The organism is Streptomyces sp. NPDC037054 (assembly GCF_055606745.1).
Map to the genome: position 1 here is coordinate 226408 of NZ_JBVJSJ010000010.1, position 56368 is coordinate 282775.

General features: G+C 73.5%; 51 protein-coding genes, 1 pseudogene and 1 riboswitch (2 of these 53 running past the window's edge). Of the genes and pseudogenes, 29 read left to right on the forward strand and 23 right to left on the reverse strand.

Annotated elements, in window-relative coordinates; translation table 11 throughout:
* Positions 1-177: the beginning of an MFS transporter gene (locus tag ACZ7D7_RS24280; RefSeq protein WP_470826909.1), read on the reverse strand. The gene continues 1026 nt to the left of window position 1, outside the view; only the first 177 of its 1203 coding nucleotides appear in the window; it begins with the start codon at positions 175-177; the stop codon falls past the left edge of the window.
* Between the two features lie 126 nt (positions 178-303).
* Here ACZ7D7_RS24280 and ACZ7D7_RS24285 point away from each other — a divergent pair, with 126 nt between their 5' ends.
* A complete protein-coding gene (locus ACZ7D7_RS24285) occupies positions 304-1500 on the forward strand; it encodes an ROK family transcriptional regulator (RefSeq protein WP_470826910.1) in 1197 nt (398 codons plus the stop codon).
* Positions 1501-1723: 223 nt separating this feature from the next.
* Here the strand turns inward: ACZ7D7_RS24285 and ACZ7D7_RS24290 are convergent, their stop codons facing one another.
* A complete protein-coding gene (locus tag ACZ7D7_RS24290; RefSeq protein ID WP_470826912.1) occupies positions 1724-2479 on the reverse strand; it encodes an SDR family oxidoreductase in 756 nt (251 codons plus the stop codon).
* Positions 2480-2647: 168 nt separating this feature from the next.
* Positions 2648-4993, reverse strand: a complete 2346-nt coding sequence (locus tag ACZ7D7_RS24295; protein ID WP_470826913.1) for a chitinase C-terminal domain-containing protein — start codon at positions 4991-4993, stop codon at positions 2648-2650.
* Between the two features lie 214 nt (positions 4994-5207).
* Positions 5208-5338: riboswitch (FMN riboswitch) on the forward strand.
* Positions 5339-5484: 146 nt separating this feature from the next.
* Between ACZ7D7_RS24295 and ACZ7D7_RS24300 the strand changes: the two genes are divergently transcribed.
* From ACZ7D7_RS24300 to ACZ7D7_RS24340, 9 genes are all read left to right on the forward strand, one after another.
* Positions 5485-6087 (forward strand): riboflavin synthase, encoded by a 603-nt coding sequence (locus ACZ7D7_RS24300; protein ID WP_470826914.1) that lies wholly within the window; start codon positions 5485-5487, stop codon positions 6085-6087.
* Positions 6084-6728, forward strand: coding sequence for a nicotinamide mononucleotide transporter family protein (locus ACZ7D7_RS24305; protein ID WP_470826915.1), 645 nt, complete (start codon positions 6084-6086; stop codon positions 6726-6728). The genes ACZ7D7_RS24300 and ACZ7D7_RS24305 overlap by 4 nt, the downstream gene beginning before the upstream one ends.
* Positions 6725-8017: a bifunctional 3,4-dihydroxy-2-butanone-4-phosphate synthase/GTP cyclohydrolase II gene (locus ACZ7D7_RS24310; protein ID WP_470826917.1), complete on the forward strand. Its 1293-nt coding sequence runs from the start codon at positions 6725-6727 to the stop codon at positions 8015-8017. The genes ACZ7D7_RS24305 and ACZ7D7_RS24310 overlap by 4 nt, the downstream gene beginning before the upstream one ends.
* A 67-nt stretch (positions 8018-8084) precedes the next feature.
* A complete protein-coding gene (gene ribH, locus ACZ7D7_RS24315) occupies positions 8085-8570 on the forward strand; it encodes a 6,7-dimethyl-8-ribityllumazine synthase (protein WP_470826918.1) in 486 nt (161 codons plus the stop codon).
* Positions 8571-8604: 34 nt separating this feature from the next.
* Positions 8605-8877: a phosphoribosyl-ATP diphosphatase gene (locus tag ACZ7D7_RS24320; protein WP_004990764.1), complete on the forward strand. Its 273-nt coding sequence runs from the start codon at positions 8605-8607 to the stop codon at positions 8875-8877.
* A 44-nt stretch (positions 8878-8921) separates the two neighbouring features.
* Complete coding sequence (hisG, locus tag ACZ7D7_RS24325) at positions 8922-9770, forward strand: ATP phosphoribosyltransferase (RefSeq protein WP_470826920.1); 849 nt, start codon at positions 8922-8924, stop codon at positions 9768-9770.
* Between the two features lie 11 nt (positions 9771-9781).
* On the forward strand, positions 9782-10237 hold the full coding sequence (locus ACZ7D7_RS24330) for a PH domain-containing protein (protein WP_470826921.1): 456 nt from the start codon (positions 9782-9784) through the stop codon (positions 10235-10237).
* A gap of 233 nt (positions 10238-10470) precedes the next feature.
* Positions 10471-11817, forward strand: a complete 1347-nt coding sequence (locus ACZ7D7_RS24335; RefSeq protein WP_470826922.1) for a hemolysin family protein — start codon at positions 10471-10473, stop codon at positions 11815-11817.
* Positions 11814-12854 carry a hemolysin family protein gene (locus ACZ7D7_RS24340; protein ID WP_470826923.1) on the forward strand — a complete coding sequence of 347 codons (1041 nt, stop codon included), beginning with the start codon at positions 11814-11816 and terminating at the stop codon, positions 12852-12854. Before ACZ7D7_RS24335 ends, ACZ7D7_RS24340 begins: the two co-directional genes overlap by 4 nt.
* Positions 12855-12906: 52 nt before the next feature.
* Here the strand turns inward: ACZ7D7_RS24340 and ACZ7D7_RS24345 are convergent, their stop codons facing one another.
* Both ACZ7D7_RS24345 and ACZ7D7_RS24350 read right to left on the reverse strand, forming a co-directional pair.
* Complete coding sequence (locus ACZ7D7_RS24345) at positions 12907-14769, reverse strand: AAA family ATPase (protein WP_470827003.1); 1863 nt, start codon at positions 14767-14769, stop codon at positions 12907-12909.
* Between the two features lie 444 nt (positions 14770-15213).
* A complete protein-coding gene (locus ACZ7D7_RS24350; protein ID WP_470827005.1) occupies positions 15214-15834 on the reverse strand; it encodes a uridine kinase family protein in 621 nt (206 codons plus the stop codon).
* Between the two features lie 308 nt (positions 15835-16142).
* Between ACZ7D7_RS24350 and ACZ7D7_RS24355 the strand changes: the two genes are divergently transcribed.
* The 3 genes from ACZ7D7_RS24355 (at position 16143) to ACZ7D7_RS24365 (ending at position 18560) form a co-directional block, all read left to right on the forward strand.
* Positions 16143-17507: a peptidase C39 family protein gene (locus ACZ7D7_RS24355; protein ID WP_470826925.1), complete on the forward strand. Its 1365-nt coding sequence runs from the start codon at positions 16143-16145 to the stop codon at positions 17505-17507.
* 143 nt (positions 17508-17650) lie between these two features.
* A complete protein-coding gene (locus ACZ7D7_RS24360; protein ID WP_470826926.1) occupies positions 17651-17791 on the forward strand; it encodes an SCO1431 family membrane protein in 141 nt (46 codons plus the stop codon).
* A 109-nt stretch (positions 17792-17900) separates the two neighbouring features.
* The gene (locus tag ACZ7D7_RS24365) at positions 17901-18560 is read left to right on the forward strand and encodes a TetR/AcrR family transcriptional regulator (RefSeq protein ID WP_470826927.1); all 660 of its coding nucleotides are present in this window, start codon (positions 17901-17903) and stop codon (positions 18558-18560) included.
* 51 nt (positions 18561-18611) lie between these two features.
* Here the strand turns inward: ACZ7D7_RS24365 and ACZ7D7_RS24370 are convergent, their stop codons facing one another.
* A complete protein-coding gene (locus tag ACZ7D7_RS24370; RefSeq protein WP_470826928.1) occupies positions 18612-19853 on the reverse strand; it encodes a glycoside hydrolase family 18 protein in 1242 nt (413 codons plus the stop codon).
* Between the two features lie 377 nt (positions 19854-20230).
* Here ACZ7D7_RS24370 and ACZ7D7_RS24375 point away from each other — a divergent pair, with 377 nt between their 5' ends.
* On the forward strand, positions 20231-21403 hold the full coding sequence (locus ACZ7D7_RS24375; protein ID WP_470826929.1) for an acyl-CoA dehydrogenase family protein: 1173 nt from the start codon (positions 20231-20233) through the stop codon (positions 21401-21403).
* Positions 21404-21761: 358 nt separating this feature from the next.
* On the opposite strand, the gene ACZ7D7_RS24380 is transcribed toward ACZ7D7_RS24375, so the two are convergent.
* Positions 21762-22199 (reverse strand): hypothetical protein, encoded by a 438-nt coding sequence (locus tag ACZ7D7_RS24380; protein WP_470826930.1) that lies wholly within the window; start codon positions 22197-22199, stop codon positions 21762-21764.
* A 283-nt stretch (positions 22200-22482) separates the two neighbouring features.
* Here ACZ7D7_RS24380 and ACZ7D7_RS24385 point away from each other — a divergent pair, with 283 nt between their 5' ends.
* The 4 genes from ACZ7D7_RS24385 (at position 22483) to fxsA (ending at position 26684) form a co-directional block, all read left to right on the forward strand.
* Complete coding sequence (locus ACZ7D7_RS24385; protein WP_470826931.1) at positions 22483-22923, forward strand: Lrp/AsnC family transcriptional regulator; 441 nt, start codon at positions 22483-22485, stop codon at positions 22921-22923.
* A 79-nt stretch (positions 22924-23002) separates the two neighbouring features.
* Positions 23003-24616 carry an amidohydrolase gene (locus ACZ7D7_RS24390; RefSeq protein ID WP_470826932.1) on the forward strand — a complete coding sequence of 538 codons (1614 nt, stop codon included), beginning with the start codon at positions 23003-23005 and terminating at the stop codon, positions 24614-24616.
* A 551-nt stretch (positions 24617-25167) separates the two neighbouring features.
* The gene (locus tag ACZ7D7_RS24395; RefSeq protein ID WP_470826934.1) at positions 25168-26043 is read left to right on the forward strand and encodes a polyprenol monophosphomannose synthase; all 876 of its coding nucleotides are present in this window, start codon (positions 25168-25170) and stop codon (positions 26041-26043) included.
* A gap of 65 nt (positions 26044-26108) precedes the next feature.
* Entirely contained in the window at positions 26109-26684 is a 576-nt protein-coding gene (fxsA, locus tag ACZ7D7_RS24400; protein WP_470826935.1) for an FxsA family membrane protein, read from the forward strand.
* Positions 26685-26791: 107 nt separating this feature from the next.
* Here the strand turns inward: fxsA and ACZ7D7_RS24405 are convergent, their stop codons facing one another.
* From ACZ7D7_RS24405 to yczE, 4 genes are all read right to left on the reverse strand, one after another.
* Positions 26792-27166: an RNA polymerase-binding protein RbpA gene (locus tag ACZ7D7_RS24405; protein ID WP_003977404.1), complete on the reverse strand. Its 375-nt coding sequence runs from the start codon at positions 27164-27166 to the stop codon at positions 26792-26794.
* 267 nt (positions 27167-27433) lie between these two features.
* Positions 27434-28786, reverse strand: coding sequence for an MFS transporter (locus ACZ7D7_RS24410; RefSeq protein ID WP_470826936.1), 1353 nt, complete (start codon positions 28784-28786; stop codon positions 27434-27436).
* Between the two features lie 55 nt (positions 28787-28841).
* Positions 28842-29609 carry a glycerophosphodiester phosphodiesterase gene (locus tag ACZ7D7_RS24415; protein WP_470826937.1) on the reverse strand — a complete coding sequence of 256 codons (768 nt, stop codon included), beginning with the start codon at positions 29607-29609 and terminating at the stop codon, positions 28842-28844.
* Complete coding sequence (gene yczE, locus ACZ7D7_RS24420) at positions 29606-30295, reverse strand: membrane protein YczE (RefSeq protein WP_470826939.1); 690 nt, start codon at positions 30293-30295, stop codon at positions 29606-29608. Before yczE ends, ACZ7D7_RS24415 begins: the two co-directional genes overlap by 4 nt.
* Before the next feature lie 64 nt (positions 30296-30359).
* Here yczE and ACZ7D7_RS24425 point away from each other — a divergent pair, with 64 nt between their 5' ends.
* Positions 30360-31868 (forward strand): SCO1417 family PLP biosynthesis transcription factor, encoded by a 1509-nt coding sequence (locus ACZ7D7_RS24425; protein ID WP_470826940.1) that lies wholly within the window; start codon positions 30360-30362, stop codon positions 31866-31868.
* 184 nt (positions 31869-32052) lie between these two features.
* On the opposite strand, the gene ACZ7D7_RS24430 is transcribed toward ACZ7D7_RS24425, so the two are convergent.
* Together ACZ7D7_RS24430 and ACZ7D7_RS24435 are read right to left on the reverse strand one after the other, a co-directional pair.
* Positions 32053-33699 carry a P-loop NTPase family protein gene (locus ACZ7D7_RS24430; protein WP_470826941.1) on the reverse strand — a complete coding sequence of 549 codons (1647 nt, stop codon included), beginning with the start codon at positions 33697-33699 and terminating at the stop codon, positions 32053-32055.
* Between the two features lie 55 nt (positions 33700-33754).
* Positions 33755-33949: a hypothetical protein gene (locus tag ACZ7D7_RS24435; protein ID WP_279551584.1), complete on the reverse strand. Its 195-nt coding sequence runs from the start codon at positions 33947-33949 to the stop codon at positions 33755-33757.
* 298 nt (positions 33950-34247) lie between these two features.
* Between ACZ7D7_RS24435 and ACZ7D7_RS24440 the strand changes: the two genes are divergently transcribed.
* The 5 genes from ACZ7D7_RS24440 (at position 34248) to ACZ7D7_RS24460 (ending at position 39815) form a co-directional block, all read left to right on the forward strand.
* Positions 34248-34640: an ankyrin repeat domain-containing protein gene (locus ACZ7D7_RS24440; RefSeq protein ID WP_470826943.1), complete on the forward strand. Its 393-nt coding sequence runs from the start codon at positions 34248-34250 to the stop codon at positions 34638-34640.
* 333 nt (positions 34641-34973) lie between these two features.
* Positions 34974-36392: a HEAT repeat domain-containing protein gene (locus ACZ7D7_RS24445; RefSeq protein WP_470826945.1), complete on the forward strand. Its 1419-nt coding sequence runs from the start codon at positions 34974-34976 to the stop codon at positions 36390-36392.
* A gap of 266 nt (positions 36393-36658) precedes the next feature.
* Positions 36659-37786, forward strand: coding sequence for a glycosyltransferase family 4 protein (locus ACZ7D7_RS24450; protein ID WP_470826947.1), 1128 nt, complete (start codon positions 36659-36661; stop codon positions 37784-37786).
* The gene (locus tag ACZ7D7_RS24455) at positions 37783-38961 is read left to right on the forward strand and encodes a glycosyltransferase (protein WP_470826948.1); all 1179 of its coding nucleotides are present in this window, start codon (positions 37783-37785) and stop codon (positions 38959-38961) included. The genes ACZ7D7_RS24450 and ACZ7D7_RS24455 overlap by 4 nt, the downstream gene beginning before the upstream one ends.
* Positions 38958-39815 carry an SGNH/GDSL hydrolase family protein gene (locus ACZ7D7_RS24460; RefSeq protein WP_470826950.1) on the forward strand — a complete coding sequence of 286 codons (858 nt, stop codon included), beginning with the start codon at positions 38958-38960 and terminating at the stop codon, positions 39813-39815. Before ACZ7D7_RS24455 ends, ACZ7D7_RS24460 begins: the two co-directional genes overlap by 4 nt.
* A gap of 19 nt (positions 39816-39834) precedes the next feature.
* Here ACZ7D7_RS24460 and ACZ7D7_RS24465 read toward each other — a convergent pair whose 3' ends face one another.
* The 5 genes from ACZ7D7_RS24465 to ACZ7D7_RS24485 all read right to left on the reverse strand — a co-directional run bounded on the left by ACZ7D7_RS24465 (position 39835) and on the right by ACZ7D7_RS24485 (position 44327).
* Complete coding sequence (locus ACZ7D7_RS24465) at positions 39835-40704, reverse strand: 5-oxoprolinase subunit C family protein (protein ID WP_470826952.1); 870 nt, start codon at positions 40702-40704, stop codon at positions 39835-39837.
* A complete protein-coding gene (locus tag ACZ7D7_RS24470; protein ID WP_470826953.1) occupies positions 40701-41324 on the reverse strand; it encodes a 5-oxoprolinase subunit B family protein in 624 nt (207 codons plus the stop codon). Before ACZ7D7_RS24470 ends, ACZ7D7_RS24465 begins: the two co-directional genes overlap by 4 nt.
* Positions 41321-42079 (reverse strand): LamB/YcsF family protein, encoded by a 759-nt coding sequence (locus ACZ7D7_RS24475; RefSeq protein ID WP_470826955.1) that lies wholly within the window; start codon positions 42077-42079, stop codon positions 41321-41323. The genes ACZ7D7_RS24470 and ACZ7D7_RS24475 overlap by 4 nt, the downstream gene beginning before the upstream one ends.
* 20 nt (positions 42080-42099) lie before the next feature.
* Positions 42100-42939 (reverse strand): putative hydro-lyase, encoded by an 840-nt coding sequence (locus ACZ7D7_RS24480; RefSeq protein ID WP_470827006.1) that lies wholly within the window; start codon positions 42937-42939, stop codon positions 42100-42102.
* Positions 42940-43007: 68 nt separating this feature from the next.
* Positions 43008-44327, reverse strand: coding sequence for an MFS transporter (locus ACZ7D7_RS24485; protein WP_470826956.1), 1320 nt, complete (start codon positions 44325-44327; stop codon positions 43008-43010).
* Between the two features lie 171 nt (positions 44328-44498).
* On the opposite strand from ACZ7D7_RS24485, the gene ACZ7D7_RS24490 reads away from it, so the two are divergent.
* A complete protein-coding gene (locus tag ACZ7D7_RS24490; RefSeq protein ID WP_470826957.1) occupies positions 44499-45209 on the forward strand; it encodes a GntR family transcriptional regulator in 711 nt (236 codons plus the stop codon).
* Positions 45210-45231: 22 nt separating this feature from the next.
* Here the strand turns inward: ACZ7D7_RS24490 and ACZ7D7_RS24495 are convergent, their stop codons facing one another.
* From ACZ7D7_RS24495 to ACZ7D7_RS24505, 3 genes are read right to left on the reverse strand one after another with little or no spacing between them, the layout of a single operon-like run.
* On the reverse strand, positions 45232-46140 hold the full coding sequence (locus tag ACZ7D7_RS24495; RefSeq protein ID WP_470826958.1) for a transporter substrate-binding domain-containing protein: 909 nt from the start codon (positions 46138-46140) through the stop codon (positions 45232-45234).
* A 27-nt stretch (positions 46141-46167) separates the two neighbouring features.
* Positions 46168-46905 carry a hypothetical protein gene (locus ACZ7D7_RS24500; protein WP_470826960.1) on the reverse strand — a complete coding sequence of 246 codons (738 nt, stop codon included), beginning with the start codon at positions 46903-46905 and terminating at the stop codon, positions 46168-46170.
* The gene (locus ACZ7D7_RS24505; RefSeq protein WP_470826962.1) at positions 46902-47354 is read right to left on the reverse strand and encodes a hypothetical protein; all 453 of its coding nucleotides are present in this window, start codon (positions 47352-47354) and stop codon (positions 46902-46904) included. The genes ACZ7D7_RS24500 and ACZ7D7_RS24505 overlap by 4 nt, the downstream gene beginning before the upstream one ends.
* A gap of 178 nt (positions 47355-47532) precedes the next feature.
* Between ACZ7D7_RS24505 and ACZ7D7_RS24510 the strand changes: the two genes are divergently transcribed.
* Genes ACZ7D7_RS24510 through ACZ7D7_RS24520 form a run of 3 tightly spaced genes read left to right on the forward strand, consistent with a single transcriptional unit; the run spans position 47533 to position 54670 of the window.
* Positions 47533-49059: a hypothetical protein gene (locus tag ACZ7D7_RS24510; protein WP_470826963.1), complete on the forward strand. Its 1527-nt coding sequence runs from the start codon at positions 47533-47535 to the stop codon at positions 49057-49059.
* Between the two features lie 31 nt (positions 49060-49090).
* Positions 49091-49972 carry a hypothetical protein gene (locus ACZ7D7_RS24515; RefSeq protein WP_470826965.1) on the forward strand — a complete coding sequence of 294 codons (882 nt, stop codon included), beginning with the start codon at positions 49091-49093 and terminating at the stop codon, positions 49970-49972.
* A gap of 42 nt (positions 49973-50014) precedes the next feature.
* Positions 50015-54670, forward strand: a complete 4656-nt coding sequence (locus ACZ7D7_RS24520) for a hypothetical protein (RefSeq protein ID WP_470826966.1) — start codon at positions 50015-50017, stop codon at positions 54668-54670.
* Between the two features lie 51 nt (positions 54671-54721).
* Here the strand turns inward: ACZ7D7_RS24520 and ACZ7D7_RS24525 are convergent.
* Positions 54722-55250, reverse strand: a pseudogene (locus ACZ7D7_RS24525) (SRPBCC family protein); the annotation flags it as partial.
* On the opposite strand from ACZ7D7_RS24525, the gene ACZ7D7_RS24530 reads away from it, so the two are divergent.
* Positions 55243-56211, forward strand: coding sequence for an NAD(P)/FAD-dependent oxidoreductase (locus ACZ7D7_RS24530; RefSeq protein ID WP_470826968.1), 969 nt, complete (start codon positions 55243-55245; stop codon positions 56209-56211). The pseudogene ACZ7D7_RS24525 and the gene ACZ7D7_RS24530 sit on opposite strands and share 8 nt — an antisense overlap.
* 52 nt (positions 56212-56263) lie before the next feature.
* Here ACZ7D7_RS24530 and ACZ7D7_RS24535 read toward each other — a convergent pair whose 3' ends face one another.
* On the reverse strand, positions 56264-56368 hold the 3' portion of the coding sequence (locus ACZ7D7_RS24535) for a hypothetical protein (protein WP_470826969.1). The gene runs 525 nt beyond the window's last position; the window shows 105 of its 630 coding nt (coding positions 526-630); its start codon lies off the right edge, out of view — the gene reads right to left on this strand; the stop codon is at positions 56264-56266.

Consider the following 56368-nt stretch of genomic DNA (forward strand, 5'->3'; position numbering starts at 1 on the left):
GAGCGCGGGGAAGGCCAGCGCCAGCCCCAGCTGGCCCGCGCTCACCCCGGCGTGGTCCTGGATCCACGGCACGCGCGTGGCGAACGAACCGGTGACGGCGCCGTGCGCGGCGAACACGGCGGCCACGGCGTACCGCGCCCGCCTCACCTCGCGCTGTCCGTAGACCACATCGCCCATTCTCGGCCCCTCCCGGTGTACCGTCCCGCCTTCGACGCCGTAAATTATCAGGAACCCTGCCTGATAGATAGTGGGTTTCCGGTGGCGCCCGGCCCGCCCGCGCCGCCCGTCTGGAAGGATCCCGGCATGCCCGCATCCCCGAGCACCGCCCGGGCCATCAACGACCGGCTCGCCCTGCGCCTGCTGCAGCAGGAGGGCCCGTTGACGGCGGGGCAGCTGAAGCAGCTCACCGGCCTGTCCCGGCCGTCCGTCGCCGACCTCGTCGAACGCCTCACCGCCTCCGGCCTGATCGCCGTGGTCGGCGAGACGGGCGAACAGCGCCGCGGCCCCAACGCCAAGCTGTACGGCATCGTCGCCGACCGCGCCCACCTCGCCGCCCTCGACGTCCGCACCGAGGGCGTCGCCGTGGCCGTGTCCGACCTGCTCGGCCGGGTGCTCGCCGAGGGGGCCCTGCCGATCGACGGCACCACCGGGACGGAGCCCGCCGTGGAACAGGCCGTCGCCCTCGTCGAACGCGTCGCCAAGGAGGCCGGGGCCGACCGGCTGCACACCCTCGGCATCGGCGCGCCCGGCCTGATCGACCCGGCCGTCGGCGAACTGCGCGACTCCAGCGGGCTGCCCCAGTGGCACCGCCGCCTGGTGGCCGCCCTCCAGGAACGCCTTCCCGAGGCCCGCGTCAGCGTCGAGAACGAGACCAACCTCGCCGCCCTCGCCGAACAGCGCGACGGCGCCGCCCGGGACCGGGACACGTTCGTCCTGCTGTGGCTGGGCATGGGCGTCGGCGCCGCCGTCGTCCTCGACGGCACGCTGCGCCGGGGCCGGTCCGGCGGCGCGGGCGAGATCGGCTTCCTGCCCGTGCCGGGGACGACCGGGCTGCCGTCGGCCACCGACTGCGGCGGCGGCTTCCACTCGCTGGCCGGCGCGGCGGCGGTCACCGCCCTCGCCGCCGAGCACGGGGTCTCGGCCGAGCCCGCCCCGCACGAGCCGCACGCCGCCGCGCTGGTCCGGGCGGCCGTCGAGCACGCCGACACGGACCCGGCCGCCGAACGCTTCCTCGACACCCTCGCCGACCGGGTCGTGCTCGGCGCCGCGGCCGTGGTGTCCGTCCTGGACCCCGGCTGCGTGGTACTCGCGGGAGAGGTCGGCCGCGCGGGCGGCGAGGCTTTGGCCGACCGGGTCCGCACGCGCCTGACCCGGATGTCACCCCTGCCCACGGAGGTACGCCCCACCACCCTCGGCGGCGGAGCGGTCCTGCGCGGCGCCCTCCTCACGGCCCGGGACCACGCCCAGGACGCACTGTTCCCTCCGGCACCACGGCGCTGAACACGGAACTGCCGGCCCGGACCCGGACGACGCCGCGTCGCGGGCGCCGTCCGGGTCCGGGTCGACAGGGCTCGGGGCCGCGGAGCCGTACCCGCGCCGGCCGGCGGTGGTTCGCGCGGGCGGTCGCCAGGGGCCGGCCCCCGCGCCTGTCCTGCTCGCCCGACCCCGCGACGGCGTGAGGACGTGCGGGCCGGGCCCCGTGCGACGGCCCGGCCCGGTCCGCTCAGCCTCGTCCCGCCGCGCCGAACCGTGTCGCCAGGTACTCCTCGAACGTTCCCTTGCCCACCGCCCGCTGCGGCGCGAGGTGGCCGCCCGCGCGGAAGGCGCGGTAGGCCTGGCCCGCCAGCGGCATGTTCACCACGGCCCGGCGCCGCCCGGTCGCCGCGAGATAGGCGCGGGCCAGGGACTCCAGTGACCGCACCTCGGGCCCGCCCATGTCCTCCACCCGCCCCGCCGGCGCGCCCAGCGCCAGCTCCGCCAGCCGCCCGGCGACCTCCGTGACCTCCACGGGCTGGTCCCGCACCCCGGCGGGCAGCACCATGACCGGCGCCTTCGACAGCCCGCCGAACAGCTGCACGAGCAGGTCGTGGAACTGGGTCGTGCGCAGCACCGTCCAGCCGATCCCCGACTCCTCGACCAGCTTCTCGACGGCCATCTTGGTCTTGTAGTAGCCGAACGGCACCCGGTCGACGCCGACGATCGAGATGTAGACGAGATGGCCGACGCCCGCCCGCCGCGCCGCCGCCAGCAGATGCCCGGCCGCCTCCTCGTCCCCGCCGCGCGGACTGCTCGCGCAGTGCACGACGGTGTCGACGCCCGCCACGGCCGCGTCGAGCCCGTCGCCACCCTCCCGCAGGTCGACGGCGTACGGCTCGGAGTGCCGGCTGAGGACACGCACCTCGTGCCCGTCCGCGCGCAACCGCTCGGTCACGTGCCGGCCGAGGGTTCCGGAGCCACCGGTCACCAGGATGGTCGTCATGCTGTTCAGCCCCTTCGGACGCCGGGGCGCTCCCCGAGTGGAGCGCCCTTCGCCAATGGAGACCGAGTAGCCCCCGGTGAATGTGACAACCACCGGGGGCGTGCGTGGTGAGGCCCGGCGGCGGGCAAGGGCCTTCGTCACCGCCGCCGGGCCGGTCCGGTACCGGGGTCAGCAGGCCCCGAGGTCCTGCCACACGCCCCACTCGCCGGTGGTCCCGGGCTCCTCGCCCTTCGTCCACCAGCGGGCCTTGAACGTGTGCCCCTTGTGGGAGACGACGCTGCCGCCCGTGTACTCCTTCGTGGCCGTCCACGCCGGGTCCGCGCACGTGCCGGTGCCGTCGGTGGGCGTCGGGCTCGGCGACGGCCCGCCGGTGCCGCCGCCCGGTTCGACCACGGTCGTGCCGCGCGCCAGGTCACCGGCCAGCGCGTACGTCTTCCCGCCGAACGTCACCGTCCAGTTCGACGGCGTCGACACCGGCAGGTAGTACACGAAGTCCAGCTCCGCCGAGGCCCCGGGCGCCAGCGACTGCCAGGCCGGCAGCTTCAGCGAGACGCGGTGGTAGTCGCCCTTCAGACCGCCCACGTTGCCGCCGGTGTGGTCGCTGCGGATCACCGAAGTGCCCCAGCCGGACTGGTCCTTGGCGTTGCCGGGCGCCGACGTGCCGTAGTCGAAGCGGAACTCGGTGCCGCCGGGCAGCGTGGTCTTCGTGTTGTTGGTGATCCTCAGCTTGGGGCTGATCGGGTAGTTGGAGTCGCCGAGCGGGAACTGCCCGAAGTCCACGCCGATGTCGAGCGCCTCCGTGGGCAGGTCGACCGTGGTGCGCTTCGCGCCGTACGGCGTCGCCGACTTGAACTTCTCGTACATCGCCGTGGTCAGCGTCGAGCCGGGCTCGTACTGCCCCTTGGCCGCGTTCCACCGGTAGTCGCCGGCCAGCTCCCACACCATCGTGCCGCCGATGCCGCGGTCCACGACGTAGTCGGCCTTGGCGTTCACGGACTGCTCGTCCTCGGTGGACAGGAACACCTTCTTCTCGGCGTTCCACAGCCAGGGCGCGACCAGCGTGGCGTCGTACTTGCGGGCGTAGGTGCCGGTCAGCCGGGTGTCGGCCGGGAAGCCGTACTTGGTGACGTAGTCCCCGACGACGCCCTTCTCCAGGTTCTTGGCGTGCCACATCGGGTTGGAACCGGCGGGCGACTCCTTGCCGTTGGTGTCCAGGTCGTGCCAGAGGTTGTCGATGCCGGAGGCGCCGTCGCCGCACTTGGTCAGGCCCGAGCCGGCCGGACACGTGGTCGCGGGCGCCCTGCCCCACAGCCCGTCCGTGCCGCCGGTGACGTTCTTGAACCCCCGCGTGTAGTAGGGGAGTCCGATGTTGATGCGGCCGGCCGGCATCGAACCGCGGAAGTAGTGGTAGGACCAGTCGGTGTTCAGGTAGCCGATGCCGCCGTACTGGGACGTGGAGTACACGCCCGCGGCGGCGAGTTCGGCGTCCTTGCCGTCGTCGAACAGCGAGGCGTTCGGGCCGACGTACTCGTTCCAGGCGCCGTGCAGGTCGTACGACATGATGTTGACGTAGTCCAGGTACTTCTGGACCTGGAAGGTCTCCATGCCGCGCAGCAGGTAGCCCGAGGAGGGCGCCGCCACGGACAGCAGGTAGTGCTTCCCGTCCGCCGCGCCCGCGCGGTCGAGCCGCTCGCGCAGCGTCTTCATCAGGGCCGCGTAGCCCTTGACGAGACCGGCCCGGCGGCCGTTTGAGATCGACCAGTCGAGCGGGTTGCCCGCGTCCTTCATGGTCGTCGGGTACTCGTAGTCGATGTCGACGCCGTTGAAGCCGTACTTCCGTACGAAGGCGACCGCCGAGTCGGCGAACGTGTCGATGCCCGCCCGGTTGACCGACCCGTCGGCGTTGGTGGCCATCGAGTAGAAGCCGCCCGAGTCCACGCGCTTGCCGTCGGCGCCGAAGTAGCCGCCGGTCTCCGCCCAGCCGCCGACCGAGATCAGCGTCTTCACGTCCGGGTGCTGCTTCTTGAACTTGTTGAGCAGGTTGAAGTGGCCCTTGTAGGGCAGCGCCGGGTCCATCTCGGCGCCCGCGACGCCGGGCCAGGTCATGCCGGTCGCCGGGTTGGCGGCGGTGTCCGCGCCGACGGACAGCTTGTTTCCGCCGTCCACGTGCGCGAAGGCGTAGTTGATGTGGGTGACCTTGTCCCACGGGATGTCCGGGGCCAGGTAGGCCGGCGTGCCGTCCTTGCCGGTCCGCCAGCCGGTGAAGTAGCCGATCACGCGGCGCTGGTGGTCGGCGCCCATCTTCTCCCGGCCGGCCTCGTCGTAGACCGAGCAGTAGGGGACGTCGACGCCGGGCGTGCGGTAGAGGCCGTCGGGGCGGCAGGACTCCTGGCCGGCGGCGTGCGACACGCTCGCCGGGAGGCCGGCGAGCAGCAGACCCGCGACCGCCGCGGCGGCGCCGAGCAGGGCCGGTCTCGCGCGGTGACGTGAGGGGTGTCGTGTGGGGGACAGCACAGTCGGTTCCTCTCCACGGAAGTTGCGCAGACCCTAGAGAGGACTAGACCAGTGCGTCAATAGGTATGGACCAATCTCAAGGCCGGGCGGCGCGGCGGGAGTTGCGGACGCGGAGCACGCACGGAGAGGGGCGGGTCACCCACTGTGAGCCACTCCACACGACTCACCCGTATGGCTCTGGATCAGGCATGGCACACTGGGCCTGTAGAAGAAGCAGCGCACTCCGGGGTCGGTGAAAGTCCGAACCGGCGGTTACAGTCCGCGACCCGGTCACCTCCAGTGACCGGTTGACCAGGTGAAATTCCTGGACCGACGGTTAAAGTCCGGATGGGAGGCAGTGCGCGGCGGGCGAGCATTCGTGCGCGCCGCCGAACCGGTTCGTCCCCAGGGGCGGGCCCCGTCCGGCGTCGCCCCCGGTGTTCTCGTCCGTGGATTCTGTCGTCATCGACAGCCCCGGAGTCCGTGCCCGAAGAGGCAGGAGGACCCGGGAAGTGTTCACCGGAATCGTCGAAGAGCTGGGCGAGGTCACCGCCGTCGAGACACTCGACGACGCCTGCCGCTTCCGCCTGCGCGGCCCAGTCGTCACCGACGGCGCGAAACACGGCGACTCCATCGCCGTCAACGGCGTCTGCCTCACCGTGGTCGACCACGAGGGCGACGAGTTCACCGCCGACGTGATGGCCGAGACCCTGAACCGCTCCAGCCTCGGCGCCCTCGCCGTCGGCTCCCGGGTCAACCTCGAACGCCCCACCGCGGTCGGCGCCCGCCTCGGCGGCCACATCGTGCAGGGCCACGTCGACGGCACCGGCGAGATCCTGGAGCGCAAGCCCTCCGAGCACTGGGAGATCGTCAGGATCTCCCTGCCCGCCGACCTCGCCCGCTACGTCGTGGAGAAGGGCTCCATCACCGTCGACGGCATCAGCCTCACCGTCGTCGACGCCGGCCCCGACTTCTTCACCGTCAGCCTCATCCCCACCACCCTCGCCCTGACCACGCTCGGGCTCAAGCAGCCCGGCGACCCGGTCAACCTCGAGGTGGACGTCATCGCCAAGTACGTCGAGCGGCTCCTCGGCGACCGGGGGGTGGCCCGGTGAACTGGCTCAACTCCGAGGCCTTCGTCGTCCTCGACCAGCACATCAAGTGGTCGGACATGATCGGCAACGTGATCGGTCTGATCGCCCTCGCGCTCGGCTGGCGGCGCTCGATCTGGACCTGGCCGGCCCAGTTCGTCTCCGGCCTCATCCTCTTCGCGGCCTTCGCCACCGCCCACCTCTCCGGCAGCGCCGGCAAGCAGATCGTCGTCATGGTCGTCGCGTCGTACGGCTTCTGGCAGTGGAACCGCGGCCGGCGGCAGGCCCAGGACGGCACCATCGCCGTCCGGTTCGCCACCTGGCGCGAGCGCGGCCTGCTGGCCGGCGGCGCCGCCCTCGGCACCCTCGCCGTCGGCGGCCTGTTCACCGCCTACCCCTCCCTGTCCTGGGACCCCTGGCCGGACGCCTACATCTTCGTCGGCACCGTCGTCGCCATGTACGCGCAGGCGCGCGGCATGGTCGAGTTCTGGTTCGCGTGGCTGCTCGTCGACCTCGTCGGCGTGCCCCTCAACTTCGCCAACGGCTTCGCCTTCTCCGGCTTCGTCTACATCATCTACGGCGCGCTCGTCCTGTGGGGCCTGCGCGACTGGTGGCTGCGCTCCCGCGAAGCGGCGCGGCCCGTCCCGGAAGGAGCGCCCGCATGACCACGGCACCCGTCCTCTACAGCACCGACAGTTTCGAGGACCTCACGCTCGACCCGGTCGAGCGGGCGATCGCCGACATCGCGGCCGGCCGCCCGGTCGTGGTCGTCGACGACGAGGACCGCGAGAACGAGGGCGACCTCGTCATCGCCGCCGAGAAGGCCACGCCCGAGATCATCGCGTTCATGATGAGCGAGTGCCGGGGCCTGATCTGCGCCCCCATGGAGGGCGATGAACTCGACCGGCTCCGCCTCCCGCAGATGGTCGACGACAACACCGAGTCGATGAAGACCGCGTTCACGGTCTCCGTCGACGCCTCCGGCGCCCACGGCGTCACCACCGGCATCTCCGCCGCCGACCGCGCCACCACCCTCCAGCTCCTCGCGAGCGGCACCGCCGAGGCCGACGACCTCGTGCGCCCCGGCCACATCTTCCCGCTGCGCGCCCGCACCGGCGGCGTCCTCGTGCGCGACGGCCACACCGAGGCCGCCGTCGACCTCGCCCGGCTCGCCGGACTGCGCCCCGCCGGCGCGATCGTGGAGATCGCCGGCGAGGACGGCCGCATGCTCCGGCTGCCCGAACTCGTGCCGTTCGCCCGCAAGCACGGCCTGACGATCATCTCCATCGAGGACCTGATCGCCTACCGCCGCAGCTCCGAGCCCACCGTCCGCCGCGAGGCCGAGGTCCACCTGCCCACCGCGCACGGCACCTTCACGGCGTACGGCTACCGCTCCACCGTCGACGGCGTCGAGCACGTCGCCCTCGTCCACGGCGACATCGGCGACGGCGAGGACGTCCTCGTCCGGGTCCACTCCGAGTGCCTCACCGGCGACGTCTTCGGCTCCCAGCGCTGCGACTGCGGCCCCCAGCTGGACGCCTCCCTCGCCCGCATCCAGTCCGAGGGGCGGGGCGTGGTCGTCTACCTGCGCGGCCACGAGGGCCGCGGCATCGGCCTGATGTCCAAGCTGCGCGCCTACGAACTCCAGGAGCGCGGCCGGGACACCCTCGACGCCAACCTGGAACTCGGCCTGCCCGCCGACGCCCGGGACTACGCGGCGGGCGCCCAGATCCTGAAGGACCTCGCGGTCACGAGCGTCCGCCTGATGACCAACAACCCCGACAAGACCGACGCGCTCGTCCGGCACGGCCTCAAGGTCACCGGACGCGAGGCGATGCCGGTGAGCGCCGGCGAGCACAACCTGCGCTACCTGCGCACCAAGCGGGACCGGATGGGCCACGACCTGCCCTGGCTGGACACGGCGGCCCCCGTGTCCGCCTGCGGCAACCAGTGACACCACCCGGGCACCACCAACCCCAGCACCACCCAGGCACACCCCAGTCACCGAGGAGACGAAGAACGTGAGCGGCAAGGGCGCACCGGAACTGTCCGTACAGAACGTCGGGGACTTCAGAGTCGCCGTCATCGCGGCACAGTGGCACGACAAGGTGATGGACGGCCTGGTGGACGGCGCGCTGCGCGCCCTGCGCGAGCTCGGCATCGACGAGCCGACGCTGCTGCGCGTCCCGGGCAGCTTCGAGCTTCCCGTCGTCGCCAAGGTCCTCGCCGGCCGCGGCTACGACGCGATCGTCGCCCTCGGCGTCGTCATCCGCGGCGGCACCCCCCACTTCGACTACGTGTGCCAGGGCGTCACCCAGGGCCTCATGCAGGTCTCGATCGAGACCGGCGTCCCCGTCGGCTTCGGCGTGCTGACCTGCGACACCGAGGAGCAGGCCCTGGACCGCGCCGGTCTGCCCGGCTCGAACGAGGACAAGGGACACGAGGCGGTGACGGCCGCCGTGGCGACCGCTGCCACGCTGCGTTCAGTATCCGAACCCTGGCGCTGAGACACCCCCGCGAGCGCGTAGGCTTAGGCCCACCATGTCCAAGAAGACGTTCGAGGAGCTCTTCACCGAGCTCCAGCACAAGGCCGCCCACGGCGATCCCGCCACCTCCCGCACCGCGGAACTGGTGGACAAGGGCGTACACGCCATCGGCAAGAAGGTCGTCGAAGAGGCCGCCGAGGTCTGGATGGCCGCCGAGTACGAGGGCAAGGAAGCGGCCGCCGAGGAGATCTCGCAGCTGCTGTACCACGTCCAGGTGATGATGGTCGCCCGCGGCATTTCCCTCGACGACGTCTACGCCCACCTCTGAGCCGCACCCGTTCCCGCCCACACCACGCGAAGGAAGCCGACCTCATGCTGCGCATCGCCATCCCCAACAAGGGTTCCCTGTCCGGACCTGCGGGGGAGATGCTGCATGAGGCCGGCTACCAGCAGCGCCGCGAGTCCAAGGAACTGCGCATCGTCGACCCGGAGAACGAGGTCGAGTTCTTCTACCTCCGCCCCCGCGACATCGCGATCTACGTCTCCTCCGGCAGGCTCGACATCGGCATCACCGGCCGCGACCTGCTGATCGACTCCGGCGCCGAGGCCGAGGAGATCCTCCCGCTCGGCTTCGCCCGCTCCACGTTCCGCTACGCCACCAAGCCCGGCACCGCCACCGGCGTCAAGGACCTCAACGGCATGACGGTCGCCACCTCCTACGAGGGCATCGTCGCCAAGCACCTCGCCGACAACGGCATCGACGCCTCCGTCGTCCACCTCGACGGCGCCGTGGAGACCGCGATCGAGCTGGGCGTCGCCGAGGTCATCGCCGACGTCGTGGAGACCGGCACCTCGCTGCGCAACGCGGGCCTCGAGGTCATCGGCGAGCCGATCATGAAGTCCGAGGCCGTCGTCGTCCGCCGCACCGGCGAGAACGGCGAGGAGCCCAAGGTGCAGCAGTTCCTGCGCCGCCTCCAGGGCGTCCTCGTGGCCAGGACGTACGTGATGATGGACTACGACTGCCGGGTCGAGCAGCTGGAGAAGGCCGTCGCCCTGACCCCCGGCCTGGAGTCGCCGACCGTGTCCCCGCTGCACAACGAGGGCTGGGTCGCCGTCCGCGCGATGGTCCCCTCCAAGGAGGCGCAGCGGATCATGGACGACCTCTACGAGATCGGCGCCCGCGCCATTCTCACGACGGCCATCCACGCCTGCCGGCTCTGAGGGTCACCGCCATGTCCGATCTGCCCGACCTGCCCGTCACCTTCCGCCCGGCCCGGACGCGGGCCATCATGCTCACCGCGGCCGTCGCGATCTTCGTGGTCGTCACGGCCGTCGGCCTGCTGCTGAAGCCGCTCGGACCGGGGGAGCGCGCCAGCTTCGTCCTGACGGCGGCCCTGCTCGCCGGTGCGATGCTCATGCTGGCCCGGCCCAGGGTCGTCGCCGACGAGTCCGGCGTCACCGTCGTCAACCTCACCCTCAAGCGGCGCCTGGCATGGGCGGAGATCGTGTCGGTGAACCTCCGGCCCGGCGACCCGTGGGTGTTCCTCAACCTCAGCGACGGCACCAGCCTGCCCGCGCTCGGCATCCAGCCCGGCATCGCCCGGCAGCGCGCCATCGCCGACGCGCGCGCCCTCAGGGCGCTCGTCGAGGCCCGGTCCGTCGCCGGTCCCGAGGCCGGGCGGGACTGACCCGAACCGGGCGGCCCGGCACTCTGCCGCGTCGCCCCGTGTCTTGAATATTCTGTGGGCGGCAGGCGTGTCGTCGCGCCGCCGCCCCTGTCGCCCCGCCCGGTGCCCAGGGGCTCCCAGCTATCCGAGGAGTGACCCTCTCCGGCGATGGACGGATCGTCCTGCAGTACCTGCGCCGCCCCCTGCCGACATGACGCGGATTCCCTCCGCGCCCACGCCGAGGCGGCGGCATCATGACCATCCCCCTGCTGCTCCTGGCAGCCGCGTTCCTCCTGATTCTCGCCAACGGCTTCTTCGTCGCGGCCGAGTTCGGCCTGGTGACCGTCGAACGCCCCGACGCCGAACAGGCCGCGGCCGACGGCGACCGCCGGGCCCGCCGGGTCGTGGAGTCGCTGAAGGAGCTGTCCTTCCAGCTCTCCGGCACCCAGCTCGGCATCACCATCACCTCCCTCGTCGTCGGCATGCTCGCCCAACCGGCGCTCGCCGCCGTGCTCAGCGGCCCCGTCACCGCCGTCGGCGTGCCCGACGGCGCGGTTGCCGGCGTCGCCGTGGTCGTCGGCATGCTGCTGGCCTCGGCCGTGCAGATGGTGATCGGCGAACTCGTGCCCAAGAACTGGGCGGTGTCCCGGCCGATGCAGGTCGCGCGCTTCGTCGCCGGCCCGCAGCACGCCTTCGCGCGCCTGTTCCGCCCGGTGATCGCCGGGCTCAACGCGGTCGCCAACCGGCTCGTCCGCGCCCTCGGCTTCGAGCCGGCCGAGGAACTGGCCTCCGCCCGCACCCCGGGCGAACTGGTCTCCCTGGCCCGGCACTCCGCCCGGGCAGGCGCCCTGGAACAGGACACGGCCGACCTGTTCGTCCGCACCCTGTCCCTCGGGGAGCTGACCGCGCAGCACGTGATGACGCCGCGCGTGAAGGTCAGCGCCCTGCAGTCGTCGGCCACCGCCGAGGACGTCGTCAACCTCACCCGGGCCACCGGTCTGTCGCGCTTCCCCGTCTACCGGGAGAAGATCGACGAGATCGTCGGCATGGCGCACCTCAAGGACGCCCTGGCCGTCCCGGCGCGCGAGCGACTGCGCACCCCCGTGGACGGCATCGCCCGCCCGGCGCTCCTCGTCCCCGAGACGCTGCCCGTGCGGCCCCTGCTCACCCGGCTGCGCAGCGAACAGCCCATCGCGGTCGTCGTGGACGAGTACGGCGGCACGGCCGGCGTCGTCACGCTGGAGGACATCGTCGAGGAGATCGTCGGCGAGGTCCGCGACGAGCACGACGGCCACGACCTGCCCGAGCTCGCCGCCGTACCGCCGGAGGAGGGCAGGCCCGCCTGGGACGCCGACGGCGGCTGCCGCGTCGACGTGCTCCGGCGCATCGGACTCACCGCCCCCGACGGGCCCTACGAGACGGTCGCCGGCCTGGTCGCCGACCTGCTCGGCCGGATCCCGGCCGTCGGCGACCGGGCCGAACTGCCCGGCTGGCGGCTGTCGGTGCGCCAGGTCGGCCACTACCGCGCCGAGCGCGTGCGCATCGTGCGGACGGCACCCGTCGTGGAGTCGACCGCCCCGGCCGTGGAGGCCGCCCGATGAGCAGTGTCCTGCAACTGTTCTTCGCCGCGCTGCTCGTGCTCGCCAACGGCTTCTTCGTGGGAGCCGAGTTCGCGCTCGTCTCCGTGCGCCGCAGCCAGATCGAACCGCTCGGCACGGCACGTGCCCGCCGAGTCCTCCACGGTCTGGAAAACCTGCCGCAGATGATGGCCGCCGCGCAGTTCGGCATCACCGTCTGCTCGCTGACCCTCGGCGCGGTCGCCGAACCCACGGTGGCGCACCTGCTGGAGCCGCTCTTCGAGTGGATCCACCTGCCGCACGCGATGATCCACCCGCTGGGCTACGTCATCGCCCTCGCCGTCGTCGTCTTCTTCCACCTCGTCGTCGGCGAGATGGTCCCGAAGAACCTGGCGATGGCGGCGCCGGAGACGGCCGCGCTGTGGCTCGGCCCCGGCCTGGTCGGCTTCGCCCGGCTGTGCGGGCCGGTCACGGCGGCCCTCGGCACCTGCGCCCAGGGCGTTCTGCGGCTGTTCCGGGTCGAGCCGAAGGACGAGGTCGAGGCGGTCTTCACCAGCGAGCAGCTCAACCGGCTCGTGGAGGACTCCCGTCAGGCCGGCCTCCTCGACCCGGAGGAGCAGGAACGCCTGGAGGACGCCCTGGAACTGGGCTCCCGCCCGGTCACGGACGTCCTGCTGAAGCGCGAGTCGCTGGTCACGGTCAGCCCGTCGGTCACTCCGGGCCGGATCGTGGAACTCACCGCCCGCACCGGGTACTCCCGCTTCCCGATCGCCGCGGAGGGCGGCGCCTTCATGGGCTACCTGCACGTCAAGGACGTCCTCGACCTGGAGGACTCCGACCGGGCGGTGCCCCAGCACATCTGGCGGCGCATGACGACGCTCAGGCCCGAACTCCCGCTGGACGACGCGCTGACGGTGATGCGCAGGGCCGCCACCCACCTGGCGCAGGTGACGGACGCCTCAGGGAAGGTCCTGGGCCTCGTCGCCCTGGAGGACGTCCTGGAACTGCTGGTGGGAGAGGTCCGCGACCCGGCCCACAGGGAGGCCCTGACGACGACGTGACGCCGCTCGGGGCGGGCGGCCGGCTCGGTGAGCCGACGGGTCCCGCGGCAGTTCACAGGGCCGACGGATCCTGCGGCCCCCGCCCCGACAGCACTTCCCCGTACGCCTGCATCAGGTCCGGCAGCCGCAGGGTGGCCAGGTCCTCCCGGGTGAGCACCCCCGGATACGCGGACAGCCGCAGGTCCCGGTAGGCGCAGCTCTTCTCGTACAGGGTCCGCAGGAACCGCCCGTTGCCGAGCTCGTCGATCCAGCCCTGGTCCACCACGTGCCCGGCCAGCGCCCGCAGTTCGTCCAGCGCCTCCTCGTCCCACTGGTCGCCGTTCTCCGCGGCGAGGACCTTGCCGATCTCCGTGAGCTCCGGCGGCCGGTACGAGGGGAAGTCGACGCGCGTCGTGAAACGGGACGACAGCCCCGGGTTGGCCGCCAGCAGCCGGTCCATGCCCTCCGGGTACCCGGCGAGGATCACCACGAGGTGGTCGCGGTTGTCCTCGGCCCGCTTCAGCAGCACCTGAAGCGCCTCGTCGCCGTACGCGTCGCCCTTGCCGTACCCGGAGTTGGACAGCGAGTACGCCTCGTCGACGAAGAGGACGCCGCCGAGCGCGGAGTCGATCAGCTCGTTGGCCTTCACGGCCGTCTGACCGAGGTACTCGCCGACGAGATCGGCCCGCTGCGCCTCCACGAGGTGGTCGCCGCCGAGCAGGCCGAGGGCGTAGAACACCCGGCCCAGGATGCGGGCCACCGTGGTCTTGCCGGTGCCGGACGGGCCGGAGAAGACGAAGTGCCTCTTGGGCGGCTGCACCGGCAGGCCCTGCCCGGCCCGCAGCCTGGCCATGTTCAACTGCGCCGACAGCGCCTTGACCTGGCGCTTGACGGGTTCCAGACCCACCATGCGCTCCAGTTCGGCGAGCGCCTCCTCCAGCAGGCCCGGGTCGGTGGGGCCGGAGGGCAGCGACTGCGGGGGCGGGCCGGTCTTCTCGCGCGCCGTCCGGTCCGCCGCCGTCGGCGGGGGAGCGGACGACGGCGGCTCGGGGCCGAGCTTGAGGTCGCGGCCCTCGGTGCCGTACAGCGGGTCGAGGACGTCGGGGCCGTCCACCATGTCCTGCCCGGCGCCGGTCAGGGTGATCGCCGCGAGGTCGGCGGAGTCGTCGTACCCGTCGCCCTCGGAGATCGCCGCGAGCCGCGCCGAGGTGTCCATGAACGCCGGGTCGACCCGGTGCACCGCGCGGTACAGCGGGAGCGCCGCCGCCGACCGGCCGGTGCCCTCGTGGGCGCGGGCCAGCCAGTAGCGCAGCTCCTTGCGCTGCGGCTGCTCGCTGCGGCAGCGCATCAGGGCCGCCGCCAGCAGCGGCTCGGCCTGGCCGTACATCTCCAGGCGTACCCGGGCCATGCCGCCGAACAGGCCCGCCTCGATGCCGAGCATCGGGTCGTCGAGCAGCGGGTCGGTGTGCCGGACGAGCTGCTCCCAGTCCTTGACGAGGTAGGCCCGGCAGGCGTGCAGGAAGCGGACCTGGGAGTCGGTGTCGACGGGCGGCAGGCCCGCGAGGGCCCGGTCCAGCTCCGGTACGTGCCGTCCGTCCAGCCAGTGCGAGGCGTGCGCCAGCAGCAGGTCCCGCGGGCTCTCCAGCACGGGCTGCACCCACCAGCCCAGCCAGTACCAGGAGTTGAGGGAACGGCGGTGGCGGGCGCGCTGCTCCCCGAAGCGGTCCCGGTGCCGGTGCATCCGCAGCAGCGCGGTCGTGGTGTCGACGCGCAGCGCGTGCAGCCCGAGCCAGCCGTCCGCCATCGCCGGGTCCAGTCGCACCGCCGTCCGGAACTCCTCCTCGGCCTGCGGATACGCGCCCATGGTGTAGGCGTCCATGCCTCTCAGCCAGGCGAGGTCGGCCGGGCCCTCGGGGCCCCGGGTGCCGAAGTCCATCACGTCCCCCACGAACCGTGCCCCCGTCGGTATGCCGCCGAGCCGTCGCCCGAGGGCCGCCTTTGGTCGAACCACTGTGCTGCGGAACGGAGTTGCCGGTGCGCGAGCAGCCGTCCGGTAGATCGCACCGAGGGCATCGTACCCGCGGGGCCACGCCCTGCCGAAGGGTGCCGCACAGGCCGTTCGGCGAGGTGGGAGCACATGGGGCGCACGCCGGACGGTGACCGAGGGTGAGCGATTCGGGTCGCCCGGCGTCCGGAAAGGGCTTCGGGAAGGTGAAAAGGACAGAACGAAGCCCCCGATCACGGGGGAACAACCGGGGGCTTCGCGTCTGTCGGCGGTCGTTGAAGGACCGCACATTCAGAACGTAAGTCCTGTACGGCCCGTCGGTCAAGCCGAGTTGAGGCACTCGGAGAAGTTCCCCCGACCGGGGCTTTCACACTTTCACCACATCGGGTTCGAGTCGTCACCGTGCGTGAAGAGGTGGTCGGCGGCAGGTGTCCTCAAGGGGCCCGGAAGCACCTCATATCCCCGCTGTCGCTGTCGCACCAGAACGTCGGCGAAGGGCCTGGAGGGGTCCGCCGCGAAGTGCCGGCGCTCCGCCTCGACCCACCCGGCCCAGAACTCCCGCTGCTCCTCGCCGTCCCGCTCCCTGCCCCGGCGCCACGCCTCCTCGCGCGGCACCTCCATCCACAGCAGCAGCGCCAGGTACGGGCGCAGCGCGCGGCGGCCCGCGCCGACGCCCTCGACGAGGACCACCGGCGCCGGCGGCAGCACGCGGGGCGGGCCGAAGCGGCGGGCCCGCCAGTCGTACGGGGCGTAGCGCGCGCTCTCGCCGCGTGCGAACGGATCGATCACCTGTTCCCGCAGTCGCCCCGTCCAGTCGAACAGCTCGTCGTGGCTGGCGATGTCGTCGAGGCGCAGCACCGGGACGTCGCCCAGTGCCGCGGCCAACTGCCCGGCGAACGTGGACTTCCCGGACCCGGCGTGCCCGTCGACGCCGATCAGGCGGACCGGCCCGCAGGAGGGCGGGAGGCGGCGGATCCGGGAGGCGAGAGCGTGAATGGCGGGTTCCTGGGGCGGGGTGCGGTCGGGGCGCCCAGCACTGGAGTCAGGGCACCCGGCGTGGGAGTCGGGGCGCCCAGCACTGTAGTCGGGCACCCGGCACTGTAGCGGCGGGCTGCACTGCCGCGGCGGATGCGCCGCACGGCCTCCCGGGTGCCGAGGGCCAGGTCATGCCACTGGTCGAGGCCAATATTGCTCGGCGTGGCATGGGCCGAAGTGCTGGCCGGACCCCCTGACGGGCGTCCATAGTTGGCGCACAGCCGTGCAACCGGACCTGCCCGACTCCGACACCAGGGGGTCTCCCGCCCATGAGCAGAGCCGAACAGCCGTCCCGCAGAAGCGTGTTGACCGCCGCCCTCGTCGCGGCGGTCGCCGTCGGCGGTGCGGGCACCGCGGTCGCCGCCCCGCGCGCCGACGCCGCCGACCCCGCCGGGACACCCGCCCACCCCATCGACAACCGGGCCTGGACCTCGTACCTCGACTGGCGCGGCGGCACCGCCAGGGGCACGCGCGTCGTCGCCGGTGCCCGGCCCGGCGTCGCCATCGCCCGCCCCCTCGGCACCGTCGACCACACCGATCCGCACACCGGCACCACCGCCGCGTGGGACTACGCCACCTGGACCTCGCCCGTCCACCGGCTCACAGTCCCCGCCACCGAGGCCATCGCCTCCTGGAACGCCGACACGCCCGAAGGGACCTGGCTCCAGGTCGAGTTGAAGGGCACCTACTCCGACGGCACGGACACGCCCTGGTACGTCATGGGCCGCTGGGCCGCCGGCGACAAGGACATCCGGCGCACCTCGGTCGACGACCAGGGCGACGGCAAGAGCAGCGTGTGGACCGACACCTTCGCCGTGGACGACGCGGCCTCCGGGCTCCGCCTGGTCTCCTACCGGCTGCGGCTCACCCTCTACCGCAGGCCCGGCACGACGCTCACGCCCACCGTGTGGCGGCTCGGCGCGATGGGCTCCGACATCCCGGACCGCTTCACCGTGCCGGCCACCACTCCCGGCGTCGCCCGGGAGCTGGCCGTGCCGCGCTACTCGCAGGAGATCCACAAGGGCCAGTACCCGGAGTACGACAACGGCGGCGAGGCCTGGTGCAGCCCCACGTCCTCCCAGATGATCATCGAGTACTGGGGCGGCCGGCTCACGCCCGAGCAGCTCTCCTGGGTCGACCCGGCCTTCGCCGACCCGCAGGTGTGCCACGCGGCCCGGTACACCTACGACTACCAGTACGCCGGCTGCGGGAACTGGCCGTTCAACGCCGCCTATGCGGCCACCTTCGACGGCATCCAGGGCGTCGTCACCCGGCTCGGCTCGCTCACCGACCTGGAGACCCTGATCGCGGCGGGCATCCCGGCCATAACGTCGCAGTCCTTCCGCGCGGAGGAGCTGACCGGGGCCGGCTACGGGACCGCCGGGCACCTGATGACCGTGATCGGATTCACGCCCGAGGGCGACGTGATCGCCAACGACCCGGCCTCGCCCAGCAACGAGGCGGTGCGGCGCGTCTACAAGCGGCGCGAGTTCGAGAACATCTGGCTCAGGACCAAGCGGTACAACGCCACCGGCAAGGTCGTCTCCGGCACCGGCGGCGTCTGCTACCTGTACTTCCCGGCCCGCCCGAGCGCGCGCCAGCGCGAGGCGCTCGCCGCGGTGGGCGTGCGCTGAACCCGCTCCGCGACCGAAGGGCCCCGGTTCCGCCGGGGCCCTTCGGCGTGTGACCAACGTCTCCGCCGCAAAAGCCGCCACGAGTGGCAAGGTGGACAGTCCGTGGGGGGAGTCCACTGCACGCCGAACACCAGCGAGAGGCCATGACCGCGAACTCAGCCGCAGCCGTCCGTGTCCGTACCGGCGGCCCCAAGGACGACGGCCCCGAGATCCTCGAGCACGCCATGGGGTGGGTCCTCGTGGTGGTCGTCGCGATGCTCGTCACCCAGCTCGGCCTGCTCTGACGGTTCCCGGGCGCTTCGGCGGATTTCGTCGAATACGCGTCGAACAAGCAGGTGACGCGGGTCTGCCATACTGCGGGTGTCCCACCGCCCGTTGAGACCAGGGTCGAAATTGAATATCAGTCAACAAGGCGCCGCGCGTCCCCACCGGGCACGCGGCACCGAGCGTTCCGTGGCGCGCCGTGCCGAACTCATCGCCATCGGGCGGAAGTTGTTCGCCGACACGTCCTACGACGCGCTCTCCATGGACGACATCGCCCGCCAGGCGCATGTCGCCAAGGGGCTGATCTACTACTACTTCGAGTCCAAGCGCGGCTACTACCTGGCGATCATCCAGGACGCGGTGGCCGGTCTGGTCACCCTCGCGGCGAGCGGCGTCGAACTGCCCCCGGCCGAGCGGGTGTACCGCACGATCGACAGCTACCTGCGCTACGCCGAGCACAACCAGGCCGCGTACCGCGCCATCGTCAGCGGCGGCGTCGGCTTCGACACCGAGGTGCAGTCCATCCGGGACGGGGTGCGGGAGGCGATCGTCGCCACCATCGCCGAAGGGGCGTACGGCCGCCGCGACGTCGCGCCGCTCGCGCGCATGGGCCTGCTCGGCTGGGTCTGCGCCGTCGAGGGCGCCACCCTCGACTGGATCGGCCGCCCCGGGCTGCCCCGCGAGACGATGAGCGACCTGCTGGTGAAGGTGCTCGGCGGCGTCCTGCGCGCGATAGAGGAACTCGACCCCGCCCACCCGGCCCCGGACCTCACCCGCAGGGCCACCTGAGAAGGGGCGGGAGTCATCGACTCCCGCCCCTCAACTGTCCTGCCTGGGCCCCTAGTCGATGGCCTTGATCAGCTCACCGTCCGCGGTGTCGCCGCTCAGCTCCCAGAAGAACGTGCCGCCGAGCCCCTGCTCGTTCTTGTACGTCATCTTCTCGGCGATCGTCGCGGGGGTGTCGTAACTCCACCAGTCGTTCCCGCACTTGGCGTAGGCGGTGCCGCCCACCGTGCCGGTCGCCGGGCACTTGTCCTTGAGCACCTTGTAGTCCTCGATGCCCTGCTCGTACGTGCCCGCCGCCGGGCCGGTCGCGGTGCCGCCGGGCGCGTCCTGCGTGACGCCGGTCCAGCCGCGCCCGTAGAACCCGATGCCGAGCAGCAGCTTCTCGGCCGGGACGCCGAGGCCCTTGAGCTTGGCGATCGTCGCCGAGGTGTCGTACTTCTGCTTCGGGATGCCGTCGTACGAGGTCAGCGGCGAGTGCGGGGCGGTCGGCCCGGCCGCGTCCCAGGCGCCGAAGTAGTCGTACGTCATCGGGTTGTACCAGTCGACGTACTGCGCGGCGCCCGCGTAGTCCGCCGCGTCGATCTTGCCGCCGTCGGTGGCGTCGGCGGTGATCGCCGCGGTGACGAGGTAGTCGGGGCCGAACTTGGCGCGCAGCGCCGACATCAGCTTCGGGAAGGCCTCGCGGCCGCTGGTGTCGCAGGTCGCGCCGCAGGCGTTCGGGTACTCCCAGTCGATGTCGATGCCGTCGAAGACGTCGGCCCACTTGGAGTTCTCGACGAGGTCGTAGCAGGACTGCGCGAACGCGGCCGGATCCTTGGCGGCCTCGGCGAAGCCGGCCGACCAGGTCCAGCCGCCGAACGACCACAGGACCTTGAGGTCGGGGTGCCGCTTCTTCAGTTCGAGGAGCTGGTTGAAGGTGCCGCGCAGGGGCTGGTCCCAGGTGTCGGCCACGCCGTCCACGGACTCGGCCGCGGTGTACGTCCGGTCGGTCGCCGCGTAGGCGTCGCCCATCGCGCACTTGCCGCCGGTGACGTTGCCGAAGGAGTAGTTGATGTGCGTGAGCCTGTCCGCCGAGCCCGACGTCTCGATGTTCTTGACGTAGTACTTGCGGTCGTAGGTGCCCCATTCCGTGAAGTAGCCGACGACCTTGGAGCCGGCGGCGGCCTCGGACCTCTCGGTCGTGGGGGTGGCGGTCGCGGAGCCCGCGCCGGCCAGGAGCCCGGCGCCGAGTGCCACGCAACTGGCGGCCGCCAGGAGGCCCCGGAAGCGCGGACGGGGGTGGGGGGAACGGTGCATCGGGTGTCACCTCGTGGGGGAGAGGGGAACACGCGCCGATTGACATGGACGCGTTGAATCGATTCGCAGCGAAACCGTAGGAGGACTAGACCAGTCCCGTCAATGGTGCGGACCAAGTTCGTCCGGTTGCCGCGGGACGACGCCTCCGGCGCGCCCGGGCGATGGCCGCGGAGTGAGGTTGGCGATATCTTTGAAGTAAGCGGTCGTTAACTGGTGACTGGCAGTCCGTGATCGGGCATACTCACAGCGCACAGCCGCTGGTCAGCCGCTTCCGAGACCCGGAGGCGGGACCTCGGCCGAGCATCGGATCGACCTGGCGGAGCGGCCACACCGAGGGCGCGTCCGTCGATGTGCCCCACAGGGAGGAGAGCGTCGCCATGCCCGACCGCGCCCCGCAGCCGGTGGACCGGCAACTGCCCACGGACGAGGCCCGGGACCTGATCTCGCTGGTCCGCGACATCGCCCAGCGCGAGATCGCGCCGAAGGCCGCCGAGGAGGAGGACGCGGGCCGCTTCCCGCGCGAGGTCTTCACCCTGCTCTCCGAGTCCGGCCTGCTCGGCCTGCCCTACGACTCCGAGTACGGCGGCGGCGACCAGCCGTACGAGGTCTACCTCCAGGTCCTCGAGGAACTCGCCGCCGCCCGCCTCACGGTCGGCCTCGGCGCCAGCGTCCACACCCTCGCCTCCTACGGCCTCGCCGCCTACGGCACCAAGGAGCAGCAGGTCGAGCACCTGCCCGCGATGCTCGGCGGCGGCCTGCTCGGCGCCTACTGCCTCTCCGAGCCGTCCTCGGGCTCGGACGCGGCGTCCCTGCGCACCAAGGCCGTCCGGGACGGCGACGAGTGGGTCATCACGGGCACCAAGGCCTGGATCACGCACGGCGGCATCGCCGACTTCTACACCGTCATGGCCCGCACCGGCGAGGACGGCCACCGCGGCATCACGGCGTTCCTCGTGCCGGGCGACGCGGAGGGTCTGAGCGCCGCCGCGCCCGAGAAGAAGATGGGCATGAAGGGCTCGCCCACCGCCCAGGTGCACTTCGACGGCGTACGCGTCGCCGACGACCGGCGCCTCGGCGAGGAGGGCCAGGGCTTCGCGATCGCCCTGTCGGCGCTGGACTCCGGACGGCTCGGCATCGCCGCCTGCGCGATCGGTGTCGCCCAGGCGGCCCTGGACGAGGCCGTCGCGTACGCCACCCAGCGCCGCCAGTTCAACCGGCCCATCGCCGACTTCCAGGGCCTGCGCTTCATGCTCGCCGACATGGCGACCCGCATCGAGGCGGGCCGCGCGCTGTACCTGGCGGCGGCGCGGCTGCGCGACGCCGGCCTGCCCTTCTCGAAGCAGGCGGCCATGGCCAAACTGCACTGCACGGACACGGCCATGCAGGTCACCACCGATGCCGTGCAGATCCTCGGCGGCTACGGCTACACCGCCGACTTCCCGGCCGAGCGCTACATGCGCGAGGCCAAGGTGCTGCAGATCGTGGAGGGCACCAACCAGATCCAGCGGATGGTCATCGCCCGTCACCTCGTGGGTCCCGAGACCCGTTGAACTGACCGAGGCCGCGCAGGGGCGCCGCGAGCCGCACCCACTCCGGGTCGTGGTGCCCCGGCAGGGTCCGGCCGCGGTCGGCCCAGGCGCGCATGAGGTCGCGGTAGATCGGTGGGTCCGGAAGCCGCGGAAGACCGAGCGGCACCGATCCCGAGGGCGGCGGGACGAACACGCGGCGCGGACGCCCGGCTGCCGAATGCGTGTGGGTCATACCCGGCCAACGCGCGCCCCGGCGGGCAGGTCACCGGCCGGCGGAATCGAGTGTGAGTTCACCACCGACCGGGGTGCGGAGACGACGCGTCGGTCGCGCGTTGACGCGCCGTCAATTCCTCGTCGGCCCGGCGGCTTCGGCCGTCGCTCAGGCGGCGTGCCGGCGCATCGTCGGCACGCGCATCGGGCGCGAGCCCGGGCCGCCGACGTGCGAGAAGGGCTGCTTGCGCCAGTCGAGCCCCTGAGGGAGCGTCAACAGCAGGGCGGTGTCCTGCTCCTGGGGCTCCACGGACTCGTCGGCGGCGCGGGCCTCGGTGGCCCTGCGGCCCGTACCGGCGCAGACCGTGAGGCCGAACGGGTTCCACGGCGAGGCGCACAGCGCGTGCTCCGGCAGGACCTCCTCGTCCGCCAGCAGGGCGATGGGCTGCGCGCAGTCCGGGCAGATCACCCGGTACATCTCGAACGTGTCGTACGTGTCGAGTTCCTCGTCGTCGAAGGCGTCGGGTTCGACGCCCTCCGGCTCTGGTTCGACGACGGGCTGCGGACGCTTGGACGCGAGACGTCCAGGGCGCTTGAGACTCTGCATGGGATTCTCCCCCTCGGGCTGGGCCGTGAAGGCACTGCGGCCTCGACCACAGCAAGCACTTCCCGTCCGCTCTCGCGGGTAATCACGAGAACATCACGGACACGGTTCCAAGCCTGTGGTGTTCGTCACATGCCACTCGCGGATGCCCGTCGCGGCGCGATTCCGGCCCTCAGCAGGCGGCACGCCCGACGCCCCGGCAGGCCCGCCCGTCACATCACGAACCGGCTATGACCTGTGCGCTCCGGTATCCCGTGAGATCACGCGCACTGTAGGTTCTTGCGCCATGGAGGAGCTGGACCGTCAGATCGTGCAGCTGCTCGTCAAGGACGGGCGGATGAGCTACACAGACCTGGGCAAGGCCACGGGCCTGTCCACGTCGGCCGTGCACCAGCGGGTGCGCCGCCTGGAACAGCGGGGCGTCATCCGCGGCTACGCCGCGGTCGTCGACCCCGAGGCCGTCGGGCTGCCCCTCACCGCCTTCATCTCGGTGAAACCGTTCGACCCCAGCGCCCCCGACGACATCGCCGAACGGCTCGCCGGGGTCCCGGAGATCGAGGCCTGCCACAGCGTCGCGGGCGACGAGAACTACATCCTCAAGGTGCGCGTGGGCACACCGCACGAACTGGAGGAACTGCTGGCCAGACTGCGGTCCCTGGCCGGCGTGTCGACCCGGACGACGGTCGTCCTGTCGACGCCGTACGAGGCCAGGCCGCCGCGCGTGTGAACCACCCGCCGACCGCACGCGCGGTGCGGGACCGGACCTGCGTGCACAGGCCGGGACGTCAGGCGCGACACTGTCCGTCATGAGTGAACGCACCGCCCCGCCCCACACCGTCCTGCTCCGCCGCGGAGAGGTCCACAGCCCCGCCGACCCCTTCGCGACCGCCATGGTCGTGGAGCGCGGCCAGGTCGCCTGGGTCGGCTCGGAGGGCGCCGCCGACGCCTTCGCGGACGGCGTCGACGAAGTCGTCGACCTCGACGGGGCGCTCGTCACCCCCGCGTTCACCGACGCCCACGTGCACACGACGTCCACCGGACTGGCCCTCACCGGCCTCGACCTGTCCGGCGCCGCCACCCGCGAGGCGGCCCTCGACCTCGTACGCGACTTCGCCGCCGCCCGCCCCGCCGACCGGGTCCTCCTCGGGCACGGCTGGGACGCTTCCCGCTGGCCCGGCGGGCAGCCGCCGACACGGGCCGAACTCGACGCGGCCACCGGCGGCCGGCCCCTCTACCTGAGCCGCATCGACGTGCACTCCGCCGTCGTCACCACCGCCCTGCTGGACCTCGTCCCCGGCGACGTGCCGCGCGAGGACGGCCCGCTGACCGCCGACGCGCACCACGCCGTCCGCGCCGCCGCCCTCGCCGCGATCACCCCCACGCAGCGCGCCGAGGCCCAGCGCACGGCCCTCGCGCACGCCGCCTCGCTGGGCATCGGCACCCTCCACGAGTGCGCCGGGCCCGAGATCTCCTCCGAGGACGATCTGGCGGGCCTGCTGCGGCTGGCCGCCGAGGAGCCGGGCCCGAGGGTCGTCGGCTACTGGGCCGAGCACGGCGAGGAGGGCATCGCCCGGGCCCGTGAGCTCGGCGCGGCCGGCGCCGCCGGCGACCTCTTCGTGGACGGCGCCCTCGGCTCGCACACCGCCTGCCTGCACCACCCGTACAGCGACGCGGGCCACACCGGCACCGCCTACCTGGACGCCGCCGCCGTCGCCGCCCACGTGGTCGCCTGCACCGAGGCGGGCCTCCAGGCCGGGTTCCACGCGATCGGCGACGCCGCCGTGACCGCCGTGGCCGAGGGAGTGCGCGCCGCCGCCGACAAGGTCGGCCTCGCCCGGGTCCGCGCCGCCCGGCACCGCGTCGAGCACGCCGAGATGCTCACCCCGCAGACCGTCGCGGCCTTCGCCGACCTCGGCCTGACCGCCTCCGTGCAGCCCGCGTTCGACGCGCTGTGGGGCGGCGAGGACGGCATGTACGCCCAGCGGCTCGGCGCCGAACGGGCCCGCACCCTGAACCCGTTCGCGGCCCTGCTGAAGGCCGGCGTCCCGCTCGCCTTCGGCTCCGACAGCCCGGTCACCCCGCTCGACCCCTGGGGCACCGTGCGCGCCGCCGCGTTCCACCGCACGCCCGAGCACCGCGTCTCCGTGCGCGCCGCGTTCACCGCGCACACGCGTGGCGGCTGGCGGGCGATCGGACGCGACGACGCGGGTGTTCTGGTACCGGGCGCCCCCGCGGACTACGCCGTGTGGCGTACCGGTGAGCTGGTCGTCCAGGCGCCCGACGACCGCGTCGCGCGCTGGTCCACCGACCCGCGCTCCGGCACCCCCGGCCTGCCCGACCTCACGCCGGGCCGTGACCTGCCGGTCTGCCTGCGCACCGTGGTGGGCGGCCGGACGGTCTTCGTACGGCCGGGCGAGTGATCTACGGGGCCGCCCGCTTGCCGGCCGTCGGCCCCGCTCCCGTCGCGCGACCTGCGCATAATCCGCGCCGACCAGGCCGTCTGCCGACGAAGCGCAGGTCAAACGGCTGTTGACAGGCGGCGGCCGGGGGCCGGTAGGTTCTGCCGGGTCCACCACCGGACGCCCGACCGGGGAACCTCCGCGCACGCGTCGCGAGCGCCGCTGGGTCAGGGGCGGTGTGCCGCACCGGGGCACCGCCACTGGGAGCCAGGCTCAGCGCAGCCACGGCGACGAGGAGGGGACGGCCGGTCGGGGAGGTGCGACCCCGGGTGGGGCCCGGGCGCTCAGTAGACAACGGCTTTCGGTCGATCCGCAGCCAGCGGGTCCCAGGTCGGCCCGAAGGGCGCCGGGCCCCCATCCGCCGCACGGCGGCACCCCCGGCGACCGGTGCCGAAACCGGGGCGCCTACCCGCCGCTCGCCGAATCCACACCGCCCGTCGTCCGTGCCGTCGCGTCGGCGCAGGCCCGGCGCACTATGGTGGTCCCCTGCGTACGGACATGAAGGGGCAGCAGTGAACGACGGCGACGGGACTCTCGCGGCACGAGCCCAGGAGAGGCAGTTCGGCCCGCTCGGCACGGCCTTGGTGATCATCCCGACCTACAACGAGGCCGAGAACATCAAGGCCATCGTCGGCCGGGTGCGCGAGGCCGTCCCCGAGGCGCACGTCCTGGTGGCCGACGACAACAGCCCCGACGGCACGGGCAAGCTCGCCGACGAGCTGGCCGCGCGCGACGACCAGGTCCAGGTGCTGCACCGCAAGGGCAAGGAGGGCCTGGGCGCCGCCTATCTCGCGGGCTTCCGCTGGGGCCTGGAGCACGGCTACGGCGTGCTGGTCGAGATGGACGCCGACGGCTCCCACCAGCCCGAGGAACTGCCCCGGCTGCTCACCGCCCTCAAGGGCGCCGACCTGGTGCTCGGTTCGCGCTGGGTGCCGGGCGGGCGGGTGGTGAACTGGCCCAAGTCCCGCGAGGTCATCTCGCGCGGCGGCAGCCTCTACTCGCGCCTCGCCCTCGACTTGCCGCTGCGCGACATCACCGGCGGCTACCGCGCCTTCCGCCGGGAGACGCTGGAGGGCCTCGGCCTCGACGACGTCGCCTCGCAGGGCTACTGCTTCCAGGTCGACCTGGCCCGCCGTGCCGTCAAGGCCGGCTACCACGTCGTCGAGGTGCCCATCACGTTCGTGGAGCGCGAGCACGGCGACTCCAAGATGAGCCGGGACATCCTCGTGGAGGCGCTGTGGCGGGTCACGGCGTGGGGCGTGGGGGAGCGCGTCGGCAAGGTGGTGGGACGGGCCGAGAAGCCCGTGGAGAAACCTTCGGAGAAGTCCTTCGAGAAGTCCTCCGAGAAGTCCTCCGAGGAGCCCTCGGAGAAGCACGCGGGGTCGTGAAGCGAGGCAGCGGCCGTCTTGCCCCGCTTATCCCGCGCTGAGCCCGGCCCAGGCACACTGGGAGCATGACGACTGGCGCTCAGACCCCCAGGTATCCGACCCGGCCCCGGCGCTCCCGGCTGCGCACCTTCCTGCCGCTGGGTCTCGCCGCGTGGCTCGTCCTGGAGATCTGGCTGCTGACGGTGATCGCGGGCGCGTCGAGCGGGCTCGTGGTCCTGCTGATCCTGGTGGCGGGCTTCGTCCTCGGATCCGCGGTGATCAAGCGGGCAGGCCGACGGGCCTTCCAGAACCTCACCGAGACCGTGCAACAGCAGCAGAGCGGCGTACCGCCGACGCCCCGGCCGAACAGCGAGGGCAACGGCCTGACGATGCTGGGCGGACTGCTCCTGGTCCTTCCCGGCGTGATCTCCGACGCCGTGGGCCTGGTCATGCTGGTGCCTCCCGTGCAGAAGGCGGTGAGCCGGTACGCCGAGCGCACCTTCGAGCGCAAGCTCCGCGAGGCCTCGCAGGGCAGTCTGGGCGACGCCTTCCAGCAGGCCCGTATGCGCCGCCCCGACGGCAAGGTCGTCCAGGGCGAGGTCGTCCGGGACGAGCCGGGCGACACCCCGCGCGAGGAGCCGCGCCCGCCGCTGACGCACTGACGGGCAACAGAAAAAGCAGAAAACCGCGGGCGCCGTACGTCACTTGGACGTACGGCGCCCGCGGTTCACTGGCGTGTGTCGAACAGCCGCCGGAGCCCCTGCGGGGACTACGCGCTCTTGCGGCTGTCCCGCGGATGCACCGCGATGTTCATTGCGCCGGACCGCAGAACGGCCAGCCGCTCCTCGAGGACCTCTTCGAGTTCCTCACGGGTGCGGCGCTCCATCAGCATGTCCCAATGCGTACGCGCGGGCTTGGCCTTCTTCTCTTCCGGACCGTCGCCGTCCACGAGGAGTGCCTGGGCCCCGCAGACCTTGCACTCCCACTCCGGCGGGATCTCCGCCTCGACCGAGAAGGGCATCTCGAAGCGGTGCCCCTTCTCGCATGCGTACTCCACGGCCTGGCGCGGGGCCAAGTCGATGCCGCGGTCCGTCTCGTAGCTGGTCACCACGAGGCGCGTGCCGCGAAGAGCTCGCTCACTCATGAATCGTGCCTCCCGGGCTTGTCGCCCACAGGACAGGTGTCGCTGTCGTCGTCATCCGGTCAACGTCCGGTCGGCGGTAAAGATTCCCGTTCCGAGTCCCGTTCCGGGTCATGCGTCGCCGTCGTAGCCGCCCCTTGTTGTACCCACCAGCGCCCGGTTTGTCACATCTGCTAGTAGATGTGACCCAGCGTTTCGGCACCTTTGACGCGCAGTAACGGTACGCCAGGCAGGCCAAACGCGTACACTACAGCGCTTTCGCTCCGAGTGCTAAATCCGCTCGGGAACGGGGTTGCCCGCGTCGCCGATCGCCCGCCGCACCGGCACCCGCGCGAGCAGCGCGAAACCGAGCACGAAGAACAGCACCAGCGAGATGATCGCGTCCCGGTAGCTGCCGGTCAGCTGGTAGGTGAGCCCGAACAGCAGCGGCCCCAGCCAGCTCATGCCTCGGTCGCTGATCTCGTACGCCGAGAAGTACTCGGCCTCCTTGCCGGGCGGCACCAGGTGGGAGAAGAGGGACCGGGACAGCGCCTGGCTGCCGCCGAGCACGAGCCCGATGCCGGCGGCGAGCACGAAGAACCACACCGGTTCACCCGCCGGAAGGAAGTACCCGGCCGCCAGCGTCACCGTCCAGGCGACCAGTGATCCGAGGATCGTGCGCTTCGCCCCGTAGATCCGCGCCAGCCGGCCGAGGGCCAGGGCGCCCGCCACCGCCAGCACCTGGACCAGCAGGACGGCCACGATCAGCGTGGACTGTTCGAGCCCCAGCTCCTTCGAGCCGTACACCGAGGCCTGGGAGATCACCGTCTGGATGCCGTCGTTGTAGACCAGGTAGGCCAGCAGGAACGACAGCGTCAGGGGGTGCCGGCGCATGTCCCGGAGGGTGGCGGCCAGTTGTTTGAAGCCGGGCACGGCCGCGCCGGGCTCGCGAGTCGCGGTCCGCCGGTCGCGCAGCCGGCGCAGCGGCACCAGCGTGAAGGCCCCCCACCACAGACCGGCCGACGCCAGGCAGATCCGCACCGCCTCGCCCTCGGAGAGCCCGAAGGTCTCGTGCGAGGTGTAGAGGATCAGGTTCGCGACGAGGACCAGGGCGCCCGCCGCGTACCCGAACGCCCAGCCGCGCGAGGAGACCGCGTCGCGCTCCTCGGGGCCCGCGATCTGCGGCAGGTAGGAGTTGTAGAGCATCATCGCGACGGACTGGGCCGCGTTCGCGACGATCAGCAGCAGCCCGCCCAGCAGGTAGCGCTCGCCGTCGAGGAAGAACATGCCCGCCGTCGCCGCCGCCCCGACGTAGGCGGCGGCGCCGAGCAGCGGCTTCTTGCGGCCCGTGCGGTCGGCGGCGGCGCCCACCAGCGGCATCGCCAGCACCGCGAGGATCACCGACAGGGACACCGAGTACGCGAAGAAGGAACCGGCGCGCACCGGGATGCCCAGCGGATGCACGAAGCCGTCCGCGTCCGCCGCCGCCTCCGCCACGGACGTGAGATACGGGCCCAGGAACACGGTGAGCACGCTCGTCGAATAGACCGAGCACGCCCAGTCGTAGAAGTACCAGCCGCGCTGTTCGCGGCGCCGCGCGGAGGCCTCGTCGGCTTCCCCCGCCCGCACGGTGTCGGTGCCCACCCGTGCCCTCGCTTCCCCGTGAAGGTGCCGCGCGAGGGCGGCGGACGGCGCCGGGTCAGACCCAGACGCCGCGCTCCTCCATGACCTTGCGCAACGTGTCGATGTGATCGGTCATGATGCCATCCACTCCCAGGTCCAGGAGCCGGTGGATGCGATCGGGATCGTTGACCGTCCACACGTGCACGTGCAGTCCACGCGCGTGTGCGGTCCGTACGAAGCGGTGGTCCACCACCTGGATGCCCGACTGCGACTCGGGCACCTGCGCGGCGACGGCGGACCGGCGCAGCGCGGCCGGCACGCCCCAGGAGCGCAGCCGCAGATTGAGCACCCCGCGCGTGCCGTACGACGTGGCCAGGCGCGGCCCGGCGAGACGCTGGGCGCGCACCACGCGCGCCTCGGAGAACGAGCCGAGGCAGATCCGGTCCCAGGAGTCGGTGCGCTCGACCAGGTCGAGGAAGGGCAGCAGGGCTGGCTCCGCCTTCACGTCGACGTTCCACCGGACCTCGGGGAACAGTTCGAGCAGGTCCTCGAACAGGGGCACCGGCTCGGCACCGGCCACGCGGGCCTGCGCCACCTCCGCCCAGGGCAGGTCGGCGATGCGGCCGGCGCCGTCCGTCACCCGGTCCAGCGTCGCGTCGTGGAAGGCGACGAGCCTGCCGTCCCGGGTGGCGTGCACGTCGGTCTCGATGTACCGGTAGCCCGTCTCGACGGCGTTCCGGAACTGCCGGACGGTGTTCTCCAGGCCGTCCGCCGCCCCGCCCCGGTGGGCGAAGGCGAGGGGTCCCGGATGGTCGAGGTAGGGATGGCGTATCCGCGGGGTCACGGACGCAGTATCGCGCGCGGAGGTTGCCCGGTGGCAACGACCGTGCTGCTGTCCGATGCCGACGGGACGGCGAAGACGCGCAGGAAGAGCTGGGCGAGCGGGCCGATCGACACCGCGTACAGCAGGGTGCCGGCGCCGACGGTGCCGCCGAGGGCGAAGCCGGTGACGACGACCGCCACCTCGACGGCGGTGCGCATCAGCCGGATCGAGCGGCCCGTGCGCCGGTGCAGCCCCGTCATCAGCCCGTCCCGGGGTCCGGGGCCGAAGCGCGCGGCGATGTAGAGGCCGGTGGCGACGCCGTTGAGGACGACGCCCGCGAGGAGCAGCGGAACGCGGACGGCCATGCCGTGCGCGGCGGGCAGCAGGGCGAGCGTGCCGTCCATGGCGATGCCCACGACGAAGACGTTGGAGACGGTGCCGAGGCCCGGGCGCTGGCGCAGCGGGATCCACAGCAGCAGCACCGCCGCGCCCACGGCGATCGACACGACGCCGATGGTGAGGCCGGTGAGTTCGGCGAGGCCCTGGTGGAGCACGTTCCAGGGTTCCAGGCCCAGGCCCGCCTCGACGAGCAGCGCGGAACTGGCCCCGTACAGGGCGAGCCCCGCGTACAACTGCACCAACCGCCGTCCCAGATGTCGCTTCGCGGACAAGACGTGCCCCCCAGTGGTCGTAGTGGCCTGATGCATGACACCCTGTGGCTCGGGGATACGTGCCAGCCATGGCCAATTCGGGGAAGGTGGACTGATTTCCATGCCGCAGTGGACCTCGGCGGTCGGGGCCGCGCAGCTGGCCCGGCTGCTCACCTCCCAGCAGGACCGGCCGGCCGGCCCCGGCACCCGCCGCCCGCCCGCCTACCGCGCGCTCGCCGACGGCATCCGGCTGCTGGTCCTCGAAGGGCGCGTGCCGGTCGCCGCCCGGCTGCCCGCCGAGCGCGAACTGGCCATGTCCCTGTCCGTCAGCCGCACCACCGTCGCCGCCGCCTACGAGGCGCTGCGCACCGAGGGCTTCCTGGAGTCGCGGCGCGGCGCGGGCAGTTGGACCGCGGTCCCGGCGGGCAACCCGCTTCCGGCGCGCGGCCTCGAACCGCTGCCCCCGGAGGCGCTCGGCTCCGTGATCGACCTGGGCTGCGCCTCGCTGCCCGCGCCCGAGCCGTGGCTCACCCGCGCCGTGCAGGGCGCGCTGGAGGAGCTGCCGCCGTACGCGCACACGCACGGCGACTATCCCGCCGGGCTGCCCGCCCTGCGCGCGATGATCGCCGAGCGCTACACCGCGCGCGGCATCCCCACCATGCCTGAACAGATCATGGTGACGACCGGCGCGATGGGTGCCATCGACGCCATCTGCCACCTCTTCGCGCCGCGCGGGGAGCGCGTCGCCGTCGAGTCGCCGTCCTACGCCAACATCCTCCAGCTCATGCGGGAGGCCGGCGCCCGGCTCGTGCCCGTGGCGATGGCCGAGGGGCTGACCGGCTGGGACCTCGACCGCTGGCGGCAGGTCATGCGGGAGGCGGCGCCCCGGCTGGCGTACGTGGTCGCCGACTTCCACAACCCGACCGGCGCCCTCGCCGACGAGGAGCAGCGGCGGCAGCTGGTGGAAGCCGCCCGCTCGGCCGGCACCGTGGTCGTCGCCGACGAGACGATGAGCGAGCTGTGGCTGGACGAGGGCCTGGACGGCGCCGCCATGCCGCGCCCGGTGTGCGGATTCGACCCCGCCGGGTCCACCGTGATCACCGTCGGCTCGGCCAGCAAGGCGTTCTGGGCGGGCATGCGCATCGGCTGGGTGCGGGCCGCCCCGGACGTCATCCGCAGCCTGGTCGCCGCGCGCGCCTACGCCGACATGGGCACGCCCGTGCTGGAGCAGCTGGCCGTGAACTGGCTGTTCAGCACCGGCGGCTGGGCGCAGGCGGTGGAGGTGCGGCGCCGTCAGGCCCGGGAGAACCGGGACGCGCTCGTCGCCGCCGTCCGGCGCGAGCTGCCCGGCTGGGAGTTCGAGGTGCCCAGCGGCGGCCTCACGCTGTGGGTCCGCGCGGGCGGCCTGTCGGGCTCGCGGCTCGCCGAGGCGGGCGAACGCGTCGGTGTCCGCGTGCCGTCGGGGCCCCGCTTCGGGGTCGACGGCGCCTTCGAGGGTTATGTGCGGCTGCCGTTCACGGTCGGCGGGGCGGTGGCCGAGGAGGCCGCGAGCCGGCTCGCGGCGGCGGCCCGCCTGGTGGAGAGCGGCGGCACGGCGGGCGCGGAGGCACCTCGGACGTTCGTGGCCTAGGGCCTGGTGTGAAAGCCCCGGAAATCGCGCCTGCCCCGCGACGCCCGGCAGGCCCTGGCGGGGCACGGCTCGCGGGAGTGTCGAACCGATGAGCCCTGCCGCCCGGGTGGGACCGGGCGGCAGGGCTCGGGGACAGACAGGGGTGAGTCGGAGGGGGAGGCGTGCGGGTGAGGCGACGCGGCGGTCAGGACGTTTCCGCCGCCACCGCCTTCGGAGGCGCAGTCCCCGGCAGTGGCTCGTGTTCCGGTTCCGGGTCCGGTTCCCGCACCTGGTCCGTGCGCGGTTCCTCGGCGGACTCCGCGGCGGCCACCGCGTCGGCCGGGGTCGAGCGGGGCGGGAGCAGGTCGAGGACGGCCTGCCGGTGCGCGTCGCTGGTCGCGTCGTCGTACGGGTCCGGGGTCGCCGGGACCTGGAGCCGGTGCACCGGGCCGCCGCCCAGCCGGGCGTAACCCCGGCCGGCCGGGACCTGCGTCACCGGCGTGGTCTGCGGCGCGGCGCCGAGCACGGCCGCCAGCTGGTCCGGCGCGGCCGGGCCGAGGACGACACGCGCGCGTGTGTGCTGCAGTACGGCCTCGCTCAGCGTCTCCGTGGCGTCCAGCTGGTCGGCGACGACCACGGTGACGTTGGCCGCGCGGCCGTGCCGCAGCGGGACCTGGAGCAGCGACTGCGGCTCCCGGCCGCCGTCCGCGGCGGCGAGGTGCGTGAACGCGCTCGGCCGGTCCAGGAGGATCCACAGGGGTCGCTTGGTGTCCTCCGGCGGCGGGTGGCCCGCCTGACGCGCGCGGTTGGCGGCGATCAGCCGGCGCTCGGTCTCCTGCGCGGCCCATTCCAGGCTCGCCAGCGCCCCGCCGAGTCCGGGCTCGACGGCCAGGACGCCGTCCCGTCCGGTCAGGCACGCGTACTCGCCGGTGCCGCCGCCGTCGACGATCACGACGTCGCCGTGCCGCAGCGCCTGGAGGGCGATCGAGCGCAGCAGCGTCGAGGTGCCGCTGCCCGGCTGGCCGAGCACCAGCAGGTGCGGCTCGGTGGAGCGGATTCCGGTGCGCCACACGACCGGCGGCACGTCGCGCTGCTCGTCCCCGTGGGTGAGGGGGAGCGTGCGCTGCACGAGCGTGGGGTCGGTGAAGCCGAGGACCGTCTCGCCGGGGGCCGTGACGAAACGCTGGGCGGCGATGTCGGTCGGCAGCGGCGCGAGGACGGTGACGGCGAGCTGGTTGCCCTCCTCGTCCCACGCGAAGTGGTACTCGCGCCCGCGTCCCGCCTTGGCGGCGAGCAGGTGCTCGATGCGGGCGCGCGCCTCGGCCTCGCCGTCGGTGAAGTAGGCCGGGTAGCGGATCACCAGCCGCGAGAACCGGCCCGTGCCGTCGAACTCGTACTCCGGGAAGGCCTTGTCCCACTCGCCGCCGTGCGCGTACAGCGGGGCGGGGTCCTCCGCGGCGGAGAAGTACGGGACGAGGGCCTCGTAGAGCGACCGCAGCCGCTGGGTCTGCGACTCGTCGGGGCCGTCTGACGCCGCCGGTGTGCGGTCCCGGCCCTGCCAGGCCGCCGCGCCCATCAGGGTGATGACGGCGAGCAGCGGACCGTAGGGCACCAGCGCCACGACCAGGACCACGGACGCCACCAGGAAGAGCAGCGCGCCGCGCTTGTCCTTGGGGGTGTCGGTCCACTTGCGCCGGCCGGCCGAGGCCAGCCGGCGCAGCCCGCGGGTGATCGTGATCAGCGGGTGGAGGACGTCGGTGGCGCCGTCGGCCGCCGTCCGGGCCAGCTCCCGGCTGCGGGCGAGCTGCGCTCCGCCGTTGCTCAGAATGCGGGGGAGGGGGCGCCGGGCCACTGCTGCCTCCAGGTAGTGCGTACGGGGTGGTGCGTACGGGCGGGGCGGGCGGGCGTCAGAACTTGATACCGCCGAGCAGGCTCGCGAGGCTCTCGCCGCCCGCCTTGATACTCGGGGCGATGGCCGTGCTGGCCAGGTAGAACCCGAAGAGCGTGGCCACGATCGCGTGCGACGCCTTCAGGCCGTCCTTGCGGAAGAAGAGGAAGACGATGATGCCGAGCAGGACCACGCCTGAGATGGAGAGGATCATGTGAGTTCTCCTGGTTCGCGGGGACAGTCACCATGAGTACTTCCAGGCTCACAGCATGTATCCATACGATAAAAGGTGCAACTGAGTGAAATTCGGGAGATTTCCCTCGTTCGGTGGAGCCTTCCCGGGCCTGTCGCCGCGCGCGGTCGCGTCCGGCCGGTGCCGGGGTGATCTTTGCCTCGGGCGCGTCCCGTCATGTGCCCCGCGAGACCAGTACCCTGGCGATTCACCCGTACGGCGCACCGCTCGCCGCCGTGCGCGCAGTCCCCGGAGTTCGCAGTGAGAGGCGGTCCCGCCGATGAGTGAAGCGCCCGACCCCGAGGTCGTGGAGTTCGCGACCAAGATCTTCGATCTGGCCCGGCAGGGGCGGACGGAGGCACTCGTCGAGTACGTCGACGCCGGCGTCCCGGCCGACCTCACCAACGACCGCGGCGACTCCCTCGTCATGCTCGCCGCCTACCACGGGCACGCCGACGCCGTCCGCGCGCTCCTCGCCCGCGGCGCCGACGCCGACCGGATCAACGACCGCGGCCAGACCCCGATCGCGGGAGCCGTGTTCAAGGGGGAGACGGAAGTGATCCGTGCGCTTCTCGAGGGCGGCGCCGACCCGCACGCGGGCACGCCGTCGGCCGTCGACACGGCGCGCATGTTCGGCCGCACCGAGCTGCTCCAGCTGTTCGGCGAGCAGTGATCCGCCACTGGTCCGGCGCCGGTCCGGCGTCGATCCGTACGTCCTGACCAGGAAAAACACGGAAAATGGGGGAGGCGGTGCAGGGCCGCCGAAATATCGGTCGCGGCAGGTCTTCGCGCCGAGTCATCATGACGTCGTGGTTCACGGACGCGATGGCTGGGCAGGTGTTGCCGCACCGCGCGGGCCGTGACGCGGCCCGCGAGGGCCACCGACGAGAGGCAGAGGAAGATGGTCTACAGCAAGCAGGAAACGGCGGGCGCCCCGACGTGTTGTCTCGCGGCCAGGTAAGGCACGTCCCCGGTTGCGTCGACGCTTGATGTGAGGCTGTTTCCCATGTTCGATCCGGTCATAGCGCCGAGCGGCACGCTGCTCGGCCTGCTCCAGAGGGGCCGCGGCGACGGCACGCTGCACGCGCTCACCGCGCCCCGCGCCGAGGCGCTCGCGGCGCTCAACCACTGTGTGCTGCGCGACCCCCGCCACGACTGGCAGGTGGAGAACCGCTCCCTCTACTACGCACGCCTGTACCTCGACCTGAACGGCGAACTCGACGCCGTCGAGGCCCACCTCTTCGACGCCGAGGACATCCTCGACACCGAGGAGTCGCGCACCGGCCTCGCCCTGGCCGTCCTCGGCCACCTCGCCTCCTACGGCAGGCGGGACGCCCTGGAACTGCTGCGCAGGTACGCCGCCCACGGCACCAACTGGGCCTGGGCCCTCGACGAACTGGCCCTCCGGGACGACGACGCCGGGCTGCGCGCCCTCGCGGCGCCCGTGCTCGCCCGCTTCCCCGCCGGCCCCGAGGGCGAGGCCGAACTGGCCGCCGCCGTGCGCGACGCCTTCGAGCCCCGGCCCTGGCGGCTGTGGGCCGACGATCCGCGCGAATCCGTCGCCGCGCGCGTGCGTGCCGCTCAGGAGACCGGCTGCTTCGACCGCTGGCAGCGCCAGATGCGGCCCACCGGACCCCGCCCGGGGTGGAGCGTGCGGGCCGTCTTCGACTGGGCCCAGCAGGGCCTCGAGCGCGGCGCCGCGCTGCATGTCCCGGCCGCCCGCTGCCTCGCCGCCGTCGCCGGCCCCGAGGACCGCGCCGAGATCCTCACCGCCGCCGCCTCCGGCGGCGACGGAGCCCGCTGCACCGCCCTGCGCTACCTCGCCGACGGCAACGACCCCGGTGCCCTCGACCTCATCGAGAACGCCGTGACCACCGGGACGACCGCCGTCGCGGACGCCGCCGTCGACGCCTTCGAACGCATGCGCAGCGTCGCCGCCGTCGACCGCGCCCGCCGCTGGGTGCACCGGCCCGACCCGCTCGGCGCCGCCGCCGGACGCGTTCTCGCCTGCCGCGGCGGTGCACAGGACCGCGACCTGGTCCTCGCCGCCCTGCGCGAGGCCGTGCGCGGCGAAGGCCCCGACGCGCCCACCCTGTGGACGCTCGTGGACGGCACCGGACGGCTCGGCATCACCTGCGCCGCCCCCGTCCTGCGCCACATTTACCGCGAGACCGCCTCTTCCCATCTGCGCGGCCGGGCCGCCCGGGCCCTCGCCGCCACCGATCCCTCCTTCGCCACCGGCTTCGCGATCGAATGCCTCTGGGACTGCGAGGAGACCACCCGAGAACTGGCCGCCCGGCACGCCGAGACCGGAGACGCCCGCGTCGTCGAACGCCTGCGCCGGCTCGCCGCCGACCCGGCCGAGGAGGCCGAGGTCCAGACGGCCGTACGCAGTCGCATCGGACCCGACGCCGCCACAACGTAGTGCCCGTCACGCCGCCGCTCGCACCTGTCACGCCCGTCACGCCCGTCACGCCCGTCACGCCCGTCACGCCCGTCACGCAGACCCCCGTTCGGCACGTGAGCACGGCGGATTCAGGCCTGCCGGGTGAACGAGGGATGACCCGCGGGTCAGGAGCGCGTGGCCGCCGCCTGACCTGCGCGGGCGTGCGATCCAACGCTCACGGGACGTTCCTCGGCCGGAAAGATCCACGTTGACGCGGCCACGTCCAGCACGGCGACAACACCGGTATGCGTGTCGTCATCGTGACCGAATCCTTTCCCCCCGACGTGAACGGCGTGGCCCACTGCGCGCTCCAGACCGCGCGGCACCTCGTCGAACGCGGTCACGCCCCCGTCGTCGTCGCCCCGGCCCCCGCACCCGGGAGCAGGCCCGACGCCCTCGCGCCGTGCCCCGTCCGCCACGTCCCCTCCCTCCCGCTCCCCGGCTACCCCCAGGTCCGCGTCGCGCTGCCCAGCCGGCGCCTCGCCGCGGCCCTCGTCGAACACCGCGCCGACGTCGTCCACCTGGCCAGCCCCTTCGTCCTCGGCGTGCGCGGCATGGCCGCCGCCGCCCGGCTCGGCATCCCCGCCGTCGCCGTCTACCAGACCGACCTCGCCGGATACGCCCGCACCTACATGGGCGCGGGCGAGGCCGCCGCATGGCGCCGGATCCGCTCCGTCCACGCCGCCGCCGACCTCACCCTCGCCCCGTCCAGCGCCGCCCTGAACGACCTGGAGACGCACGGCGTGCCCCGGGTCAGGCTGTGGCCGCGCGGGGTCGACACCGTCCGCTTCCGCCCCGGCCACCGCGACGAGGCGCTGCGCCGCGAACTCGCCCCGAACGGCGAGGTCCTCGTCGGCTACGTCGGCCGGCTCGCCCCCGAGAAGCAGATCGAACTGCTCGCCGGCGTCTGCGGCCTGCCCGGCGTACGGGTCGTCGTCGTGGGCGACGGACCCAGCCGACCCGGCCTCGAACAGGCCCTGCCCGGCGCGGTCTTCCTCGGCCGCCGCACCGGCCACGACCTCGCCCGCGTCTTCGCCTCCCTGGACGTCTTCGCGCACACCGGCCCCTTCGAGACGTTCTGCCAGACCGTGCAGGAAGCCATGGCCAGCGGCGTGCCCGTCGTCGCGCCCGCCGCCGGAGGCCCCCTCGACCTCGTCGCCCACGGCCGCACCGGACTGCTCGTCCCGCCCCGCGACGCGAACGCCGTACGCGACGCCGTGGCCTCCCTCGCCGCCGACCCCGCGCGGCGGGCCGCCTACGGCGCCGCCGGACGCGCCATGGTCGAGGGCCGCACCTGGGCCGCCGTCGGCGACCAGCTCCTCGGGCACTACGCGGACGTGCTCGCCGCGCGGAAGTCGGTGGTGGCCGCGTGACCGCCTCCCCGCCCTCCCTGCGCATCGTCCGGCTCGCCAACTTCGTCGCCCCCGCGTCGGGTGGTCTGCGCACCGCCCTGCGCGAACTCGGCAAGGGCTTCGCAGCGGCCGGACACGAACCCGTCCTCGTCGTGCCCGGCGAACGCCACGACGACCGCGACACCGAGCAGGGCCGCGTCATCACCCTGCCCGGACCGCTGCTGCCCGGCACGGGCGGCTACCGCGTCCTCACCGACAAACGACGTGTCGCACGGCTCCTGGAGGATCTCGCGCCCGACCGGCTCGAGGTCTCCGACCGCACCACACTGCGCTGGACCGGCAAGTGGGCGCGGCGCGCGCGGGTGCCCGCCGTGATGGTCTCCCACGAGACCGCCGACGGCGTGCTGCGCACCTGGGGCCTGCCCGAGTCCGCCGCCCGGCGGGCCGCCGACAGCCTCAACACCCGGACCGCCCACACCTACGCGCGCGTGGTGTGCACGACCGAGTTCGCCGAGCGGGAGTTCGTGCGCATCGGCGCGCGCAACGTCGTACGGGCCCCGCTCGGCGTCGACCTGGAGGCGCGCCGTCCCGACCTGCGTGACCCCGCGGTGCGCGCCCGGTACGCGCGCGAGGACGAGACGCTGCTGGTGATGTGCTCCCGGCTGTCCGTCGAGAAGCGGCCCGGCACCGCGCTCGACGCCCTGGAGTCGCTGCGGCGGCGAGGCCGGCGCGCGGTGCTGGTGATGGCCGGGGACGGGCCGCTGCGCTCCCGGCTCGAACAGCGGGCGCGAGAGCGCGGACTGCCGGTCGCCTTCCTCGGGCACGTCGCCGACCGCGGGCTGCTCGGTGCGCTCCAGGCCTCCGCCGACGTCTGCCTGGCGCCCGGGCCCGCCGAGACGTTCGGGCTCGCCGCGCTGGAGGCGATGGCCTGCGGAACGCCCGTCGTCGCCAGCGCCTCGTCCGCGCTGCCCGAGGTCATCGGCGAGGCCGGGGCCGTCGCCGCGGACCACGGGGACGCCTTCGCGGACGCCGTCGACATGCTGCTCGAACGCCTGGAGACCGACCGGCGCGAGGCCGCACGCGCGCGTGCGGAGTGCTTCGGCTGGGACACGGCCGTCGCGGCGTTCCTCGCCGCCCACGACGCGCCGGTGCCGGGCACCGCACGTCCGGCGGTGGTGCCGGAGGGCGTGGCATGAGACCCACGCGGTTCGTGGCCCTCGGCGACTCCCTGACCGCCGGTGTGGGCGACCCCTGCGGCGACGGGTGGCGCGGCTGGGCCGCGCTGCTCGCCCCCGGCCTCGACGCGGGCCCCGGCGGCCCGGGCCACTTCACCAACCTCGCCGAGAGCGGGGCCCAGACGCGGGACGTACTGGAACGGCAACTGCCCGCCGCGCTCGCCCTGCGGCCCGGTCTCGCCTCCGTCGTCGTCGGCGTCAACGACACCCTGCGCCGCACCTTCGACATCCACGCCGTGGCCGCCCGCCTCGACGAGGTGTACGCGGCCCTCACCCGGCAGGGCACGGTGCTCCTGACGGCGTGCTTGCCCGACCCCGGCGCCATGCTCGGGCTGCCCGGCGCGCTGGCCCGTCCGCTGGCCCGGCGGCAGCGCGCCGTCAACACCGTCGTCCACGCGCTGTCCGACCGGTACGGCGCGGTCCACCTGCACGCCGCCGACGGCGACTGGATCGCGGACCGCGCGATGTGGAGCGCGGACCGGCTGCACCCCGGCGAGCGCGGGCACCGCCAACTCGCCCTGCGCTTCCACACGATGCTCGCCGAGCGCGGTCTGGCCACCGGCCGCGCGCCCTCGCCGGAGCCGACCGCGCCCGCACCGAGCACCACGCAGAGCCTGTGGTGGCTGGCCACCGCGGGCACCGGCTGGGTCGCCCGGCGCTGCACCGACCTGCTGCCGCAACTGCTGCGGCTGGCCGCCGACGAGGTCAGGCACCGCGCGCGGGGCACGAGCGCGCGCCTCGACCTGCGCACGGCGGCAGCGGTGTCGGCGGCGCTCGCGGCCCTGCCCCTGCCGGAACAGGCCGACGCCGCCTAGCGGTTGACGTCCGTGCGCCTCACCGGCGGCGCACGGCAACGAACCGCACCGGCGTGCCCGGTGCCGCCTGCGCGGCGGCCGGGAGGTCTGCGGCGCGGACGACGGCGATCACCGGGTACCCGCCGGTGGTGGGGTGGTCGGCGAGGAACACCACCGGCCTGCCGTCCGGCGGCACCTGGACCGCACCGAGGACCATGCCCTCGCTGGGAAGTTCACCCGCGCGGGCCCGCTCCAGGGCCGGGCCCTCGGTGCGCAGGCCGATGCGGTTGCTCGCCGCCGACACCCGGTACGCGCGCGAGGTGAACGTCCGCAGCGCCTCCGGGGTGAACCACTCGTCGCGCGGTCCCCGTGTCACCCGCAGCACCAGTTCGGCGGGCGGCGCCGGCTGCGGCGCGACGTCCACGCGCGCGTGCCCGCCCGCAGGGCTGCCCAGCGGCAGGACCGCGCCGTCCGCCAGCGGGGCCGGGCCGAGGCCCGACAGCAGGTCGGTGGAGCGGCTGCCGAGCACGGGTTCGACGGCGACCCCGCCGGACACGGCCAGATAGCTGCGCACCCCCGCGACACACGCACCGACGTCCAGGAGCGCACCGGCCGGGACGTGCACGGGCGCGCCCCAGGCGACCGGACGGCCGTCCACGGAGACCGGGCAGGGGGCGCCGCCCACGGCCGCCGTCAGCGCCGAACGGGGCCGCACCGCACAGCCGTTGAGCGTGGTCTCCAGCACGGCCGCGTCCGGCGGGTTGCCGACCAGCCGGTTGACGAGCGCCGCCGCGGGCCCGTCCAGCACCCCGGAGCGCGGCACCCCGAGGTGGGCGTGCCCGGGCCTGCCGAGGTCCTGAACGGTCGTCAGCGCCCCGGCCCGCACGACGGACAGCGCACGGTCGGTCATGCCGCCCCCGCCCGCTCCGGCACGAAACGCACGCGCGTGCCGGGCGACAGGAGCGCGGCCGGCACGCGCGCGTGGTCCCACAGCACGGCGTCCGTCGTGCCGATCAACTGCCAGCCGCCCGGCGACGAACGCGGGTACACGCCCGTGTACGGCCCCGCCAGCGCCACCGCACCCGCCGGGACGGCCGTGCGCGGTGTGGCCCTGCGCGGCACGTCGTAGCGCGCCGGCAGCCCCGTGAGGTAGCCGAAGCCGGGCGCGAACCCGCAGAACGCCACGCGGAACTCGGTGCCCGCGTGGATCCGCCCCACCTCCCGCTCCGGCACACCCCACAGCGCGGCGACGTCGGCCAGGTCGGGACCGTCGTAGCGGACCGGGAGTTCGACCACGTCACGCGCGCGTGCGGGAGCGGGCGGCACCTCGGCGGCGGTCAGCTCGGACGCCAGCCGGGCCGGGTCGGCGACGCCGTCGAGGAGGACCGTACGGGCCGCGGGCACCAGCTCCCCGACCGTCAGTGAGCCCTCCGCGCGCCGCCGCAGCAGCTCCGCGTGGAGCGCCTGTGCCTCCTCGCCCGAGCCGACCTCCACCAGCAGGGCGCCGTCCCCGACCGGCAGCACCCTCATACGAAGGCCTCCACCCGGACCCCCGAGGCCGCCAGCCGGTCCCGGACCCGCCGCGCCAGGTCCACCGCGCCCGGAGTGTCCCCGTGCAGGCACAGGGAACGCGCGCGCACCTCGATCGGCGTCCCCGCGTGCGACGTGACCACGCCGAACCGGGCGAGGCTCACCGAGCGTTCCACGACGGTCTCCGGGTCGGTGACCACGGCGCCGTCCCGGCCGCGCGGCACGAGCGTGCCCTCCTCGGTGTACGCGCGGTCGGCGAACGCCTCCGTGACGACCGGCAGCCCGGCCTTGCCCGCCAGCTCCAGCAGGCGGGACCCGGGCAGCCCCAGCACGGGCAGCGCGGCGCCCGCGAGGAGCACGCCGTCCACGACCGCGCCGGCCTGCTCCTCGTCGCGCACGACCCGGTTGTAGAGCGCGCCGTGCGGCTTGACGTAGGCCACGCGCGCGCCCGCGGCGCGGGCGAACACCTCCAGGGCGCCGATCTGGTAGGCGACTTCGGCGGTCAGTTCGCCGGCCGGTACGTCCATCGCGCGCCGGCCGAACCCGGCCAGGTCCCGGTAGGAGACCTGGGCGCCGATCCGCACCCCGCGCTCCGCCGCCTGCTCGCACACCCGGCGCATGGTGGCCGCGTCCCCGGCGTGGAAGCCGCAGGCCACGTTGGCGCTGGTGACGACGGACAGCAGCTGTTCGTCGTCGGTCAGGTGCCAGCGGCCGAAGCCCTCGCCGAGGTCGGCGTTGAGATCGATCGAGGTCATGGTTCCCTGGGGTCTCCTTCTCAGGCCACGCGGTACTGCTCGTCGCGGGCGTCGCCGATGAACATCTGTCCCGGCGCGTGGGTGATGGCGAACGGCGGACGCGAGGCCGTCACCGCGGCCTGCGGGGTGACGCCGCAGGCCCAGAACACCGGGATGTCGTCCGGTTCGAGGTCCACCGGATCGCCGAAGTCGGGGCGGCCGAGGTCGGCGATGCCCAGCCCCGCGGGATCGCCGCAGTGCACCGGGCCGCCGTGCACCGCCGGGAGCAGACTGCTCTCCCTGATCGCGGCCGACAGGTGCTCGGGGGGTACGGGACGCATCGACACCACCAGCGGCCCGTGCAGCCGGCCCGCCGTCCGGCACTGCCAACTCGTCCGGTACATCGGTACGTTGCGCCCCTGGTCGATGTGGCGCAGCGGCACGCCCGCCTCGGCCAGCGCCCACTCGAAGGTGAAGCTGCACCCGATGAGGAACGACACCAGGTCGTCGCGCCAGTACGCGCGCACGTCCCGCGGCTCGTCGACCAGTTCGCCGTCCCGCCACACCCGGTAGCGCGGCAGGTCCGTGCGCAGGTCGGCGCCGTGCGCGAGCGCCGTCCGGTACGACCCGGCGTCCGTGACGTCGAGCACCGGACACGGCTTGGGATTGCGCGTGCAGAACAGCAGCACGTCGTACGCCCAGTCGGCGGGCACCGAGATCAGGTTGGCCTGCGTGTGGCCCGCCGCGACCCCGGCCGTGGGACCGGACAGGCCGGCGCGGATCCGGGCGCGTGCCGCCGCCGGGCTCCACGCGTGCGCGTGCTCGTCGACGAGCACCAGGGGGCGGTCGCCCGTGCCGGTCGCGTCGTGCGTGCGGGGCACGTCACCGGTACGGGACGCGGCGTCGGTACGGCGCACGGCGTCGGTTCGGGACGCGTCGTCGGTTCGGGTCACGTCAGCTCCTTCCCGCGGGTCTCCGGCAGGCCCAGCAGCGCCAGCGCCGCGAGCCCGTAGCCGATCGCGCCGAAGACCAGCGCCCCGCCCACGCCCCAGCTGTCGGCCAGGAAGCCGACCGTCGTCGGGAAGACGGCACCGACCGCGCGGCCGGTGTTGTAGGTGAACCCCTGGCCCGTGCCGCGCACGGCCGTCGGGTACAACTCGCTCAGATAGGAACCGAATCCGCTGAAGATCGCCGACATGCAGAACCCGAGGGGGAAGCCGAGCACGAGCACGAGGGTGTCGGCGCCGCTCGGGATGTTCGCGTACGCCAGGATGCACACCGCCGACAGCAGGGCGAACAGCCAGATGTTGCGGCGCCTGCCGAGCCGGTCGGTGAGGTAGCCGCCGGTCAGATAGCCGACGAAGGCGCCCGAGATGAGGAACGTCAGATATCCGCCGGTGCCGACGACCGACAGGCCCCGCTCGGACTTCAGGTACGTCGGCACCCACGTGGCGAGCGTGTAGTAGCCGCCCTGGACGCCGGTGGACAGCAGCACCGCGAACAGCGTCGTGCGCAGCAGGCCCGGCGAAGCGGCCGTGCCGGGGCGGAAGATCGCCGCGAACGAGCCCTTCTCGGTGCTGCGTTCGCGCGCCAGGGCTGCCTGCGGGGCGTCCTGGACGCTGCGCCGCACCCAGACCACCAGCAGCGCGGGCAGCGCGCCGGTCCAGAACATGATCCGCCAGGCCAGGTCCTCGTCGACCAGCGAGAAGACCACGGTGTACACGATCGCGGCCAGACCCCAGCCGACGGCCCAGGAGCTCTGGATCGCGCCGAGCGTCCGCCCGCGGTGCTTGGCGCTCGCGTACTCGGCGACGAGGATCGCGCCGACGGCCCACTCGCCGCCGAAACCGAGGCCCTGGAGGGCGCGGAACACCAGCAGCGTCTCGTAGTTGGGCGCGAAGCCGCACGCCACGGTGAAGACGGCGTACGTGATCACCGTGATCAGCAGCGCCTTCACCCGGCCGATCCGGTCGGCCAGCACACCCGCGAGCGCGCCGCCCACCGCCGAGACCACCAGCGTGACGGTGGTGAACAGGCCGGTCTGGCCGCTGTCCAGGCCGAAGTACGCGGCCAGGGCGACCATGCTCAGCGGCAGCGTGAAGTAGTCGTAGGAGTCCAGGGCATAGCCGCCGAACGCGCCCGCGAAGGCGCGCCGGCCACGCGGGCCCAGGGCGCGCAGCCAGCCCAGGGGGCCGTCGTCGGACGCGCCCCCGTCCGGGCCGGGCGGGCCGGCGGTTGTCAGGGCCTGCGGCGGAGGGGTCGTGCTCATGGGCACCTCGCAGTGGGAGGACGGAGGGTGCTGGGACTGAGCCGTGCCGTGCGGAAGCGACCGGCGCCGCGGTGCGGGATGCGGCGCCGTACGCAGCAAGGTAGAGGATCGTTGAACGATCCCTCAATACCCCTGTTGTTTCGCCCTCGGGTCTGCGGTTGAATTCCGGGCATGGCAGAGCAGTTGAGCGGACTGGCCGACGACCGTGCCCTCCTGGGCCGCACGAGCACCGCCGAGCGGGTCTCGGACATCCTCAGGAGCCGTATCGCCGAAGGGTTCTTCCCGCCCGGCACCCGGCTGTCGGAGGACAGCATCGGCGGCGCGCTCGGCGTCTCCCGCAACACGCTGCGCGAGGCGTTCCGGCTGCTCACCCACGAACGCCTGCTCGTCCACGAGCTCAACCGGGGCGTGTTCGTCCGGGTCCTGACCGTCGAGGACGTCGAGGACATCTACCGCACCCGCGCCCTCGTCGAGTGCGCCGTCGTCCGCGGCCTGGGCGAGCCGCCCTACGGCCTGGCCGCTCTCGCCGAGGCCGTCGAAGGGGGGCGGCGCGCGGCGCGCGAAGGTGACTGGAAAGCGGTGGGTACGGCCAATATCCACTTCCACCGGGAACTGGTCGCCCTCGCCGGCAGCGAGCGCACCGACGAGCTGATGCGCAGCGTCTTCGCCGAACTGCGCCTCGCCTTCCACGTCGTGGACGACCCGCGCGCCCTGCACGAGCCGTACATCGCCCGCAACGTCGAACTCCTCGACGCCCTGCGGGCCGGCGACCGCGACGGGGCCGAACGGCTGCTCGCGGGCTACCTCGGCGACTCCCTGGAACGGGTCGTGGACGTCTACCGGCGGCGGGTCGGCGAGGACGACCAGGCTTCGACCGGCTGATCACGCCACCGGCCCGGCCGGTTCAAGGGCTCACGTCGTCCCGGCACGACCGGTCCTCGATCTCGGTGCCGCTCGGCTTGTGGGTGCTGATCCAGCCGGGGTTCTCGGCCACGAGCCTCGGCAGGGACGTCTCGACGTCACGCGTCCACGTGCTCGTCCCCACGTGCTTCTTCAACCAGTCCTTGAGCCGGTTGCAGTCGGCTGTGTGCCCCTTGCGCAGCCCGATGCCGTAGTGCTGGGGCTGCCCTATCGTCACCCCCGGCAGGACGCGCAGGCCGTCCTCGCGGTGGAGCTCGGCGAAGCCGTAAAGGATCGCCTGGTCGGTGGAGAGCGCCTCGACCTTTCCGGCGATGAGGTCGCTGATGCAGTCGGACGCGTCGTCGAGGGTGACCGTCTCCACCCCGAGGACCTTCTCGATGTTGTCCAGCGTCTTCCTGGACGTGGTGCCGTCCCAGACGCAGACCGTGCCGCCGCGCAGGTCCTTCTTGTCGGTCACGTCGCCGCTCGCCGGGCCGACGAGGAAACCCTGCCGGGTGGTGAGATAGGGGCCGACGAAGTGGATGTCGGCCATCCGCTCCTTGGTGATGGAGAACGAGGCGATCGTCATGTCCGCCTTCTTGTCCAGGAGTTGGGTCACCCGCTCACTGGAGGAGACGTCGACGGGCTCGCTGAACGCGACGTCGATCTCGTCCTCGATGTGTTTGAGCAGGAGGACGTCGAGGCCGGAACGGTCGTAGTTCGAGGAGTACGACAGGCCCGGCAGGTCGTTGTGCATCGCGACGGTGACCCGGGTCAGGCCGAGGAACGTCGGTTCCGGTTCGTCGTCCGAGCATGCCGCCAGGCTCACCAGCGTGGCGAGAGCGATCGCCAGACCCGTCAGCCGTCTCGCCGCGCGCGTCCCGCGACGCCGGGAATCCGAGAATTCGGACACGATGTCCTCTCAGTCATGAAGTACGACTCAGTCATGCAGTACGACGTTCGCGACGGACAGTCGCATGAGGCAGTTCTCGTCGGTCGTCAGCGTGATCCGCGCCTCGATCGGGCCCCGGAGCCCGCCCAGGGCGAACTCCACGGCCTCGCCGCTGCGCACGCCTTCGACCCGGGTGTGCGCGTTGCCCGGCAGCTCGGCGGTGTACCTGGTGTCGGGTTCGCAGAACCCCAGCTCGGGGTCCGCGTCCCGGATGCTCAGCGTCAGCCGCAGCCGCGAGCGGTCGGCCGGGCTGTCCACGACGAGGCGCAGCCGCGAACCGTCGGTGGCGGTGTCGGGGGTGAGACTGGTGCGTCCCGTGACGTCGATCTCGCCGTGCTCCGCGAGATGGTCCATGCCGATGGTGCCGGCGACCGCGCAGATCACGGCCGTCGCCGACACGAGCACCCGCCAGTGCCGCCCCCTGTCCTCGGACGCCGGGGCTATCAGCCGCGCCAGCGCCAGCAGCGTGGCCGTGCCGATCGCGGCGTACACCCACACGAACTGGCGCAGGGGCCCGTCGGGCGCGGTCAGCAGGGCGACGCCGCCGAGCGACACCACCAGCAGGAACGGCGGCCAGTTCCAGCCGCCCCAGCGCCTGGCCTTGTCGGCGAACTCGACGACGTCCCCGACGAACACACTGAGGAACAGCTTGCTCACGAACCCGATCGCGGGGGACTGGTCGCCACTCGTGCTCGCGCGGCTGTCGACCGGGTGGTCACCGGTCAACTGCCGTCCTCCCGGGCGGGGGGCGGGTTGAAGTAGAAGTTCGCGGTCTCCAGCTTGCCGATCGCCGGCGAGCCGTCTCCGTGCGACGTGACCTCGAACCGGTCGGCGCTGTGCGTCGTGCGGTGGGCCGCCTGCTCGATCCGGGTGCGCAGGGACTCGGTGCTCAGGTCGCTCCCACTGGCCAGCCAGTCGCCGATCGCCGCCTCCAGGATCTCGCGCTCCCGGGCGGGCAGCTCCTCGATCGCCGTGGCCGCGACGGCGTCCTGCTCGGTCCGCGCCGGGTCGTCGGCGGTCCTGTGCAGCACTCTGCCGAGCAGGACCCGGCCCCTTTCGACCGCGCTGTCCGCCAGCCTGGTCCGCGCCGAGTCGACCACGGCTCCCGCGAAGGACGTGGCCGCGGTGCTGACGACCGGGGCGATGACGGCGGCGGCCGTCAGTAATTCAGACACACGCTCCCCCTTTGAATGAACTTCGAACTCTACTCAACTTAGCGTGCTATGGGCGTGACTTGGAGCTACCGCGCGGTGCCCGGCGCAGGTCGGGCCGACCCCCGGGCGACGGCCGTCGCGCCGGGGCCCATCTGCGTCGTTTGGGTCGTTGTCAGACCGAGGACCTAGTCTGTGCACCGTGACTTCGCCTGCACCGACGGACAGCGTTCCGCCCCAGCTCAGCGCGGGGCCGCGGCCCGCGCCGGGCCCGGCCGCCGACGAAGGACTGGCGCGGCGCCTGCGCGCGCTCGCCTGCACCGCCCCCCTGCACGACCTGGACACCCGCAAGGCCAACCTCGCGGGCGAGTACTCGGTGTACGGCATGGCGGAGGTAGCCCTCGCCGCCATCGACCTCGTCACGCTCAACATGGACTTCGACACGGGCGCCGACCACGACCAGATAGTGGCCCGCCTCGTCCCTCGCGTCGCCGCCCAGGCCCCGCGGCGCCCCGCCGCCGAGCACGAGCGCGTGGCCCGCTGGGTCCTGGAGAACCTGATCAACGTCGGCAGTGTCGACCGCGGCTTCCGCGCCGTCTACGGCACCTTCGGACCCGACGGCTCCTACGTGCGCCGGGACTACGACTTCAAGCTGATCGAGGAGGTCCCCGGCCCCGGCGGCACCGTCTACCTCCGCACGACGGACGAAGCGGTCAACGTCCTCGTCGGCGCCCTCGACACCGATGTCACCAGCGCGCAGATCGCCGCCGAGGTCAAGCTGGAGGTGCTGATCAGCCGCGGCCGGCTCGCCGACGCCCAGCTCGCCGCCGAACAGGCCCGCTACCGCACCGTGCAGTACTCCGAGACACTCCGCAGGGCCCTCGACGCCACCCGGCGCAACGTCCGCGCGGTCGACTGGCTCAGCGCCGTCCCCGACATGATCGCCGAGGCCCTCGACCACGTGGCCGACCGCTACCGCCACGAGAACGCGATCCTCACCAACATCCGCAAGGCACGCGACGAGTCGGAGGACCCCGAGCACAAGCGCCGCGCCGCCGAACTCGTCGACATCGTCAAGGACTGCATCCGCCGCCACACCCAGCTCCAGTCCCGGCTGCTGGAGGCCGGCCCCCTGTTCCGCGCCGAGCAGGACCGGCAGGCCTTCGCCACCCCCACGGGCACCGCCGGACTGGACCTCTACGGCCAGCTCGTCGCCCCCGTCCTGCCGCTGCCGCTGGAACAGGCGATCCGCGTCACCGACGCCTTCTTCGCCCGCGGCACCGGACTGCGCACTCCCGTGTCCGTCCGCGTCGGGGACCTCGTGGACCTGCTCCTCACCCCGCCCGTGGAGCGCGAGCACCTCGGCGCCGAGATGCCCGAGCCCGACCTGATCGCCACCCCGGACGACAGCCGGTTCAGCGAGGAGCAGATGGCCGCCGCCATGGAACTCCTCGACCTGCCGCACGACGCGCCGCGCCGGCTGTCCGGCCTCCTCGCCGAGGCCCGCCGCCGCGACCCCGAACTGCCGTACCTGGTCGCCCTGCTGGCGGTCCACGCGGCCAGCCCGCCGGTCGGCACGGCCTACCGCCAGGGCGAGCAGAGACTGCTCTTCGCCGTGGACGACGGCACCGAGCTCGACGACCCCGAGTTCGGCGGCGCCGACCTCGTCGTCGGCACCGCGCTGCTGGACGCGGCGGGGATGGCGGCCGACAGGACCGAAGCAGCATGAGTGAGCACCAGCGCAGCAAGGAGCACCGACCGTGACCGAGCACGTCGAGTGGAGCGAGGCCGAACCCGCGGCCCCGTCGGCGAGCGCCGCCGTCACCCCCGCCGACGCCGCCGACGCGGCACGGCTCGTCGCCTTCGGCCTCCAGCCCAAGCTGCAGCCCGCCCGCGACCAGGAGTACGCGGACCTGCTGCGCCGCTACCGCGACGACCCGCCGTTCGCGCGGCTCGCCGACGCCGTCGCCGCCGGGCTCGGCCTCGTCGTCCTGGAGGTGTCCCCGCGCGCGGGCATGGCCGTGACGGCCGCCGAGGACTCGGTGTTCGCCGTCCGCATGGGCGAGTACGCGCGCCGCACCTCCGCCGACTCCGGCGACCGCTTCCTGCACGGCCTCGCCCACCTCGCGGTCGCCGCCCTGGCGTTCCCGCGCCCCGAGGACCTCGCCGACGACGGCTACATCGGGCGCGTCACCGTCAACGGCGTCGACGCGTTCGTCCGCCAGGCCTGCCGGCGCCTGGAGGAGCGCGCCGAGGAACAGGGCGAGAACACCGACCCGGCCACCGACGCGCCCGGCCTGGAGACCGCCTGGCGGATCTGGGCCAGACGCACCGCCACCGGCGCGACCAAGGACGCGCGCCGCCTCGCCGGCTCCACCACCGGCATCGTCGGCAAGGCCGTCGCCTTCCTCACCGATTCCGGCTTCCTCCAGCGCACCGGCGACGACAACGGCGGCACGTACCGCACCACCGCCCGCTACCAGCTCCAGGTGCGCGACATGGCCGGCAGCGCCGCCATGGCCGAACTGCTGGAACTCGGCGTCGTCCCGGTGACCGACGGCACCCCGACGCTGCTGCCGCCGGACGAGGCCGACGACCTGGACCTGGTGGCCGACGCGGGCCTGCCGTTCCACTCCTCCTGAAGCGCCCCCACCCCCACCGAAGAAGACTTACGAGAGTCCGCCATGTACGAGCTGTCCCGGGTCCGCCTCTACTCCATCGGGCCCGCCGGTGCGCGCTACGCCGACACCGTGCTTGACCTGCGCGGCGTGGGCGAGCCCGTGCCCGACCCCGCGCCCACGCAGGCGGAGTTCTTCGAGGAGGAGCCCGTCGGCCCGCCGCGCCGCCCCGCGCCCGCCGGCGTGCTCTTCCTGGAGAACGGCGGCGGCAAGTCGGTGCTGCTCAAGCTGATCTTCTCCGTCATGCTGCCCGGCCACCGCAACACCCTCGGCGGAGCCAGCTCCGGCGTGCTGCGCAAGTTCCTGCTCGCCGACGACTGCGGCCACGTCGCGCTGGAGTGGCAGCACGTCCTGACCGGCGAGTGCGTCGTCGTCGGCAAGGTCAGCGAGTGGCGCGGCCGCCAGGTCTCCAACGACCCGCGGAAGTTCGCCGAGGCCTGGTACTCCTTCCGGCCCGGCCCCGGACTCAGCCTCGACAACCTCCCCGTCGCCGAGTCGACCGCCGTCCGCCCGCCCGTCGAAGGCGTCTCCGGAGCCCAGGGCCGGCGCCGCACCATGAAGGGCTTCCGCGACGCCCTCACCGAGGCCCACAAGGCCTACCCGCACCTGGAGGTGCACTGGGAGGAGATCCACGAACGCTGGACCGAACACCTCGGCGAACTCGGCCTCGACCCCGAACTCTTCCGCTACCAGCGCGAGATGAACGCCGACGAGGGCGAGGCCGCCGGCCTGTTCGCCGTCAAGAAGGACTCCGACTTCACCGACCTGCTGCTGCGCGCCGTCACCGACACCCGGGACACCGACGGCCTCGCCGACCTCGTCAGCGGCTTCGGCAACAAACTCGGCCGCCGCGCCGAACTCATCGCCGAACGCGACTTCACCGCCGGCTCCGTCGACCTGCTCGGCCGCATCGTGGAGGCCGCCGACGCCCGCGCACGCGCGCGGGACATCCACACCGCCGCCGAGCGCCGCACCAGGACCCTCGCCCGCCGGCTGTCCGCCCGCGGCGTGCGGGAGCGGGCGCGGGCCGCCGACCTCGCCCAGCGGGTCACCGCCGCCGCCTACGCCGTCACCCACGCCGAGTCCGCACGCGAGCGCAGCTCCCTCATCGCCGCCGAACTCGCCTACCGGCACGCCTCACTGGCCCTCGCCGCCGCCGAGAAGGCCGCCGCCGCCCAGAAACGCGAACTGGCCGACGCCCGCACCCTGCACGCCGCCTGGCAGGCCGCCGAGGCCGTGCTGCGCCACCGCGCCGCCGCCGACCGCGTCGCGCGCGTGTCCGCCGCGATCCAGGAGGCCGAGCGGGACGCCGCCCCCGCCCTCGCCGCGCGCACCAGGGCCGCCGTCGACCTCGTACGGGCCCTGCACGCCGCCGCGCAGAACGCCGAGAACCTCGCCAACGAGGAGGAGGAGCGCTCCGCCGCCCTCCAGGAGACCGGCGACGCCGCGTACCGGGACTCCACGGCCGCCGCCACGGAGGCCCAGCGCGCCCGCAGCGAGATCGGGCACCTGCGCCAGCGCCTCGCAGAGGTCGAGCAGGAAACCGCCGAGGCCGTCCGCGCCGGCTGGCTCGACGACAGCGCGCCCGACGCCGACCCGGCCCGCGCCGCCCTCGCCGCCAGCGACGCCGAGAAGACCGCGGTCGCCGCCTGGGACACCGCCCGCGAAGCCGCCCGCCGGGCCACCGAGCACGCGCGCGAGGCCGCCGCCGCCGAGACCCGCGCCGAACTGACCGCCGCCCGCGCCTCCGACGCCGCGTCCGCGGCGGAACGCGCCCACCAGGCGGAACGCCGCACCGCCGAGGCCCTCGCGGCCGAGGAACGGCTCGCCGAACTGCTCGGCCTGCCCGGTGCGCCGGGCACCGCGCGGGCCGGCGTCCCCGGGCCCCGCACCGGCACCGACGGCGCAGCCGGCACACGGCCCGGCGCGCCGCGCCCCACCGCCGACGGCGTCCTCACCCCCGAGGAACTCGACCGCTTCGCCGAGCCCCTGCGCGAACTGCTCGACGACGCCGTCTCCTTCGCCGAGCGCCAGCTGTTCGACCTGCGCACCGCCGCTGCCGACGACTCCCGGATCCTCGGCGCCCTCGGCGACGGCGGACTCCTCCCGCCGGGACCCGACGTGCTGGCCACCGTCGAGTTCCTCGGCGAGCACGGCATCCCGGCCCTGCCCGGCTGGCGCTACCTCGCCCAGGCCGTCGACCCCGCCGACCACGCGCGCGTGCTGGCCGCCCGGCCCGAACTCGTCGACGGCGTGATCATCACCGACCCCGACTCGCACGCCCGCGCCCGGGAGGCGCTGGGCGACGCGGCCCTGCTGCCCAGGTCGGCCGTCGCCGTCGGCACGGCCGCCGCACTGCTCGCCCCCACCCCGGGCGCCGGAACCGACACCGCCGACGTGTTCCTCGTACCGCCGAACCCGGCCATGCACGACGAGCACGCCGCCGACGAGGAGCGGCAGGCGCTGCGCGCCCGGGCCACCGAGCGCGACGAGGAGATCCGCGCGCTCGCCGCGCGCCTCGCCAAGGACCGCGAACTGGCCGCCCGCCTCGCCTCCTGGCGCACCGGCTGCCCCGCCGGGCGGCTCGCCGAACTGGCCCGGACCGCGGAGGAGGCCCGCGCCTTCGCCGCGGAGGCCGAGGCCGAACTCGCCGAGGCACGGACCGTGCGGGCGGAGGCCGAGGAGGCCGCCGCCGAGGCCACCCAGGTCCGCGACGAACGGCAGGAGGCCGCGCAGAAGGCCCGGCGCGCCGCCGACGCCCTCGCCGGGCTCGCCTTCCGGCTGCGTGAACGGGCTGCCTGGCAGGCCAAGTTGCGGGAACTCGCCGACGAGGCCACCGAGGCGGAGGCCCGCGCCCAGTCCTGTCTGGAACGCGCCCGCGCCGCCGACGAGGACCGGCGCGCCGCCCAGCGCGCCGCCGACGACGCCCGCCGCACCGCGCGTGCGCTGCGCGCCGAGCGCTCCGAGATCGCCGGAGCCCCCGACGACGTACCGGAGGACGACGCCGCCCCGAAGTCGTCCCTGCCCGCGCTCCGCGAGGCCTACCGGGCCGCCTCCCAGGTGTACGAGAAGGTCGGCGTCGGCGCCGACCTGCGCGCCGAGCAGGCACGCGCGGAGAGCGACGAGAGCGCCGCCCGCGCCGAACTGGACCGCCTGAGCAACAAGGTCCGCACCCGCGCGGAGCAACTGCTCCAGTCCCCGGACGGCTCCGACGGGCCCTCCCGGCAGGCCGCCGCCGCCCGCGCCGAGGAACTCGTGCACCTGCTCGAGACCCGCATGTCCAGCGCCAGCGAGCAGCTCGGCCGGCTGCGCGGCGAGGCCGAGCGGCACGCGCCCGAGGACGGCGACGCCCACACCGGACTCCCCGAGGAGCTCGTCCCGCGCGACGCCGAGCACGCCCAGGCGCTGCTGCGCACGGCCACGGCCGAACTCGCCTCCCGCACCGAGGCGTTGGCGCAGGCCCGCGAGGCGCACGCCGAACTCCTCGACGCCCACCGCGCCGCCGAGGACGCCGCCGGCGGCTTCGACGAGATCGCCGCCATGCTCCGCGACCTGCTGCGCGAGCACACCTCCGAGGAGGACCAGGACGAGCCGGAGCCCTACCCGGGCAGCCCCGAGGAGGCGCGGCACTCGGCGGCCGAGGCGCGCCGGTCGCTGCGCGGCTGCGCCGCCGACCTGTCGGCCGCCGAGGCAGCCGTCCGCGAGGCGAGCGACGTCCTCGTCCGGCACGCCAACTCCACGCGCTACGAGCAGGTGCGCACCCCGGCCCGGCAGCAGATCCGCGAACTGCCCGCCGCGGCGCTGCCCGAGCACGCCCAGAAGTGGGCGGACGCCTTCGCGCCCCGACTGCGGGTCCTCACCGACGAGTTGGAGCAGCTGGAGCGCAACCGCGACTCGATCGTGGACCGGCTGCGCGGGCTCGTGGAGTCGGCCCTCGCCACGCTGCGGTCCGCGCAGCGGCTGTCCCGGCTGCCGGAAGGACTCGGCGAGTGGTCCGGGCAGGAGTTCCTGCGCATCCGCTTCGAGGAGCCCGACCAGGCCACGCTCACCGAGCGGCTCGGCGAGGTCGTCGACGAGGCGACCCGCGCGGCCGTGAAGAAGAACTCCGACCTGCGGCGCGACGGCATGTCCCTGCTGCTGCGGGGAGTCGCGGCGGCGCTCCAGCCGAAGGGCGTGGCGGTCGAGATCCTCAAGCCGGACGCCGTGCTGCGCGCCGAGCGGGTACCGGTCGGCCAGATGGGCGACGTGTTCTCGGGCGGCCAGCTGCTCACGGCGGCCATCGCCCTGTACTGCACGATGGCCGCCCTGCGCTCGAACGACCGGGGCCGCGACAAGCACCGGCACGCCGGCACGCTGTTCCTGGACAACCCCATCGGCCGCGCCAACGCGACGTACCTCCTGGAGCTCCAGCGCGCCGTGTCCGACGCCCTCGGCGTCCAGCTCCTCTACACCACCGGCCTGTTCGACACGACCGCCCTGGCCGAATTCCCGCTGGTCATCCGGCTGCGCAACGACGCCGACCTGCGCGCCGGGCTGAAGTACATCAGCGTGGAGGAGCACCTGAGGCCCGGACTGCCGAAGGAGACCTCCGGTGCGGAGGGCGGGCACAGCGAGATCACGGCGACGCGGATGTACAAGAGGCCGGCGGCCAGTACGCCGTAGCGGGGCCGGCCCGCGCGCCCGTCGTGCCCGGACGCCGGGCCTTCCCGGGGCTCAGCCGTCGGCCGCGAGCCGGTCCCGCAGCCACTCGTGGAAGACCCCGATGTGGTGCTCGTTCGGCACCAGCACCCCGCCCCGGCGGTACGCCCGGGACGACATGGCCGGCTGGGTCCGCTCGCAGGCCTCGAAGTCCTGCGCGTTGACCCGGTGGAACAGCTCCACCGACTTCGACACGTCCGCGCCCGACGCCACCACGTCCGGCGCGTACAGCCAGTCGCACTCGACGACCGTGCGGTCCGCGGCGAGCGGGAACATGCGGTGCAGGATCACGTGGTCCGGCACGAGGTTCACGAACACCGTCGGCTTCACGGTGATGGCGTAGTAGCGCCGGTCCTGGTCGGCGGTGACGTCCGGCAGCCTGCCGAAGCCCTCGCTGCCGTCGACGGTGAACCCCTTGACGCCCTCGCCGAACTCGGCGCCGTGGCCCACGTAGGTACTGGGCCGCGTAGCCGTCGCCGAACTCCGGGAGCACCTCGGTCAGTTCGGGGTGGATCGTCGCGCAGTGGTAGCACTCCATGAAGCTCCTCGGCGTCCGGGCCCGGGGCCTCGACACCCGCGGCCGCTCCGTCCCGCTCGACGACGGCCGCGCCGTGTCCACCGACGGCGTCGTCATCCCCACCGGCGCCTGCGCCCGTCGCCTCCCCGGCGCGGGCCAGGCCGGGGTGCACACCCTGCGCACCCTCGACGACGCCCTGGCCCTGCGCGAGGAACTCGTCTCCGCCCCGCGCCGGATCGTCGTCATCGGAGCCGGCTTCATCGGCGCCGACACCGCGTCGTCCTGCGCCGCGCTCGGTCACACCGTCACCGTGGTCGAGGCCGCCCCGCTGCCTTTGGAGCGGCAGTTCGGCGCCGAGATGGCCGCCGTGTGCGCCGGCCTCCACCGGCGCGGCGGCGTGGAACTGATCAGCGGAACCGGGGTCGCCGGGCTGCGCGGCACGCTCGCCGTCACCGGCGTCGACCTCACCGACGGCCGCACCCTCCCCGCCGACGTCGTGATCGTCGGAGTCGGCGCCACCCCCAACACCGGCTGGCTCGCCGGATACCGCCTTGCCCTGCACGACGGTGTCCTGTGCGACGACGGCTGCGTCACCGCGCTGCCGCAGGTCGTCGCCGTCGGAGATGTCGCCCGCGTCGGAGGCGTCCGTGCCGAACACTGGACCTCCGCCACGGAGCAGCCCCGCGTCGCCGTGGCCAACCTGCTCGCCGGACGCACCCTCGCCACCGCATGGTCACTGCCGTACTTCTGGTCCGACCAGTACGGGGCCCGCATCCAGTTCGCCGGCCGACGCCAGGACGGCGACACCGTCACCGTCACCGAGGGGGAGATCACCGACGGCGCCCCGGCCGAAGGCGGCTTCCTCGCCCGCTACGAGCGGGACGGCCGCCCGACCGCCGTGCTCTCGGTGGACCGGCCCCGCCCCTTCACGCGGGCGCGGCGCGAGCTGAGGAGAGAGGCGGACCGGCCGGAACCGGCGGCACTCTGAGGCGCACCTGGATGCGGCGCGGGCACGGGCAGGGCTGACGGCGACCCGGCTGTCACGAATGCGACAGCCGGCCCGCGCCGCCCTGCCTGCGTATCCGCTCCTGCGCACGCTCGGCGGCCCGCGCCTGCCTGCGGGCCCGGCGCCGCTCCCGCCGCAG

What these genes read in the sequence shown, in the direction of transcription:
- ACZ7D7_RS24285 (WP_470826910.1), top strand. Translation starts at nt 304, where the DNA reads ATGCCCGCATCCCCGAGCACCGCCCGGGCCATCAACGACCGGCTCGCC.
- ACZ7D7_RS24290 (WP_470826912.1), bottom strand. Translation starts at nt 2,479, where the DNA reads ATGACGACCATCCTGGTGACCGGTGGCTCCGGAACCCTCGGCCGGCAC.
- ACZ7D7_RS24310 (WP_470826917.1), top strand. Translation starts at nt 6,725, where the DNA reads ATGACCACGGCACCCGTCCTCTACAGCACCGACAGTTTCGAGGACCTC.
- ACZ7D7_RS24320 (WP_004990764.1), top strand. Translation starts at nt 8,605, where the DNA reads ATGTCCAAGAAGACGTTCGAGGAGCTCTTCACCGAGCTCCAGCACAAG.
- hisG (WP_470826920.1), top strand. Translation starts at nt 8,922, where the DNA reads ATGCTGCGCATCGCCATCCCCAACAAGGGTTCCCTGTCCGGACCTGCG.
- ACZ7D7_RS24330 (WP_470826921.1), top strand. Translation starts at nt 9,782, where the DNA reads ATGTCCGATCTGCCCGACCTGCCCGTCACCTTCCGCCCGGCCCGGACG.
- ACZ7D7_RS24335 (WP_470826922.1), top strand. Translation starts at nt 10,471, where the DNA reads ATGACCATCCCCCTGCTGCTCCTGGCAGCCGCGTTCCTCCTGATTCTC.
- ACZ7D7_RS24340 (WP_470826923.1), top strand. Translation starts at nt 11,814, where the DNA reads ATGAGCAGTGTCCTGCAACTGTTCTTCGCCGCGCTGCTCGTGCTCGCC.
- ACZ7D7_RS24345 (WP_470827003.1), bottom strand. Translation starts at nt 14,769, where the DNA reads ATGGACTTCGGCACCCGGGGCCCCGAGGGCCCGGCCGACCTCGCCTGG.
- ACZ7D7_RS24355 (WP_470826925.1), top strand. Translation starts at nt 16,143, where the DNA reads ATGAGCAGAGCCGAACAGCCGTCCCGCAGAAGCGTGTTGACCGCCGCC.
- ACZ7D7_RS24360 (WP_470826926.1), top strand. Translation starts at nt 17,651, where the DNA reads ATGACCGCGAACTCAGCCGCAGCCGTCCGTGTCCGTACCGGCGGCCCC.
- ACZ7D7_RS24370 (WP_470826928.1), bottom strand. Translation starts at nt 19,853, where the DNA reads ATGCACCGTTCCCCCCACCCCCGTCCGCGCTTCCGGGGCCTCCTGGCG.
- ACZ7D7_RS24375 (WP_470826929.1), top strand. Translation starts at nt 20,231, where the DNA reads ATGCCCGACCGCGCCCCGCAGCCGGTGGACCGGCAACTGCCCACGGAC.
- ACZ7D7_RS24380 (WP_470826930.1), bottom strand. Translation starts at nt 22,199, where the DNA reads ATGCAGAGTCTCAAGCGCCCTGGACGTCTCGCGTCCAAGCGTCCGCAG.
- ACZ7D7_RS24385 (WP_470826931.1), top strand. Translation starts at nt 22,483, where the DNA reads ATGGAGGAGCTGGACCGTCAGATCGTGCAGCTGCTCGTCAAGGACGGG.
- ACZ7D7_RS24390 (WP_470826932.1), top strand. Translation starts at nt 23,003, where the DNA reads ATGAGTGAACGCACCGCCCCGCCCCACACCGTCCTGCTCCGCCGCGGA.
- fxsA (WP_470826935.1), top strand. Translation starts at nt 26,109, where the DNA reads ATGACGACTGGCGCTCAGACCCCCAGGTATCCGACCCGGCCCCGGCGC.
- ACZ7D7_RS24405 (WP_003977404.1), bottom strand. Translation starts at nt 27,166, where the DNA reads ATGAGTGAGCGAGCTCTTCGCGGCACGCGCCTCGTGGTGACCAGCTAC.
- yczE (WP_470826939.1), bottom strand. Translation starts at nt 30,295, where the DNA reads ATGCATCAGGCCACTACGACCACTGGGGGGCACGTCTTGTCCGCGAAG.
- ACZ7D7_RS24425 (WP_470826940.1), top strand. Translation starts at nt 30,360, where the DNA reads ATGCCGCAGTGGACCTCGGCGGTCGGGGCCGCGCAGCTGGCCCGGCTG.
- ACZ7D7_RS24435 (WP_279551584.1), bottom strand. Translation starts at nt 33,949, where the DNA reads ATGATCCTCTCCATCTCAGGCGTGGTCCTGCTCGGCATCATCGTCTTC.
- ACZ7D7_RS24440 (WP_470826943.1), top strand. Translation starts at nt 34,248, where the DNA reads ATGAGTGAAGCGCCCGACCCCGAGGTCGTGGAGTTCGCGACCAAGATC.
- ACZ7D7_RS24445 (WP_470826945.1), top strand. Translation starts at nt 34,974, where the DNA reads ATGTTCGATCCGGTCATAGCGCCGAGCGGCACGCTGCTCGGCCTGCTC.
- ACZ7D7_RS24450 (WP_470826947.1), top strand. Translation starts at nt 36,659, where the DNA reads ATGCGTGTCGTCATCGTGACCGAATCCTTTCCCCCCGACGTGAACGGC.
- ACZ7D7_RS24460 (WP_470826950.1), top strand. Translation starts at nt 38,958, where the DNA reads ATGAGACCCACGCGGTTCGTGGCCCTCGGCGACTCCCTGACCGCCGGT.
- ACZ7D7_RS24465 (WP_470826952.1), bottom strand. Translation starts at nt 40,704, where the DNA reads ATGACCGACCGTGCGCTGTCCGTCGTGCGGGCCGGGGCGCTGACGACC.
- ACZ7D7_RS24470 (WP_470826953.1), bottom strand. Translation starts at nt 41,324, where the DNA reads ATGAGGGTGCTGCCGGTCGGGGACGGCGCCCTGCTGGTGGAGGTCGGC.
- ACZ7D7_RS24475 (WP_470826955.1), bottom strand. Translation starts at nt 42,079, where the DNA reads ATGACCTCGATCGATCTCAACGCCGACCTCGGCGAGGGCTTCGGCCGC.
- ACZ7D7_RS24485 (WP_470826956.1), bottom strand. Translation starts at nt 44,327, where the DNA reads ATGAGCACGACCCCTCCGCCGCAGGCCCTGACAACCGCCGGCCCGCCC.
- ACZ7D7_RS24490 (WP_470826957.1), top strand. Translation starts at nt 44,499, where the DNA reads ATGGCAGAGCAGTTGAGCGGACTGGCCGACGACCGTGCCCTCCTGGGC.
- ACZ7D7_RS24520 (WP_470826966.1), top strand. Translation starts at nt 50,015, where the DNA reads ATGTACGAGCTGTCCCGGGTCCGCCTCTACTCCATCGGGCCCGCCGGT.
- ACZ7D7_RS24530 (WP_470826968.1), top strand. Translation starts at nt 55,243, where the DNA reads ATGAAGCTCCTCGGCGTCCGGGCCCGGGGCCTCGACACCCGCGGCCGC.